Raw genomic sequence first — 49,566 nt, forward strand, 5'->3', positions numbered from 1 at the left:
CTCATCGTAATCCTGTCCGCCGTAAAAAGTGCCGCGTGGATACTGATACTGTCCCATCGTAGCTGCTGTTTCCATTCCATTTCGGCTTGACGAAGGAAGCTGCGCAGCAGCATTCTATACAGCTGTTTGTTTAGGCTTTTCAAATCAGAAATCGGGTGCTTCGGCAGAAAAAGATCTTTTTCTTTTTCAAAACGTTTGTTCAAATCAGACGGGACGTTATTCCAATCCTTGATGAAATTCCGGTTCAGATCTATGTTGTTTTCACTGAACCGCCGTCTGTTTTTCATGCCCCAAGGGTTAACTGCATGAACAAGGCGCAGACCTGTTGTATTCGGATTGAGCTGGGAAGGTAGTGTTCGATAAAGTAGTTCAGCAGGGCGGTCCCGGCGTACCCTTCAATACCATGAACACCTGTCGTAATAATAATTAGGTTTTCTTTGTAAAACTGGCCGTCTGCGCGGATAACATCGGTAGTGTTGTTGTTCTCCAGATTTCCAATCGAGTAGGAAAGGAGATCAGCTTTCTTCCAGATTCTCTGTACAAACGGAAGTTCGCTGATAAACCGGTCCCGGGACTGTTCATGTTTCCGAAAAGTAGTGGCTTTGCTGCTTCATGGAGAAAAACGCTCCTTTTTGGTATAGTATCTTCTTCTATTTCCAATTAGGTGATGAACTAAACGGCAGCAAAAACCCCGCCCTTTCACAAAATAAAAAAGGACGGGGAGCATACTAATTCAATACAGGTACATCTGCCAGCGCATTATGCACTTTGCCGTATTCAGAGGCGTGCGGGCGGTCATCGCTGTCTTCGTACCCGTAATCAATCATGCGGTTACGGTTGAGACACAGTTTAGTAAGTTCCGGCTGCAGCAGGTCGAACAGTTCAAATCGTCCTTCAGCTCCGGAAAGCGTTTCTGGTAGTCAACGATCACCGTTTTCACAGAGCTCCAGAACCCAGTTTCTCCAAGCAGATTATCCTCTTCAAGCAGCTCGGCGAGGTAGCGGTAATGGCAGATGAACAGGCCGGTAAAAACAAACTGGACGAGACCTTCCGGCGGTTCGCTGCGGAGCACATTTTTCATGCGTGTGCTGATTGAGGTCAGCTCCGGCAGCGGCTGGTCGCTGATATTAACGTCATCTACGAAATCTTTCATAATCAGGCGCTTGGGACGCCCATTTCGAGCACTACAATCGTGTTCTGTCCGTGCGGTGAAAAGACGGTACCGTACTGATACAAGTAATGAAGCAGAGGAGGAAGAACAGCCTGATGCAGCGCTGCTGTCCATTCTTCTGCGCTTAACCCGGACTGCTTCATCCATACAGATACAAGAGAAGTGCCGAACGTATCTCTGTGAAGCAGTGAAGCTAATGTAACAGCATGTTCGCCCGGCTTTAAGGCTTTGTATATACTCTCCCGCCAAATGGCACCGAGCATTTCTTTGTACTGATATGGAATGCCTTCAACGCTTTCATAGGCAGGATTATCAACATGAATGCTTACTTCTTCTCCGAGCAGATAAAGACCGCACGTCGTGTGCAGGAATTCGTCTTTTTCCCAGATGCTTTTAATAAAAGCAGTGACCTCCGGGGCAATCCGCGTTCTTTCGCCGGGGAGGCCCCGGTAGACGAGCGTGTTCAAAATACTCATGGAAGCTTCACATGATATTTCTCCTTGTCTGTCTGGTTAACGAACGTGCGGACAGACTGCTGAGGCAGATAGAGGTCTTCCCCGTCGCCGAGAGGAACGATCCGGCGCATGGCGAGTTCTTCTGCAAAAAGCCGTAATCAACACGTTTTCCCACTGCCACGGATGAACAGGCAAAAAGACATAATCGGCAGGCGTCAGTTCATAGGCCTCAAGCTTATGCTCGAATTCCTTCCATTTGCAGAGCCGCATTCTTCCTCTAAAAAAGAAGAGGTATGAATATGCTCGAGCTGCTGTACATGGGCGAGATCTGATTGGACAGCGATCCAGTGCAGGCGGATGTTCTGCTTTTGTTCCGGGGCATACTGCAGATAGTCTTCGTGGTTGAAGCCGATACGTCCTTTGTTGTAGGTAATCCATGGGTGCCCTGACATTTCCCCTTCCAGCTCGCTGTAGTCCATATTGGCTATTGTTTCTGCTGTAACAGGCCGGGCCAGAAGGTGGCAGTCTGCCAAAAGCGTATGCTGGTATTCTTTTATTAAGTGACCGACGGTCGTGCTGCTCATTGGGAGCATCTGCTGGAGTTCGAGCAGAAAACTCACAGCTCGGATAGGTTCGGTCTCCGGTTCTTTGTATAAAGAATCAGGCTTTACGGTATAACTGTCAAAGAGGCGGGGTGCAGCCTGAAAACCAGTAGGTGGACGCTCCTGCCGCAAGTTTCAGCCAGTGGCCCTCCCCGGCCTCCGGATGAATCATGTCTTCATACATAAATTCCTGAAGCATTTTGGCTGTAAGACGACGATTTGCTTCTTCCCATAAATGCGGCTGGATGTGCGTACTGATAGATGCTTCATGTTCATAGCAGTTCCTCCGATCGGTTCGATTTAGTATGGAATAGTGCAGCATGTAGATTATTCAGTGATAAAAGCAGCTGTTATCCGAAGTGCTGAAACACGTTTTTTCTTTTCAGGTTGTACACCTCACGGCCTGTTAAGGCGTTAATGATGGCAGCATTTCGGAAAGCGCCAAGTCCTAAGTCGGGTGCGCCGGGCCCATGGGTATGCATCTCCGCATTTTGTACATACATGTTTCGGGAGGACGGCCGGATCTGCTGTACGCTGTAGTCCTCATTAATGCAAAGGCGGTTGTGGGTGTCGCGCTGCCATTCGCTTTCTGCATCAGCCAAAAATCCGGGAATGCGCTGTTTATAGCCTGTGGCGAGAATAATAATATCCGAATCACATGTGAATGTTTCTTCTTTCTCCCACTGGGTAAACGTCAGACGGTTTTCCGCCAACGTGCCGGGTCCGCATCTGGAAAGCTCGCAGAGTGGCTGCATATGAACGTTCAAGGCAGCTCCGCCGATGGTTTTTCATACAGGGCATTATAAATATTGGCGATGGTTTCTGTACTGATTCCTTTATATAAAAGGTCCTGCTTTTCGAGCGTGCGGTCCTTTGTTTCCTGGGAAAGACTGTAGAAATAATTCGTGTAATCCGGTGAAAAATGTTCCAGTCCGAGTTTGGAATATTCCATCGGGAAAAACCCGCGGGAGCGGGTAAACCAGTTCAGCTTCTGCTCTTCGCTCTTGCTGTTAAGAAGTGTTTCGAATATTTCAGCAGCACTCTGGCCGGAGCCGACGACCGTAATTGAACGTGCGTCCCGGCACTCCTGCTGTTTATCAAGAAAAGAAGCCGAATGAAAGACAGAGCCGTTGTTTTCCAGCCCTTCCACCGGAGGAAAAACTGGTTTTGTACCAATGCCCATAACAATATTTCTAGCTTCATGTATTTCTACAGCGCCGGAAGGGATACTGCGGACATGGACTGTCCACCATTGATCGTTTTTAGGAGATACGGACTCTACTTTCCAGCCAAACCGGCAGGAATCCAATTGAGAAGCCGTCCACTGGCAGTAATGATTATATTCACGTCTCGGGATATGAAACTTTTCATAAAAATAAAACTGGTAGAGCCGGTTTTGTTCGTTTAAATATTCCAAAAAAGAAAAACGGCTGCGCGGATGCACCATCGTAACGAGGTCTGCCAGGAAAGGCACCTGAAGCGTCGTGCCTTCAATCAGCATGCCTGGATGCCATTCAAATGCAGGTTTGGCATCAAAGAAGACAGCCTGTACTTCCGGCTGTTCATCCAACAAGGCTGCAAGCCCAAGATTAAAGGGTCCCAGTCCTACGCCGAGAAGATCCCACTGTTTAACTGCTTTCATACATCTCAACCGCCTTTTTAAAAGAATCTCTCCGGCATGCCATCAGCAGACCGGTTTTATCAGGAAGCTGTATCGGCTTAATAGGTTCATAGCCGCATTTATAAAAGATATGAATCATTTTTTCATTGCGGATATCAGGTTCTGCCATGACTTTTTCCGTATTCGGATTTTCCGAAAATAACCGGTTCGTCATAGCTGCAAGAAAAGGAAGTGCCAGGCCGCGGCCTAAATGGGTTTCCGGTCCAAACAACAGATGCACGCCTTCATCGGAAGGGTGCGGGTGATAGAAGCGCGCGACAATGTCTTTTTTGGCCTGGTACGTTTCCCAGTAGCTCATCGGTATTCCTTCATATAAGCCGATCCAAAGCCGCTGGTGCGTGTCGGAAAGCGCCTTGTCCAGGTGCCTGGAAAAGGCTGTTTTTGATAGGTTAAGGTGCCAGTAGGGAATAACGTGGGGTTTATGCATCCAATCCAGCAGCATTGCTTCATCCTTTTGACGTTCAAAAGGACGAAACGTAATAGCATCGGTAAATATAGACGAATTGGGAAAAGATGCTGTCATACGATCGCCTCTCTTTTTTATAAGTCCAAAAGATTATTTGTTACTATGAACAGCTAGAGGATTGGTTACTTTGGTATATACAGACTGTTCCTCCAGCGTACCGGTGAGTTCATCCATATTGCGGAAGGTGGTAAGCAGATTGGCTTTACAAGGAAGAGCAGATTCTTCCAGGAGGCTTTCAATCAGGCGGGAGGAAGAATGTTGGGCTACCGGCTTCATCTGTTCGAGTTGAATCCGGACAGCCTGAAGCAGCTGCTCTTCCTCTGCAAGTCCGCTTGTGCCAAAAGCATTGATGAGTCCAAAAATGTGATTATAAAAAAGTAATAACGGAGTCTTTCATCAACAAGCCCGTCGGAGCAGACGGTGTGGCTTTTATCTTTTAATTCCGGTACAAACGATTCCAGGTAAGCTTCCCTGGAAGCGTCAAAATAATAGCCTTGATTATCGCGGTAGTAAAAATGCTTCGGCCAGCCCTGTTCTCTCGTAAGGACGGCATTCTGCTGATGAGCCTCTAACGCAATGCCGTGGGTGAAATAAAGCCAGAGAATCGGCTGCAGGGAAATAGACAAATAGCGATTAAACCAATCCAGGCTGACGTCCTCCATTGTCCGATTCTCCTCTTTAGAAATAGATTCGATTACCCGGTATAAATGGGATTTCTGTCCTGCAACCGGATCCTGGCAGAGTCCGGCTATTAAGGAGGTATTTTCTTTGTTTTTTCCTTTAAATGGGTTCTCACGGATCACTGTTTCAAATCCGCTTTCGGCTTCTCCCTGCACATTGAGATAAGCGGGGTCTTTTGTAATAGAAAATCCGGGGAAATAATCAGCAAGCTGTCTGCCGATGGAACTGTTCAGTATGTCATGAATAACAAGCCCTCGTTCGAGCTCCATCCGCTTATTTACACGCAGGGAATTGGTCACCTTCACGGGGATGGAAAGCTTAAGCATAATGTCGCTTTCTTCGTTATACAGCGTGCGGATTGAAGAAGTGGCAGCAAAAGCAGGTCCCATACGCCCGGCATCTATTATTGTTTTATCATCTATCCATGACTGTATATGAGGCTTCTGAGCAGCACAGAAGCCTGAAGAGGATGAACCGGAATTAGTATATAGTCAGGATAGTCTGCCCAATTCTGACGATCTTCCTCTGAAAACAAGCTGAAAATTTTCTCTTCAGCAGCCTCTCCATCTGCGCTTTTTGCTTCAGCGATAGAATGATGAATCCAAAAGTAGTGAAGAGAAAACCGGCCTTTCGTCTCCGGTGAGTAAAGCAGTGTTTCCTGTTCATTCATGCCCTGGCGGCTTTTCGGGGTTGGGTGAAATAAATGACCGTATAAAAGGGACTGCTCGGATTCGATAAAGGAGCGGCCGGCACGGTACAGGCTGTTAGTATCGGCACTCCTATTTTCTAAAAAGAAAGCAATGTTTTCATAGCTCAAAAGAATCCGCTTCATCGCTTCCGGTACATGGCGGCTCGTTTTATATTCCAGGGCGAGCTCTTTAAGTAAGAGACTCGAGGCTGTTACTAAATCAGCATCGAGCCATTGTGCCTGCCGCTTTGCTTTATAAAGCAGCGGGAAGGAAAACAAATGCCTTCCCGTTATAGAAGCATAGTGAAGAGGAGCCATAATCTCCATTTCCTGGTGCGGCAGGTCAATATAGAGGCGGCCGGCTTTCTGTTCGCCGGCTTCTGTTTCTCTGATATAGCAGTTTAAAAAGCTCTGCAGCGTGACTTCTTCTGCTGTTTTAATGTTATCCATGCGTTTCTTCCTCCTTTAAACGACGACCGATCGTAAGAATAGAGCGGATCAGTGTGACTATCTGGTCTTCGGAAATGCTCGGATTTAACAACGTTACTTTCAAATACTGCCTGCCATTCAGGCGTGTTTTAGCCAGAACAGCCGTGCCGTCAAAGAACAGCTCTTCTTTAATACGACGATTCCATTCGTCTACAACAACTGGGTCTGTATCGTTATTCAGGTAGCGGAAAACGATCGCATTGGACTGCGGTATGACCGGTACTTCAAATTCTTCCAGAGGCTGTATTTTTTCGTAAAGAAACTGGACGGCTTCAATGGTCTGATCGATCATCCCGCCCATTGCTTTTGTTCCGGTGCAGCGAAGCGTCATCCACAGCTTTAAAGCATCAAAGCGGCGCGACGTCTGGACAGATTTACCGGCAAGGTGAACCATGCCCGATTCTTCATCTTCCGGAGGATTCAGGTAGTCTGCGTAGTGGCTTGTATATTGAAAGTTATTTCCTTCATTTATTAAAAAAGCACCGCAGCTGACCGGCTGATAAAATAGTTTATGAAAATCAATAGTCAGGGAATCTGCTGTTTCTACGCCTTTTATTTGATCTGCGTGCTTGTCGCTTAAAATTAATCCCGCCCCATAGGCTGCGTCCACGTGAAACCAAATGTCTTCCTGTTTGGCAAGAGCTGCGAGTTCATAAAGAGGATCCACGCTCCCATAGTCCGTAGTTCCGGCAGTAGCAAAAATAGCAATAGGCAGCAGGCCGTTTTCTCTGGCTTGTGAAACAGCGAGGCTGCAGGCTGCGGCATCCATTTCCTGTTTTTCGTTAACCGGGATGGACACAACTGATTTTTCACCCAGGCCGAGCTGGGAGGCAGCCTGTTTCACGGTGAAATGAGCCCGCTCCGAAGTGAAAATACGAAACCGGGAAGCTTCAGGGGGGAGGCCTTCCTGTTTGATGTCGTGATCCAGCTTGTTATTTGCATATTGATTCCGGGCCATAAGAAGCCCCATATAATTGGACTGGGTGCCTCCGCTCGTAAAGACCCCGTCCATTTCCGGAGAAAACTGAAACAGCTCTCCAAGCCAGGAGATCAGGCGTTCTTCGGTGAATGTGGCGGCCGGGCTCTGGTCCCAGGAATCCATGGACTGATTTAATGTGTTCAAAATGATTTCGCCGGCAAGAGCCGGAATCATAGGAGGGCATTGCAAATGAGCCATGCAGTAAGGGTGCTGTACCATAACGGACTGCTGGACTACTTTTTCTTTTATATCTTCCAATACATCGGCAAACGGCTCTCCGTCCAGTGAAGCCGGGGGAGAGGCGGCCAATGCATGTTTTATATCTTCAGGGCGGCTGCCGGAATAAGGCTTGTCTGTTTTTTTCAGCAGGTCCGCCATTTCTGCTACAGTTTGCTGCAGATCTATTTCGAAACGCTCCAGGCTGGATGGATCCAGGTGAAGCAGAGTTTGCTCTGTTGTGTGCTGAAGCGTCTGATCTTTCATTAGTACCATCTAACAAGCCCCTTTCAATTTTTGATAATGAAAATCATTATCAATGAGGTGAGATAAAAAAAGCGCATAATAGTGCGCCGAATTTCTATGACGTTACCTAATGTATGCTATGGAAAATAATCTGTCAATCTATATGATCGGAATCGGTAACAATCTATCATAATGGAAATAGTAATATACATTATTTGGAAAATAAAGAAGGTAAATATACATAGCTGCTAAAAAATAATGAAAAAAAGCACCTCTATCGTTGAGCGATAAAGGTACCAGATATATCAGCAGAATTAGGTAAGTGCTTTATCATTACGATCCACAACCCGCTGGTACAGAGAGTCGAACTGCTGCAGCTCTTTAGGCGTAAGAGTAGATGTATGAAGCCTGGCACCGTGTGTGTATACAACAGTAGTAAGCAGACGCTTTGTAACGTCTTGTATATCCATCGGGGTGCCGTACAGTTCGGAAAGAGAAGACATCACTTTTGGGTTGATACGCGGCCACTCGTAGCGGACCGGTTCACCCTGAACCGCGATATCATAAAATTTTTTCAGAAGCTCCGCCCGTTCCTCTCCGTATTCAGTGACGGCAAGGTAGATTTGGACGGCTATTCCACCGCGGATACGGCGCTGGGAAATACCTGCAAATTTACGGCCTCCCATACTAAGATCGTATGTCCCGGGACAATAAGAGCCGACCACTTCATATGCTTCAATGGGAAGAGGGGAATCGGAAAACACCTCTTTCATCAGCTCCCACATAAAGTCATAGCCGCTGTTAATGGAAATGCCGCGGTCTTCTTTCATAATAATAGAAAGATTGTAAATTCCTTCATCCAGCACGACCGCCAGGCCGCCGGAATTCCGGACAATAACGCGGTATCCCTGTTCTTCTAAATAACGGCAGCCATCCATAATATAAGGAAGCCTGCTGTCCTGAATGCCCAGCACAACGGTAGGGGAATGAACCCAGGACCGCATGACAGGATCAGAAATTCCTTCTCCTACGCTTGTACTCAGCGTATCGTCAAGCGCGAAAGACTGCAGCGGGTGATACTGAAGGCCGGAGCTAGAATGATCAATCCAGCGCCAGTCTTGTCCGTTCCATTTATCGTGCACGTTCATGTGACTATCTCCGTTTCTATAGAGCATAAAGCAGAGGCCTGCTTTATATTTTTCACTATTCCAATCAAACCTTCCTTATTATAGCAGACAGAAAGAACCGGTAAAAGACAGCTGAACCGCTGCTTTTTACAAACGGGCGGCGGGCTGGATGGCTCCTTCAATACTATAGTCTTCCAAAGAAAGGCTGATGTCTTTATCCATTGCAAGCTTAGCCAGTTCGGACCCTAGAAACGGGCCGGTTGTTAATCCGGAAGCCCCCAGGCCGTTAGCGGCGAGAAGGCCTTTTGTTTCAGGCACAAAGCCGATAACCGGCAGAAACCCCGGCGTGGCCGGCCGAAATCCGACACGCATCTCTTTAATCATACTTTTTCTTAAGCCCGGGGCCATATGAAGGGCACTTTCCAGAAGCTCAAGATAACCTGCAGCAGTTGGCTGGGTGGTTACAGCATAATCTTCGTGAGTGGCACCGACTACAATATGGCCGTTGGAAAAAGGAACCATATAATGAGGACCGGAAGGAATAACGACCGGCCAGTTTTCTGTTGCCGTGTTTTCGATCTGCATATGCATAATCTGGGCTTTTTGTGATTCAACTGCAAAAGAAAGGCCGAGCGGCTCCAGGCATTGATTGGCCCAGGCACCGCCGGTGAGTATGACCCGGTCGGCGTAGTAGTTTTCGTTATTAACGGTAACGCCTGTAACTTTCCGGTTTTCATGAATCAGAGAGGCTTCCTCTCCCTGTATCCAGGAGGCACCCATCTGTTTTGCTGCTTCCAGCAGGGCCAGGCGCAGGGCGCGGCCGTTTACTCTTGCTCCTCCGCTGACGTAAACCGATTGATAATGATCAGCTAAAAGAGGAAACGCCTGCTTTGTCTGCTTTTCATTTAATGAAAACACATGGCCGATTTCCGGTGCCTGTTCGCGGCGCTTGATGGCCCTCTCTGCTGTTTTTGCTTTGCGGTTGCCGTCCCGGTGAAGGCTTAACGCACCGGTGCTTTTGTACCCGGTATCGTGCTGGCCCAGTGCTTCCAGCTGCTTAATGAGATCCGGGTAATAGGCCGCGCCGTTTCGGGCCAGAAAGTACCATGGTTTGTTTCTTCTCTGCGAAAGCCAGGGGCATACGATCCCCGCGGCCGCATCGGTTGCCTGCCCTGTGTGTGCGCGGTCAACCACCGTAACATCTGCTCCGGCGGCAGCCAGATGGTACGCTGTTGAAGCACCAAGAACACCTGCTCCAATGACAATATAATCTGACATAATGTATCTCCTTTTTGTATCGTTTCTTCTGCAAGCTTACATGATTTAAGCCTTTGTTTCACGAAAAGTTTATAAAGAGAGAAGCCTTTTCGGCGAAGCTTTCTTTTTCTTTTCAACTTTGCATTGTTATACTAAAGAAAATTGCGGTAAACCATCAGCAAATTGGAGAAAATAATGAGGAGCTGTTGTGATGAAATTTCCAGTCATACTTTCAGCTGCTGCAGGTCTTCTTGTATTGGCCGGATGCAGCAGTGAAGCAGAAGAAGCAGGCCAAAGCGAAGAGGAGTCTGTAGAAATTAATGTAGCCGCTGCGGCTGATTTATACCACGCGTTTACAGAGGTTGGGAAAGACTTTGAAGAAGATACAGATATTATCGTTACTTTTTCCTTTGGCTCTACCGGCCTGATGACGCAGCAGATTGAACAGGGAGCCTCCTATGATTTATTTGCCGCGGCCCATGAATCCTATATTGACCGGCTTATTGACGCAGAGGCCGTCGAAGCAGATTCAAAGCGGCAGTACGCATTAGGGCAGATTGGAATTATGCATGATGGAAGCATACAGGAGGGCCTCGAGCCTGCCGATTTAACCAGTGATGAGATAGAGCGTATTGCCATTGCCAATCCAGAGCATGCCCCTTACGGCCAGGCAGCAAAGGAGGCGTTGGAGTCATGGGGGATCTGGGATGAGGTGCAGGGAAAACTCGTATATGGAGAAAATATAAGACAGACTCTTCAATACACTGAATCAGGAGATGTAGACGCTGGTATTATAGCCCTTGCCCTCTCCAAACAGTCCGATCTGCTATACGAACCGATAGATACAGAGGATTATGAACCAATCACCCAGGCGCTGGCTGTTCCTTCCCGAAGTCCTCATCCGGAAGAGGCCCGGCAGTTTGTCGACTATCTGTTCTCGGAGGAAGGGCGGGAAACGATGAATGAGTATGGATTTGAGCTTCCGGAGGAGTAAACAATGATAGATTTAATTGGATTCCCACTGTTTTTATCCCTGCAGGTAGCTGTTATAGCAACCGGGATTGCTTTTGCAGTTGGCGTAGTATTTGCCTGGCTGGTTACAGTACATAAAAACAAATGGACGGAGCTGCTGTCTTTATTGATGATGCTTCCGCTCGTCCTTCCGCCTACCGTAGTAGGCTATTATTTGTTGTTAACGCTGGGAACAAACAGCTGGATCGGGCGGACAGCAGAGCGTATAACCGGATCCACCATTTTATTTACCTGGCAGGCAGCGGTCATTGCGGCTTCCATTGCCGCTCTTCCATTGATCATACGGCCGATGCAGGCAGCATTTGAGTCTATCCATAAAGGCAGCCTGGAGGCAGCCCAGCTGGATGGAGCCAACCAATGGCAGATTTTTTATAAAATTATGGTGCCGCTTGCCTACCGCGGCATTATCGCAGGCATCGTGCTTGGTTTTGCCAGGGCTATGGGAGAATTTGGCGCAACTATTATGGTGGCAGGAAATATCCCCGGCAGGACACAGACGCTTTCCATTGCGATCTATGACGCGGTACAGGCAAATCGAATGGAAGAAGCCCATATCATGGTTCTGGTACTAAGCATTACTACGATCAGTATCCTTTTGTTGACCACCATGGTATTAAAAGCAAAATGATGAAAAAGAAAACTACTGCTGCTGTAGTTTTCTTTTTTATGACATGATATAGTAGAGAAATGTGATTTAACGACCGGTTGAAGCCGGATGCGTCCGGAACAGCTTTAGAAAACGGATAAAGAGAGGAGGGTGGCAATTGGATTCCCTGCATACATCCATACAGTCCATTATTGAAGAAGCAGGGTGGCTTGCTCCTATATTATTTATTATCCTTCATCTCGTAAGGCCGATGCTTTTTATTCCGGTGCTTCTGTTATGTATGGCCGGCGGCCTGTTTTTTGGGGTTCTTTACGGAGCGCTGTATTCTATTATTGGCCTGTCCTTATCCAGCCTTATCTTTTACAAACTTGTCCATGTCTTTCCAAGTCTTCACCGGAAAATTACCTCCCTGAAGGAAAAACTGCTGGGAAACCGGAAAGTGACGGTGGGGCAGGTTATGGTTCTTCGTCTGCTGCCGTTTATGCATTTTTATTTATTGTCTTTATACTTAATAGAAATGACTAAATCCTTAAAAGAATATATGTATTATTCGGTAGCGGGAATTCTGCTGCCTTCGATTATTTATACTGCTTTTGGCCGTGCGATATCGGAAATGCCATGGTATCTGACTATCATCACGGCAGCGCTGCTGCTCGGCGTGTACAAGCTGTTCGGGAGAAGCCGGCAGCCGGAACCGGAAGGATCCAGTATTTAAAAAAACCGGAAGACCTTTTCAGAGGGCCTTCCGGTTTTTAACTATGTGCTTATACGATTCCTTTAGAAAACCCGTCTTTTTCTGCTTTGTCGCGTATTTTTTTCCGGTGGAAGATCACGTTAATTTCCGCGCCTACCATAAGAATAATACCAATCAGATAGAACCACAGCATTAATACGATAATACCGCCGAGACTTCCGTAAGTAGCAGAATAATTGCCGAAATTGCTCACATAAAAAAAAAACCGAGCGAAATGACCTGCCACAGCAGCGCCGTGATTAAGGCACCGGGAAGAATTTCTCTGAAGGGGTACGTTTTATTTGGGGCAAAATGATAAAGAGCCGATAAAACGATAATCATGGCAGCAAGACTAATCACCCAGCGCAGCACCTGAAATAAAATCGTCGCCTGTGTGGGGAGATTGATTACTGAATTAATAAAATCAATAATAACATTTCCAAAAATAGGAAGAATAAGCGCGGTGACGACTGCAAGAATCATTCCGATAGTAAGTGCAAACGAAAGCAGCCTTACTTTAATAAACGATCTGGTTTCTTCTACATCATAAGCTTGATTGGAAGCCTGAATAAAGGCGTTGATCCCATTGGATGCAGACCATAGGGTACCGATAACACCAATACCAAGCAGTCCTCCCTGCGGCGTCGTAACGAGGCTTACGATATTTTCTTCAAAAATGGCCGCCATTTCTCCAGGTACGACGTTTCGCACTACTTCCATTGCGCTCTCCGGTTCAATATTTAAAAAAGGAAGAAGCGAGAGCAGTAGAATCATGAGCGGAACTATAGCAAGCAGATAATAGTAGGCCTGGGCAGCGCCAAGCATAGTAACGTTGTCTTTTTTGAATTCCCTTCCCAGTTCCTGTACATAACCTTTTAATTTGTTCATAAAAACCTCTCTTCCTACCTGTTCATCTTATGTAAAAAAAGAAAGAAAATAGCGGACTATTTTCTTTCTTTTTTAGCTGCAAATTTGGAATACAGATCAATCGCCGTATTGCCCCATTCCAGCATCCGATTTACTTCATACGAGTAAGAAGCTTTTGCTTCTTCTTCTACCATATTGGTAGTTTGTACATTATGCTGCAGCGAACGCAGCGAAGGTTTTGTTTCTTTAAAAGAATCGAGCAGAACCTGCACAGACTGCTTTTTGTAGGCAATATCTTCGTTGATAAGCTCTGTTTTCTGCTGAATCCCACCTGCTTTATCAGTCAATGATTCAATACGTGATTGAATTCTGCCGCTGACCGTATTAAGCTCTTTGATCGTGCTTGTCGTGTTTTTGAAGATTTTAATAGCATAAATAGCAAGAAACACAATAGCCAGTACAACGATGCCAATACTGACGTATAAAAGCCATATCATTAACCTCACCTCCTTTCTTTTATCTACCCTCATTTGAAAGCTTTTAAAACGGTATTCCATTTCTCTCTTTCCATACAGAGTAAAACAAACATTCCTAATCCTGGTAAATGGAAATTCTTTTATGAAATTTAGTCTCATTTTGCAAATGTAAACATTACAAAAATGGAACGTAGAAAGCCCTTACATTATTCGTAAAAGCCTATTAATATAAGTGTTAGAAGCAAAGCGCTTATGCTGTTATTAAATTGAATTTTGCAAAATGAGATATAGGAGGGTGAATCATGGTCCTGGACCAGAGAAGAACATCTATCCTGCATTTAATTACCCGGTCTTCCAAAACGGTGGAGGTACGGGAGCTGACAGAAGCACTGGGAGTCTCGCAGCGCACCATTTATTACGATATCAGCCAAATTAACGGCTGGCTGGAGAGGGAGGGTTTATCACCTATAAAAAAAGAGTACGGCAAAGGTTTTTACATTCCCCCGGATGCCAAGAAACAACTGCCTGCTAAGCTGCACCTTCAAAATGAATGGGAATACCGGTTTTCCGGTAAGGAAAGACAGCACCTGCTTATTTTATTTATGTTATCCCGAAAAAAACCGGCTTCTTTAAAAGAGCTGATTCATCTGACACAAGTAAGCCGGGGTACTTTGTTCCGCGACTTAAAAAGAATATCGGCAGATTTGAAGCATCAGGATTTGGACCTCGCCCATGCTAAAAATGAGGGCTATTCCATAAGTGGAAATGAAACAAAAAAAAGAAAGCTGCTGACTCAATGCGTTTCCGACGTGCTGTCCAACCCGGAATCAGCTCAGCTTCGTGAAAAAGCGCAGGCTGTCATCAATCCCGGCTCCAAAAAAGAAGAAGAACTCGTTCCTTATCTGGAGTATGAAATTACGTTACTCGAAAAAGAAATTCATGTGTCATTTACCGAGCATGTGGTTCAGTTTTTAGTATATCAGCTCCTGATCTCGCTGAAGCGCCAGTCGGCTTCCATGACAGAAGAAATAGATCAGGAAGAAAAAGACATCTTAAAACAGACAGAGACCTACCTGGCAGTGGAGAGGCTCTCGTACCGTATACAAAAAAACGGCTGCGCACCATTGGAAGATATTGAAAAATTTCAACTGACGATGCAGATTCTAGGATCGCGTGTTCATTACGCCTCAACGCAGCATTCAAGAAAAATAGAAGAAAAGAAATTAAAAAGAGTCATCACCAAAATCGTTGATGATTTTCAATTAATTGGCTGCCTGCTGCTTGAAGAAAGAGAACAGTTGGAAAACAATCTGCTCACTCATTTAAAACCAGCTTATTATCGTTTGAAATATGACCTGCCTATAAGCGGAGGTTATGCAGAGAAAATTGAATCTGAATATCCGGACGTTTTTTATTTAACGAAGCGTTCGCTGTCACACTTGGAATCTTTCATAGGGAAATCGATACCGGAAGAAGAAGTGGCATACATTGCTATGCACTTTGGAGGATGGCTGAAACGTGGGAATCATCGATCTATCAAGCATTTTAGAGCTTTTGTCGTTTGTGAAAATGGCATTGCGGCTTCCGGAATGCTGCGCTCCCAGCTCGAAGCGCTTCTGCCGGAAGTGTTTATCGCAGGTACATTATCTGTAAGAGAGTATAACCGGCATGTCCATGAAGCAGACATTATTTTTTCTACTTCTTTCATTAAACAAAAAACGATTCCGGTTATTTATGTACCGGCCCTTTTAAATGATAAAGAAAGAGAACGTATTGTGATCCAATTAAATCAAGCACTCCACAAAGAGAAAGGTGGAGAAGAGGCTCATCTGCTGTCTCTGATCGAGGAACACGCAACGATACATCACTATCAAACACTTCAAAAGAAAATTCGTGCTTTTTTACAAAATAATCATTCTACAAAGGAGACACATAAACCTATGCTGGAAGAACTTCTCACCGCTAAGACGATTCAGCTTGCAGACCGGGCAGAAAACTGGCAGGAAGCAGTAAGGCAGGCTTCGCTGCCTCTCTTAAAAGACGAAAGTATACAGGAAAGCTACGTCGATGCAATGATTGAAAACATTTATGAAAATGGGGCCTACGTTGTAATTGCCCCGCAGATTGCTATTCCGCATGCCCGCCCGGAAACCGGAGTGGAGCGGCTTGGAATGAGCCTGCTCCGTCTGCGCTCACCGGTTTTCTTTTCAGAAGACCCCAAGCATAAAGCCTCTCTCGTTATAGTACTGGCAGCAGTAGACAATGAGACTCATCTGAAGGCTTTATCCCAGTTGACGGAGATGCTTTCTGAACCGGGCAATATAGATCAGCTGTTAAGCGCAGAAACAAAAGAAGACGTACTGTCACTTGTATCCAAATATTCTTATAAATAAAAAATGGAGGGTTTACGATGAAAAAAATATTAGTAGTATGTGGTAATGGATTAGGAAGCTCTATGATTGTGTCGATGAATGTACAGAGCATTTTAAAGGATATGAACATCGAGGCGGATGTGTCGCATACCGATTTAACAACGGCAAAGACGGAAACCGCGGATCTCTATATTGGATCAGAAGATATTCTGGGAAATATTAACGACGGCACAAGAAATGTAGCTCTGCTGAATAATTTATTAGATAAAAAAGAGCTTCGGACGGCGCTGGAAACACACCTCTAATACAAACGAACGAAGGGAGGAAGAGAGATAATGATAGATATTATTATGAATGATCTGTTAGGCACGCCGGAGCTGCTGGTCGGGATGTTTGCATTCCTGGGCCTGCTGCTGCAGCGTAAAGCAATCGCAGACGTCGTTTCCGGCACGCTGAAGACCGTTCTTGGCTTTGTTATTCTGGGCGCCGGAGCCACAGTGATTATTGGTTCGCTGGATCAGTTCAGCCAAATGTTTAATCACGCGTTTAATGTAGATGGAGTTATACCAAACAACGAAGCTATTGTAGCAGTAGCCCAGGATGCGTTTGGTACGGAAACGGCGATGATTATGCTGTTTGGAATGGTGGTCAACATAGGGCTTGCCAGATTTACTCCATTTAAGTACATCTTTTTAACGGGACACCACATTATGTTTATGGCCTGCCTGATTGCAGTTATTTTGACTACAGGAGGAATGTCAGGGATTGGCATGATAGCGCTTGGAGCTATTATTCTAGGTTCTTTGATGGTGCTGTTTCCCGCCATGCTGCAGCCGTATACAAAGCAGATCACGCAGTCAGATGATATTGCGGTTGGCCATTTTGGATCTTTCGGCTATCTGGCTGCCGGCTTTTTAGGCAGTAAATTTGGAAATAAGGAAAAATCTACGGAAGACATTAAAGTACCCAAGTCTTTAGGATTTCTTCGGGATACATCGGTAGCTGTGTCATTAACGATGGTTATTCTTTTCATTGTCGTCGGATTGTTTGCCGGCGGACAGTATGTAGAAACCGAACTCAGCGCCGGACAGAACTTCTTGATTTTTTCTCTTATGCAGGGTCTGGCCTTCGCTGCCGGCGTTTATATTATTTTAGCCGGTGTGCGGATGCTTCTTGGAGAAATTGTCCCGGCATTTAAAGGGATAGCAGACAAAGTGGTGCCGAATGCAAAGCCGGCACTTGATGCACCGGCAGTGTTTCCTTTTGCTAACAACGCGGTAATTATCGGATTTATGCTCAGCTTTGTCGCTGGACTGATCAGTATGCTTCTCCTGCCTCTTTTCGGCCTGGCAGTGATTGTGCCCGGTCTGGTACCGCACTTCTTTACAGGAGCTGCAGCCGGCGTCTTCGGCAACGCGACTGGGGAAGAAGAGGCGCAGTTATTGGAGCCATGGCAAACGGCGTGATGATAAGCTTTCTGCCGGCCCTTCTTCTGCCGCTGCTAGGCGAAATAGGTTTTCAAAGTACTACGTTTGGAGATGCGGATTTTGGAGTAATTGGGCTAGTGCTTGGTAATTTGAGTCTGGCAATCAACTCCACCGTTTTATTCGCTGCTATTGTCCTTGGTATACTAAGTATTTTTATGGGCATAGGGTGGAGAATCAACAAAAAGAAAAAAAAGGAAGAAGCAGAAGCGGCATAATATATAGTAAACACCTTCGGATTTTGTATCCGAAGGTGTTTTCAGGTTGTTGAGAAATGAAAGAAACAAGGTTGTTTTTTCCCGTGGATCGTTCGATCCACGTTTTTTTCACTTCTTTCGCAAAAAATCGTCCTCTAAGCCGACCGTTTGGCGAGATAGAGGGCGATTTTTTTCATGTTTTGACAGGCAGCGGTGAGATGGGCCTGCGCTTGGACAGACGGGTGCCCGCGATACCGCGTGTACCGAAAACCGTGGAGCTCTTTGGCATCGCCAAAGCTCCGTTCGATGGTCTGGCTGCGTAAATGGTACAAGGCTTTTCCTGTCTTCGTTCGTTTTCTTGCTCGCGCCCGGTCTTTCCCATCCTCCCATATATGTCGGCTAATTAACCGGGAGGAAGCGGCAGGCGAAAAACAAGTCTCCCGCATCGGACAGCCCTGACAGTCCTGCGGGCGGGAACGATACTGACGATATCCTTCCCGATCGGTAAGGCGGTAGGTCAACATACAGCCCATCGGGCATACATAGGCTTTTTTGGACGCGATGTATCGAAACTTCCGTTTCGGCAGGTACCGGCGGCTTTTTCCGTAGCGACGGTATCCCATCACCGCATAAATTCCCTGCTCTTCGAGCTTTTTGCACAAATAGCCTGTAAAATAGCCGGCGTCGAGCGCCACCGCCTCTACCGGGAAATCAAACGTAGCCCGCTGCACCTCCAGTCGGTCCAGATACGGATCCGCATCGTGGACGTTACCGGGCGTGATATAGGTATCGGTAATGATATTATATTTGGCGTCCACCGTCCGGTGGTCGAGGTAGAAAAATCCCTGCGGTTTGCCATCTCGCATCATGAATCCACTATCCGGATCAGTCCGACTGATTCGGGTCATCGCTGGGTCGGCGGGCTTCCTCTCCTTCCGGGGTCCGAGCGCTTTTTTCCTTCTTTTTCCCGATCGGCTTGCACTTCGGCTTCCAGTTCTGCTAGATAGGCAGGAACTTTGGGGGATTTGGCTTTACGTAGAAATTTGTTTTTATTGGCATTCGCTTTGACATGGGTGGAGTCACTCACTAAAATCCGACCGTCCACCAATCCATGGCCCTCTGCTTGATGAACAATGGCATTAAAAATATCTTCAAATACGGTGGTATCCAGAAACCGGGTCTGACGGTTCCAGCTGATCGTGGAATGATCTGGAATGCGATCCGTCAGAGAAAGACCAAGAAACCAACGATAGGCGACGTTGGTCTGAAGCTCTTTTTCCAATTGCCGTTCCGAACGAATGCCATAAAAATAGCCGATAAACATCATTTTAAACAACGTGATCGGTGGAATGGAGGGCCGACCGATGGTCGGCGAATAATAGGCAGCCAGTTTTTCTTCAATAAACTGAAAATCAATCATCGTATCAATGGTGCGGAGAAAGTGATCAGCGGGCACCAGTTCTTCTACAGAAACAGTCACTTGATCGCGTCGATGGTTTTTGGCTTTGCCAAGCATCTTAGGATCGCCCCTTTTCTTTTCAGTATACGACCATTCCAGCTGCTTGCCCACAAAAAAACTGCCGAGAAAGAAAACTTTCTCGACAGCCTGTAAACACCTTCGGATTTTGTATCCGAAGGTGTTTTTTCTATTCGTCAATCCGGGGCGGGTCATATTTTCCAAACCATTTAAATCTGCTTTTGGAAACATATAAATAAAGAGGGGAGCCTGCTCTGTCTACAAAAGGAAAGTAGAGAAACGCTCCTGGTACCCTGGTGCCGGGAAGATCTATTAACATACGGCGGATAGCGTAAAATCCTTTCATGAGGACACCCTGACTGGTTAACATATGAATTTCGGTATAAATATTTTTTCCCTGCAGATAAGGGTAGGTCTCCGGTTCCTTTTCCGCTGTCTGGGCTGCAATCCATTGCAGTTTATTGTTTTTATCCAGTTTGTTCAGATTTTTCTTTAAATGATAACAAAGCGGACACGAAGCGTCATAAAAGACTATATGCTGGTTCATGGCGGTTCAGCTCCTTTTTCTTCTCATTCACTACTTTTGTTTAAAATAAACCAAGCCCCCGTCATGACCGGGCCTATAACATTTTACTGTTATAGTAAAGAGATAATCTCCCAAAGAATTTTCCCAATCCTTTGGAATATTGAAATAAATCTTGAAAAAGAACGGATATTTTTAACCAAACAGTATATAATACATCTATATTATTCTTTTTTTCAAAAGCTCTATTTAATATGAAGGAATTGTCGTGTACGCTGGAGAAGAAAAAGGGTAGATATTTTATTTTCATTATATTAACATACTATATTATAAAAGGAGGTTGCATGAACCCATGCAGAATTTAACAAGAAACATAATGATTGCCCTCGTTCTCGGACTCATCGTAGGTCTTGCCCTGAACTACGTTCCGGATAACGTGTTTAGTATTATTGATACTTATATTTTGACCCCGGTCGGACAGATTTTCCTTAACCTGATCACGATGCTTGTTGTGCCGATTGTATTTATTTCCATCGCATTAGGAACGGCGAGTCTGAAAGACCCGGTTCAGTTGGGAAGAATTGGTACAAAAACGATTACGTTTTATATTACAACGACTGTTATTGCTCTTTTGATCGGCCTGGCATTGGCTTATCTCATTCAGCCGGGACAGGCAGGAGTATTCGATACAGCGTCTGCTTCATACGAAGCCGAAGCAGCTCCTCCGATTATGGATACGCTCTTGAATATCATTCCTAGTAATCCGGTAGAAGCGATGGCTAACGCAGAAATGCTTCAGATCATTGCCGTTGCGCTATTCCTTGGTATCGCTCTGGCAAGACTGGGTGAGAAGACAGAAGGCATTCAAAAGCTGCTCGAGCAGGGTAACGACGTGATGATGTTTCTCGTAAACATTGTTATGTTCACAGCGCCGTTTGGTGCATTTGCGCTTATTGCGTCTGCTCTTGGCGATGCGGGAATTGACGGGCTTCAATCGATGGGTATGTATATGATTACTGTTATTGGTGCATTGATCATTCATGCAGGCATTACGTACAGCATAGCTATTTGGTGGCTTGGAAAGACAAATCCGCTTACGTTCTTTAAGAACTTTTTCCCGGCTATGACCGTTGCATTCAGTTTATCAAGTTCAAGCGGTGCTCTCCCTATCTCCATGAGAACGGCACAGGAGAGGCTCGGAGTCAGTAAATCAGTCAGCAGCTTTGTTCAGCCGCTTGGTGCCACCATTAACATGGACGGTACAGCGATTATGCAGGCTGTAGCTACTGTATTTATTGCTCAGGTATACGGTGTGGAATTAGGTGTATCCCAGCTCGTGATGGTCGTTATTACGGCTACGCTTGCCAGTATTGGAACCGCCGGTGTACCTGGTGTTGGCCTGATCATGCTCTCGCTGGTTCTGCAGCAGGTAGGTCTTCCGGTCGAAGGTATTGCCTTGATCCTTGGTGTGGATAGACTTCTTGATATGCTTCGTACAGCTTTGAATATTACAGGTGACGCTACATGTGCCTATGTAATAGACAGAGGAGAAAAAGCAAAAGAAGGAAAGACTGCAGGTATTCCGGAATCTTAATATGTCAAAAGCACAGCCGTTTTATGCGGCTGTGCTTTTTTGTCTTTATTGTTAACCTTATTAAATAATAGGTTTACAATACATGTTCATTTTGTATATACTAAAACATATTGAAGAGGGAGGAAAGAAAATGATTGTTCGTTCACATCTACATGGAATGATTTTAGCTTCTTTTTTTGCAGCGATTATGATGATAGGAGCCAATATTACGTCGATGGTTCCATTTTTAGTCATTGGCGGAGTGCCAATCACCCTTCAGACAGCAGTGAGTGTGGCTGCGGGCTTGTTTTTAGGGAAAAAATACGGGGCGCTTGCCATCGTCATCTATGTACTGATTGGGCTCGCAGGAATGCCTGTATTCGCGCAGTGGTCCGGCGGCATTGGTACCATTTTCTCGCCTACATTTGGATTTATCCTATCTTATATTGCTACAGCGTACATAGTCGGGAGGCTGACCGAGCATAACCGGACATTCAAACGGCTGGCCGCGGCTGCTCTATTGGGCACAGCGGTTAATTATATTATTGGCACCAACTGGATGTATATGGCTTACATGCTTTGGTTTGCTGCCCCGGACGCATTTTCTTATTGGATGGCCTGGGCCTGGATGATGGTACCACTGCCTAAAGATATTGTGCTGGCCTTTCTCGCCGCCTGGTTCAGTCTCCGGGTCTATCATGCGATGTATGCGAAAAAGCGGATGCCTTCTACAAAAGGAGGTGTCGCTTAGTGGAAATGTCCTGGATGAGCCGGGCAGAGTGCATTATAACGGGTCACGACCAGCTGACAAGAGAAGAGGCACTAGCCTTTTTACAGGAAGACGAAACAGAAATACTGGGACAGCTGAATGCCGCATATCAAATTCGGTATTATTACTACAAAAATGAAGTAAAGCTCAACTCTTTAATTAATATCAAATCCGGGCTCTGTCCGGAGAACTGCGGCTACTGTTCTCAATCAAAAGACTCAGCAGCAGTTATTCCTAAGTACAAAATACTATCTAAAGAAGAAATCGTAGAAGGTGCCAGAGAGGCAGACGCCAGAGGAGCCGGAACATACTGTATTGTGGCCAGCGGCAGGGGCCCTGCCAAAAAAGAACTGGATGTAGTTATGGAAGCAGTCAAGGAAATTAAAGCGACTACCGGCCTGAAGCTTTGCGCCTGTCTCGGGCTTTTGGAAACAGATCAGGCCGAAGCGCTCCACGCATCAGGCGTGGACCGGTACAACCACAACATAAATACATCCAGCCGTTTTCATGAAAGTGTAGTAACCACTCACACATTTAAAAATCGTACAGATACGATTCATGCAGTAAAGCAGGCCGGTATCTCTCCGTGCTCTGGTATTATCGCAGGAATGGGGGAAACAGAAGAAGATATAGTGGATATGCTCTTTTCCTTAAGAGACATTGATGCTGATTCTGTCCCGATTAACTTTTTGCATGCTATTGATGGAACAGCTTTTGAAGGCAGGGATCTGCTGACTCCTCTTCGCTGTCTGCAGATAGCGGCTCTCGCACGGTTTATCCTTCCTACAAAAGAAATCCGTATTGCCGGCGGACGTGAAGAGAAGCTGAGGTCGCTGCAGCCTATGGCTTTATATGCGGCTAATTCTGTGTTTCTCGGTGATTATTTGACGACAAAAGGCCAGGAATGGGAAAAGGACATTGCTTTTATTAAAGATGCGGGCTTTAAAGTCGAAGCTTCAGCTTACAATAGAAGCGCAGAAATGTATTCATAAAAAAAGCCATCCCCGCCGGATGGCTTTTTACTGTATTTAAAAAGAAATATATTTTCTAGGGTTAACAACGTTTGATTTACTGACGTTCCAGCTGCCTTCGTGAATTTCAAAATGAAGGTGAGGTCCGGAAGAACGGCCGGTGCTTCCCATAATTCCAATAGTCTGTCCTTGTCTGACACTTTGACCGGCAGAAACATTAAAAGATTTCAAGTGGGCATACAGCGTATTAAAGTGTCTGCCGCCGATTGTATGGGAGACAATCACCGTGTTGCCATAGCCTGTCATGAATCTTGCAGATGTAACCGTGCCGGAAGCAGAAGCTGCAATACTTACATTTGAACGGTTTCCCTGGGCTACGTCGATGCCGTGATGAGAAGAGCCGTTTCGTGAGCCGAATTCGGAACTGATTCTGCCGCTGGCAGGGACAATAAATCCACTGGACGCGGGAGCTGGAGCGGTAGTGCCGGAAACCTGGGTGCCATTTCCGGAAGAAGAGGCTCTTATGTTGCCTTTAAGGGCGTTGAACGTTCTTGCGCCGGCAACGCCGTCAACAGAAAGTTTAGCAGCTGATTGAAACGAACGGACCGCGCTTGTCGTACGAGCTCCAAACACCCCATCTGCCGTGCCGCTGTTAAAGCCTTTACTGTTTAACGACTGCTGCAGAGTTTTTACGTCATTTCCGCGGCTTCCCTGACGGAGTACTCTGGATAAAGTGCTGCTGCCGGCAGAAGCGGCAGGAGCTTTCGTGACATTGGACGAAGACGAGCCGGAAGCAGAAACTTTCATTTTGCTGAACGTCTGCGGCCCGGCAATGCCGTCGGCTCCAAGACCCGCACTCCTCTGATAGGATTTCAAAGCGTTACCCGTTTGGGCACCGAATATTCCATCGGCTGCGCCGGCCTGAAATCCTTTAGAGCTGAGCCATCTCTGCAGTTCGGACACGTCGGAATGCCTCATTCCCTGTCGAAGGGTCTGGTCTCCGAGAGCGGCGTCAGCCATAGTCGGGGTGAAAAGGAGAATTGCAGCGAGCATTGTTGATATGGCTATTTTCTTCATTATATCTTGCGTTACGCTGCATCATGATAGGTGTTAGTAAGAACTTCTTATGTACGCTCATGCAAAACTCAGCTTTTTAACGCAATGTTCACCTCCAGAGTATTTTTTTTGTATATTCTGAGTATAAAGGGGACTTAAGTCTTAAACAATAGGTCTGATACATATGTTATGAGAATGTAACAATGTGTGAAAAAATGGTACTTGTGTGAAATTGTGTGTAACTGTGTATAAAGGAACAAATCGTAACCACTTTGAATAGGGAATTTTCAGATAAAAAAATGCTATGATAGTAAAAAAAGGGAGGAATATTTATGGAACATCATACGCATGACAATCATTTCCACAAACACAGCCTTGCCTGCGGACATACGAAAATAAAGCACAACGGCCACGTAGACTATCTACACGGCAGCCACCTTCATCATGGACATGAAGATCATTGGGATGAGTGCAAAATAGAAGTAACAGAAGAAAACCCGGCGGAGTGTGTACAGGTTGAATCACCGTGTGATCATAATGAAGACTGCGGACATGAATTAATTCCGCATGGCGACCATTATGATTACCTGGTTGATGGCAGGCTTCACCATAAGCACAACGACCATGTGGACGATCACGGCCCTGTAGAAGTAATCGGATAACAACAGCGAAAGTCTTCCTGTTAAGCCATGGGAAGACTTTTTTGTATGAAAAATGTTCCTGCTTGACGAATAATAATGGTTACGATTTAATTAATGGGTTGTACATGATAAAATGCATTATATACATAGATAGCTGGAGAGGAGAAAGCACAGTGGAAAAATGGCCGTTTTATTTAGCTGCTTCAAGTCTTATGCTTTCTGCCTGCCAGGCTCCAGGAGCGGAGGAACAGGATGCCGATTCATCTATTACCTTTGCATTCCATTACCCTACGGAAGTTCTCAACCCGTCTGTTGATGCCAACTATACGTCCGTGCGGATGGGAATAGCGGAAACGCTTGCTTATACTGGAGAAGAGGGCATTGAGCCATGGCTTGCAGAATCATGGGAAAACACCGGAAATAATACATGGACGTTTCAAATAAAAGAAGATATTACTTTTCAGGATGGTACAGATCTGGATGCAGAAGCCGTGCAGGCTTCTCTGCAAGAGACCATAGAACAGAGTCCTGCTATGCGGGAAGCGCTCGGTATTTCTTCTATGGAAGCAGAAGGACAGGAGCTTATCATTACAACAGAAGAAATAAATCATTTTCTGCCATCAGAGCTTGTCCATCCGAATACGGCTGTGTTTAAAGAGGAAGAAGACGTTATAGGCACCGGACCTTTTGAAGTAGCATCATTCCGGGCCAATCAGGATCTCGAATTAACTCGTTACGAGGAGTATTGGGATGGAGCGGCTCAGGTCGAGGAAGCAACAGTTCTATTCAATGAGGATGCGAATTCGCGGATGGCCGCCCTTCGTTCCGGAGACGCTGACATTGTGTACAGGCCGCCTGTAGAAGAAATGGAAGCTGCAGCGGAGGAGTTTCAGGTGGATACTGTATCAAGCCTCCGGACACACCAGCTGCTCTATCAGATGGACAATCCTGCTCTTCAGGATGACAATGTTAGAGAAGCGCTTGATATTCTGATCGACCGGGAAGCGGTTGTAGAAGCAATGAACGGAGAGGCAGAAGAAGCGTTTGGACCATTTCTCGAAGATTTTTCCTTTGCAGCAAATAAAGAGAACAATGAAAACAGTATCGAAGAAGCCTCAGCTTTATTGGAAGAGGCAGGATACACTTTTGAAGATGGCAGAGCGGTAAAAGATGGAGAAGCACTCGAATTTTCATTAGTTACGTATTCCGCAAGACCTGAACTTCCGATAGCGGCGCAGATTCTGCAGGACCGGGCGGAACAGGCCGGCATAACGATTGATATACAATTAAATGAGCAGATTGATGATTATCTCCTTTCAAACGATTCCTGGGACCTGACGATCTACAGCTATGTAACCGCACCGAGGGGTGACGCCGGCTACTTTTTAAATACAGCCTTTACCCCTGACGGCGGGCTTAACTTCGGGGGACTGGAAGACCCGGAGCTCTCGGAAATCATCGACTCATTTAACGCAGAGTCGGATCCGGAAATAAGAGACAGCTATGCCGTGGAAGCGACAGAGCTCATTCTGGACAAACACTATCATTCCTTTATTGTTCATCCGTCCAACAGTGTTGCCATGCAGGAAAACATAACAGGATGGCAAACAAGCCCGAGTGAGTATTATATGCTGACAAATGAGGTCGGGGTGGAAGAATGAAAATAATCGGCAGGCACGCCGTCAGCTTTTTGCTTTTTCTATGGATCTTTTCAACTATCAGCTTTCTGCTGATTAATCTGGCGCCGGGAGATCCGGCTTCTACTATTCTCCGCGCAGAAGACGTTGCAGTCACCCAGCAGCAGCTTAATGAGGTGAGGCAGGAACTGGGAATGAACGACTCCATTTTTGAACAGTACACCGCCTGGCTCGGTAGTTTTCTTCTGCTCGACTGGGGAACATCCTATGTAACGCAGGAGCCTGCTTTTATGATGATTATGAGGGCACTGCCCGCTACGATTTATATTAGTGCAGGAGCTTTCCTGACTGCGGCAGTGATCGCGGTCCCAATAGGAGCAGCAGCGGCTCTTCACCGCGGCTCCTGGATCGATAAATCAGGCAGGCTGCTGGCCGTGACGGGGGCTTCGGTCCCCAGCTTTTTGATCGGTCTGGTATTGATCCAGCTGTTTGCAGTACAGCTGGGGTGGCTTCCAGCAATTGGAGCAGGGACGTGGTGGCATCTGCTGCTGCCTTCACTGACACTTGGAATCGGAATGGCTTCTTTTTATATCCGGCTGATTCGTTCGAGCTTTCTTGAAGCTTTGGAAGAACCTTCTCTTCGCGCGGTATCTGCACGTGGTATTTCAGAACAGAAGCTGCGCTGGAAGTATACGTTCCGGGCTGCTCTTGTTCCGGTGATTTCCGTACTCGGAGTGAGCATCAGCAGCTTAATCGGAGGCACCGTGGTGATCGAAGTTGTCTTTGGTTATCCGGGAGCCGGTTCATTAATTGTTGATTCTATTACGAGGCGTGACATTCCGGTGATTCAAGGCTATACGGTCCTGATGGCAGCGGCGGTTTCTCTCATTCAGTTAAGTAACGACCTGCTGCTGCGTTGGATCGCACCGAACCGTGGAACAGAAGGGAGAGTGTTTGAATGAAACGAACTCTTTCTTCCCGGCTGTACCTGTTATTGTTTCTTTTTGCTTTCTTTATTTTAGTTCTTTCCTGGTTTTGGCCTGTCAGCAGTTCCGCCGTATCTGTGCCGGAGCGGCTGCAGGGCCCGTCTGCTGCGCATTGGCTTGGCACTGACCAGCTTGGCCGTGATGTGCTGGCCCGGATGCTCGAGGGTGCTTCCTACACTATTGGCTTCAGTCTTCTTGCTATTGTATTAAGTGTGCTGTTGGGTGTGCCCGCCGGGATTCTCGCCGGAATGAAAGGCGGCTGGATCGACCGGTTGTTCACCCGCATTGGGGATTCGTTTCTGGCTTTTCCGGACTTTCTGCTGGCCCTGCTGCTAAGTGCCGTTCTCGGACCCGGACTTTTTAATGTAGTGATTGCTGTGGTACTTGTAAAATGGATTCAATACAGCTATCTCGTAAGAGGCATTACCAGGGAAGTTACACAGGGACAGGCTGTTCTTTTATCCATTATCAATGGAAGCTCAACGGCTGCTATTATTAAAGCGCATGTGTTTCCCGCAATCCGGAGCCATGTGTTAGTCATGTCGACGACCGATGTAGGAAAAGTAATGCTTCTTATCGCTTCACTTTCCTATATTGGTCTGGGAGCCCAGCCGCCTTCTGCGGAGTGGGGTGCCATGCTTAATGAATCGAGAGCTTATTTTACAGACTCTCCACGTCTGCTGCTTATTCCAGGAGCTGCGATTGCAGGCACAGCCCTGTTATTTCACAGTGCCGGTGATAAGTGGCGGGATAGTTTTTTAAAAGAGGAAACAGAAGCAAAGGAGGAAAAACAGTGTGCTGCAAATGGATAAATTGACCGTTGCATCAGCTTCCAATCAGCTGGTTAAACAGGTTTCCCTATCGGTTAATAAAGGAGAATGGCACGCTGTGGCGGGCCCGAGCGGAGCCGGCAAAAGCCTGACAGCCTTGTCCGTATATCCGGATCTGCTTCCTTCTGCTTTGAACATTTCTTCCGGCGCTGTCCTCTTTCAGGGGGAGGATTTGGTCCGTTCTCCCGAAAAACTGCGCCGGCATATAGTGAGCCGTCATATAGCGTATGTTTTTCAGGATGCCAGGTCTTCTTTTTTTCCGCTTCTTTCTATTTATAAGCAGTGGGAGGATATCTTGAAAGTGCAGCGCCCCGGCCTGAAAAAGAAAGAACGCCGTGAAAAAATGGAGGAAGCGCTGGACGTCGTACTGCTTCCAGCGTCGGTACTAAAGCAGTATCCGTCGGAATTGAGCGGAGGGCAGGTGCAGAGAGTGGCGTTAGCTGTTGCCTGGCTTACGAGCCCTGATTTGATTATTGCAGATGAGCCTACTTCTGCGCTTGATGTGTTAACATCGGCTCACATTATGGAGCTGTTTCAAACGCTGCAGAAAGAAAAAGGCTGTGCGATTTTAATGATTTCCCACGATTTAAGAGAAGTGCTTCGATTCGCAGACACGGTTTCGATTATGGCTGAGGGCCAAATCGTAGAAGCCGGCAGACCTGACAGCGTGTTGACAGCTCCAAAGCATGAAGTAACCCGCCGTCTCTGCCGGGCAGTACCCCTGCTCCGTTCTTCGGTTAAAAGGGAGGGGATACAGTGAACCCATTATTCGAAATGAAAGATGTTTCCTATCATTACCCGAAAACAGAAAGTGGAGTAAGGGGGATCAGCTTCAGGCTTTTTCCGGGAGAAACGATCGGTGTAGCGGGGGAAAGCGGATCCGGGAAAAGTACGCTCGTAAAATTAGCGCTGGGGCTGCTCCCGGCAGATGAAGGATCGATAACGTTAAAGGATATTTCTATTCTTGCGGCCGGCAGGAAAGAAAAGCTGCGATTCCGCAGGCAGACCCAGGCTGTCCTGCAGCATGATGTGCGCAGCTTTATCCCGGTAAAAAATATAATACACACGCTGCTGGAGCCGGTTCATAACTTACCGGAGCGGGGCAGAGCCTTGACAAACGGGAATGATAGTCAGTTTGCGGAGGAATGGATGACGCGTGTCGGCCTGGAACCGGATATGCTGAACCGCAGGCCGGAAGCATTGTCCGGAGGCCAGCAGCAGAGGGTTCATATCGCAAGAGCGCTCAGCATCAATCCTTCTTTTCTGCTTCTCGATGAGCCTACGTCCAATTTGGATACCGTCTCCCAGGCTGCTGTCCTGCATCTGCTGCAGCATGAAACCTCCGATCCGGAACGGGGAGTGATCTGTATCAGCCATGATTTAGCCGTGCTGCATCAGCTGGCAGACCGGATTCTCGTAATGAAAGACGGCAGGATCGTAGATGACTTCTATAAAAACGAGACATGGAACCAAAACCGGCACCCCTATACTAAATTGCTTGTTCAGGCAGGCGAATGGAATGGTTTGGAAGATCACGGGAAGACAGTATAGACTGTTTTCCTTATTTGTTTTGAAAAAACTAATGTAATCGAAAACCCCCGCTCCATTAGGAACGGGGGCTCTTTCTACTATTTCCAGATGTCGCTGGCGATGGCGACAACGTGCTCGAGCTTTTTCCACTGCTCGTCTTCCGTAAGGACATTGCCTTCTTCAGTAGAAGCAAATCCGCACTGAGGGCTGAGGCAGAGCTGATCGTGATTTACATACTGTGCTGCTTCTTCAACGCGCTTTTTAATATTTTCGGCTTCTTCAAGCTCTCCGCTTTTCGAAGTAATTAATCCTAATACAATTTTGACGTCATCACGGTTGATGTAGCGGAGCGGCTCAAAGCCTCCCGCCCGGTCGCTGTCGTATTCAAGAAAGAACCCGTCTACCATCACTTCTCCAAACAGGATGTCGGCTACCGGCTCATAGCCGCCGGAGGACACCCAGGTGGAGCGGAAATTACCCCGGCAGATATGCATCGTAATCGTCATGTCTTCTGGGCGTTTAGCAATCGCGTCGTTGACAGCTTTGGCATAAAGTTTCGTAAGCTCCCGGTGATCGACGCCTGCTTCTTTCATGTTTTTAATCTGCTCTTCTGAGCATAAGTAGGCCCATGATGTATCATCTAGCTGCAGGTAGCGGCAGCCTGCGTCATAAAAGGCCTGAATTGCTTTCTGATAAGCTTTTGCCAGATCTTTCATCAGCTCTTCTTTCGTGCTGTACACATCCTCATCTACTTCGGAGCGGAAATGAAGCATGTTGGGACTTGGAATCGTCATTTTAGCCATCGTATCCCCTGTAATGCTCTGCAGGTATTTCACATCATCAAGCATCGGATGGGTGGTGAAATCGAGCTTTCCCGTTACTTTAATGCCATGGGATTTCGTTTTCACTCCCTGAAACTGGATACCTTCTTTAGTTTCATATCCTTCAACACCGTCCAGCTGTTCAAGAAAATCAAAGTGCCACCAGGCCCGGCGGAACTCTCCGTCCGTGACGGCTTTGAGGCCGATTTCTTTCTGCTTCTGCACGATGCGCTTAATTTCTTTGTCTTCTACAGCATGAAGCTCTTCTGCCGACAGGGAACCGTTCTGGTGCTTCTCCCTGGCTTCTTTTACCGCTTCTGTGCGCAGAAGGCTTCCTACATGGTCATATCGAAAAGGGGCTGCTTGATTTGTCATGGTGTCTCTCCTTTTAATGGAAATTCAGATTATTCTATAAAGAATAGAATGAGCTTACCAAATAATAAATAGGAAGTAAATGGATAACAGAGGAAAGAGGTAAGAATTAAAGATATCTCATTTATATTAAAAAAATATTAAATAATATTCGAATGTTATCTTTTATTTATTTTATGTAGTAAAATAATAATGCTTAGAAATTGGAAAATATTTATAAAAGAGACCATTCCCACAGGTAAGGAGCTATTAAATGAAGTATATTGTAGATCACACGAAAAAAAACGTTCACCGGACGGCTTTCGCCAAAGATGAGTGCGGATTTCGGGAGACACCGATGGATGAGAGAGAAGGAACATACGACGAATCTTATTTAAAAAATCTGGAAAAGCAGGGCTATGTAAAGTGCGAACACTGTTTTAAGCCAAGCTTCCAGTATTTAAATTCCGTTCTGCTCGGAAAACTTTTCAAAAAATAATGAACGATTATTCATTCCCTTTAATTGTAAACGCTTTCTGATAAATAGTATAATGAAGGCATCATCAGAAAAACAATATGGAGGGAATATTATGACTACTGATCATAAAGCACAGATGCCTATTAATGCTTTTGCTGATAAAACCTTGAGCTGGGAACAAATTATGACCCCGGAAAAACTGTCAGAAGATCAAAGGGCCTGGAAAACAAAAACGGCCCGATTCGTAGAGGAGGAAGTGCGGCCTGTTCTTCCTCAAATTGAAAACCAGCAGTTCGACCCTGTATACGGACTAATGAAAAATCTTGGCTCAATGGGGCTGCTGGGGGCTTTTATTCCTGCCGAGCACGGGGGAACCGCTATAGATAAGGTAGCCTACACTGCTGTTATAGAAGAAATGGGAGGTGCACGCTCTTTTTCTGTATCCTATGGTGCGCAGGTAGGCATAGGCTCTCTTCCTATTGTTTACTATGGAACGGAAAAGCAGAAAGCGTCCTATCTTCCTAAAATTGCAGCCGGAGATATGATAGGCTCCTACGGCCTGACAGAGCCCGGTGCCGGAACGGATATTGCCGCTGTCCAGACGACGGCAGAGGCATCGGAAGACGAGTCCGTTTATACGATCTCCGGAGAAAAACAGTGGATTACCAACTCTTCTTTCGCTTCCTATTTTATTATATTTGCCAAAATCGACGGTAAAAAGCCGACCGCCTTTATCGTAGACCGGAACACAGAAGGCTTCACGGTTGGAAAAGAAGAGGACAAGATGGGAATCACCGGTTCTTCCACCTGCCCGCTGTATCTCGATAATGTAAAAGTCCCAAAAGAAGCGATTGTGGGAGAAATCGGCAAAGGTGCGCGGATCGCCCTGAGTATTTTAAATCTGGGCCGCCAGAAAATTGCAGCAAGCTGCGTCGGTGCTTCTAAACGGGCCCTGCTGCTTGCCGCGGAACATGCCCAGGAACGCCGCCAGTTCGGACATCCACTGTCTGAAAAAAAGATGATCCAGAAAAAGCTGGCAGCGATGGCGGTCTGGACATTTGCTTCCGAAAGCATGGTGTACCGCACCGCAGGAGTACTCCAGGCAGGAACAGAAGCGGCAGAGAAGGCAGGCATTCCCTTTGCCGATATACTGAAAGATTTTGCCATTGAGTGCTCGATCAATAAAATTTTCGCTTCTGAAGCATTAAGCGATATTGTTGATCACGGCGTGCAGGTGCACGGCGGCCAGGGATATATGAGAAAAAACGAAATAGAAACGCTGTATCGTGATTCACGCATTAACCGTATATTCGAAGGAACAAACGAAATTAACCGTGTGGTCGTAGCTTCGATGCTCTTTGAAATGGCAGAAAAGCTGGCGGCTGAAAAAGTAACAGAGTCCTATGAGAAAAACGGACTTGATAAAGAAAAATCCTATATGGAAAAACTGCGGGAGCTGCTGGCAGAATTAGTACAGGAAACTTCCGGCGTATTTGAAACACCGGAAGAAGAACAGGAACTGCTGGAGTGTGTGGCAGAGACAGCCAAAACCGTTTATGTGATGGAAAGCGTCTGGAGCAGGGTCCAGAAAGATCAGTCACCGGGTGAACTGATGATCAAAATGGCTGTCGTTTATATGAATGAAGCGGTAGACCGGATTCTGCCTATGCTGAAAGAGGCCGCCGACTTTTTGGAATCCGACAGCATGCTTCAAAAAGTTAAGCAGCTGGCCGCTGATAAAGCCGCTGAGACTGACCAGTCTATTGTTTATAGAAGGAAAATAGCGGAGGCTGTTATTGAGCAAAACGGCTATCCCCTCTCCTAGTAGGTAATACTGGAGAAAAAAGTTGCAGTATCGAGTAATTTTTTGTAAAATCTAGAAGAACGGAAGATAAAAAGCTAACGTTTATATAGTACTCTTATTCTAATTCTATACAACAATAAATACTGTTATACAGCTGTTTTAACCAAAGACGGAAATGAACTGGAAAATAAGCCAGGCATAAGTCGAAAAGGAGATTCTTCCTTTTCGGCTTTTTTTTGTTTAAGGAAGGCAGCGGACTATATTCGAAGAAAAGGACTGTCATCATGAATAGAAAAGAACAGGAAAAAACGATAGCCAGTTATACGGGCAGGGTGCTGCGGGAGCAGTTTGGCAAAGGGCCGGAAGCCGTTTATGTAACGGTAGCACCTCCTTATATAACTATTTATTTAAGAAATTTCCTTTCTCCATTGGAGAAAACCATTATGGAAGAAAAAAACGAACATAGTGTATATCAGCTTAGAGATAACGTCATGAAGCGTGTGCTGCCGGAGCTGCAGGCCTATATACATAAAATAACGGGAATTTACCTGAAAGATATTTATTATGACTGGGAACTGCCTAATCGATCCGGACTCATGGCAGGCACGAGCTTTACAGCTGAAGCGCTTAAAGAAAGACAGCCGGAAGGCGTGGAAGCAGATGTGCTCGAGCTTGTAGCTGCCCATACAGAAGTGAAGCCGCAGCGGACGGCCTACAAAAAGGTCAATCAGCGGACGTTTCTGGTTTACCGGGAGGAATGCCTTCTGCAGGCAGAAATGGAATTAATCCGGCTGGGATTCGGGGAAACACTGAAACAAGCCAAGAGAGAAGTAGAAAAAAAGCGCTTTTACGAATCAGAGCCTTTTCTTTCTTTATTTGATGGGAAGGTAGAAAACGTGTTTATAGACTGGAACTTTGAAAAAAATACAAGTATGATTGTAGTGGTTACAAATAATAACAGGTCCCTTTCTAGTATGGAATAAAAAGACCTGGTGCCGGACCGGTGCAGAAAAGATGAAAAACCTGTTATGATAACAGCACCATAAATAAAGGGGGAAGACCAATGACGGAACATCTTCCCGTTTTCGTTTACGGGACGCTTTGCAGCGGTCTTCATAACTATGAAAAGTATTTAAAGGGCCGGACAGAAAAAGAAGTGCCCGCCGTTACAGCCGGAAAACTTCATGCCGCAGCGCATAATCAATATCCCTGCCTGCTCAAAGAAGGAGAACTTCCTATTGCCGGGGAGCTCATGTATGTTCATTCTTCCCGGTACAAGGATGTTATGGCCCAGTTGGATCAGCTGGAAGGGTATAATGAACACGATAAAGAAAACAGCGACTATGTACGTGAAAGAATAGAAGTTGCCACGAGTGAAGGAGACTGGGTAACGGCCTATATTTATTACTGGAATCAGCCGGATGACCTGGGAGTATGGATAAAGGAAGGCAGCTGGCGGAAGTATATAGCCGCAGATGTGTAAAAAACAGATGGCCCGACGGTCGTTTTGTTTAAGGAAGCAGGGATAAAGTGGGACTAAAGCTTGCTATATTATCTATATCACTCATTACCGTTATGGCTGGAGCTGCAGTAGCTCCAGCTCTTGGTTCGATTTCAGAAGCTTTTCCAGAAGCAAATGCGACCACGATCAAATTAATTACAACACTCCATGCTTTTTTTATTATTCCTTTTTTGTTTGTCACCAGCTTTCTGGCAAAAAAATATGCAAAAAAAACGCTGTTAATCGTTGGTTTGGTTCTCTACCTGATTGCCGGAACGGCTGGAGGCTTTGCGGACAGCATTGGCTGGCTTTTAGCTACAAGAGCCCTTCTTGGGGTATCCGTAGGTCTTATTATGCCGCTCTCGACCTCCCTCGTTTCTGATTTTTTCGAGGGAGCGGAACGAACGGCTATGATGGGCAGGGTGGGTTCTTCGATTAACCTCGGGGGGATGATTTCTACTATTCTTGCCGGAGCACTCGCTGCGATAAGCTGGAGATATACATTCGGCGTCTACGGCCTGGCTCTGCTTATTTTATTATTTGTTATTCTGTTTCTGCCTTACGTTAAGCCGGAAAAACGAAATCAGGAAAAAAGAGAAGACAAACAGTCCAAACCTGCATCAATCCCTGCTTCGATATATGGGCTGGGCGGATTAATGTTTGGGCTGTTTGTTGTATTTTTCTCCATCCCCTCCAACATGGCTATTTATCTGCAGGAAAATAACATTGCCACAGCGGAAGTTGCCGGTCTTGTGATTGCGATGGGCACGCTGGGTGGATTTACTGCCGGTTTTCTTATTGGGAGAACCCAGACTTTGCTAAAAAATCTGTTTCTGCCTGTGATGCTCGGCTTAATGGGAACGGGATTTGGGCTGATTGCATTCGCTCCGTCTCTTGGGGCTATCGCTCCGGGCGTGATTATACTGGGATTTGGATTCGGCTCTATTCTGCCGACTTTGTTCGACCGGGTTTCCATCGTTGCATCCGGCCGCCAGATGGTACAGGCCATGGCAATCGTGCAGAGTTTTCTGTATCTCGGCCAGTTCGTCTCTCCGCTGGTGCTGGACGGATTAAGCACCGGCATCGGGGACGGCTCCACCCAATTTGTATACATGATGCTGTCTGTATTTCTATTAAGTCTCGGTTTTCTGCTGCTCATCAGCAGTATGGGCCGCCGTATGTTCCGAAAAAGCTGAAAGAGGGCTGTCCGGTGTTAAAACCGGATGGCGCTTTCTTTTATTTTTATACATCCCTGTATCGGCTGCTTTCAAAAGTTCCGATATGGTTCGGCCATCCCTGGGATAGCTGCTTATTCCGATGCTCACCCGGATAGAAATAGTCTCATCTTTTAAAGGAAACGGCTGGTTGAGTTCTTCGAGCAGGCGTTCCCTTGCAGAGTATGGATCGCCTGTTCTGGAAACAAAGATAAATTCATCACCGCTCAAACGGGCCATGATTTCATATTTTTTAACATATTCTGGCATCGTTCAGAAATGGCCAGCAGCAGCTCGTCGCCGGTATGGTGGCCTTTTGTATCATTGATCAGCTTAAATTGATCTAAATCAAAGAAGAATACATGCAGCGGATGCCGGGGAAATTCCTCGAGCATGCTGGTAATGGTTTTTTCCATAAATCTTCGGTTTGGCAGTCCGGTCAAGCTGTCGTGATTAGCCTGGGTAATAAAGGATTTTAACTCGGCGATCGTATGATTAATAGACTGAAATACCTGCCCGATTTCATCCTGGCTGGTAACGGCAATACGCGTATTCAGATTGCCGCGTGCAATTTCCTCCATTGTTTTCAGCACAGGCAGGGTACAGCGTGTAATAAACCAGCGGAAGACTAAATAATTAACAAATCCCACGATAAAGCCGGCGAGAATGCAGGCGGCGCTGAATAATACCATTTGATCGATTCGGGCAATGTTTGTCATGTGAATAGTAATAGGAAACATAATTCCCATCAGCAGCCCCATGCCGCAGTATACAATAAGCATGGTTTGGGAATAGCTTTTTTTAAGACTCATGGTGTCCCTCCGTACACATTATTTATAGACAATATATGTAAATTTATAGGCCTATAGTCATATAAACTATATATTGTTGTTTATTAAAAAGCAATTAATATAGTATACAACGCTTTATATGTATATTTTCGGTAAAATATTGGAAATATCAATCATAATTAAAAAATATTCCCTCTGCCTGGTCCCACTATCCAGGAATATCGTTTTGACGGCTGGATTGGTATAATAATAAGAGACGAAATGGCAAAGAAAAGAGGCGGTCCCTTACGATGGCAGAAGGAAACAGACGACTAAAGGAAGAAAAGGTCTTTAAAGATCCGGTCCACCGCTATATTCATATTCGGGATGAGCTTCTCTGGGACTTAATAGGAACAAAGGAATTTCAGCGTCTGCGCCGGGTACGTCAGCTGGGAACAACCTTTTTGACCTTCCACGGGGCAGAACATACCCGTTTTAACCATTCACTTGGCGTATATGAAATCACCAGGCGTATTGTGGAAGTGTTCGAGGGGCGTCCTTTCTGGAAAGACGAAGAACGTCTGCTTACGTTAAGCGCAGCGCTTCTTCACGATGTAGGGCACGGCCCGTTTTCCCATTCCTTTGAAAAAGTTTTCCAGACCGATCACGAATATTGGACCCGGGAAATTGTAATGGGAGATACAGAAATAAACACCGTGTTAAGACGAATGGGCAGTGATTTTCCGCAGAAGGTAGCGGAAGTGATTGAAAAAACCTATTCCAACAAACTGGTAACAAGCTTAATTTCCAGCCAGATTGATGCCGACCGGATGGACTATCTGCAGCGTGATGCATTTTATACAGGCGTCAGCTACGGACATTTCGACATGGAACGCATTCTCCGCGTCATGAGGCCTACCGAGGACCAGGCTGTGATTAAATACTCGGGTATGCACGCAGTGGAAGACTACATTATGAGCCGCTACCAGATGTACTGGCAGGTATATTTTCATCCGGTAACAAGAAGTGCAGAAGTCATATTAAGCAAAATTCTGCAGCGTGTGAAAGTGCTGTATGAAACGGACTATGCGTTTTTGTATCCGCCGGAACCTTTCACGGGATTTTTCAACGGAAAACTTTCATTAGAGCAGTATCTGGAGCTGGATGAATCTGTTACGATGTATTATTTCCAAATGTGGCAGAAAGAAGAGGATGGTATCCTGCGGGATCTCTGCCAGCGTTTTATGAACCGCCGGCTGTTTAAATACGTGGAGTTCGACCAGCATGTGCATATTAATGACTGGCTCAAGCTTCTGGAGCTGTTCAAAAAAGCCGACATGGACCCGGACTACTATTTGGTGGTGGATTCCTCCTCCGACCTGCCTTATGATTTCTACCGTCCGGGCGAGGAAGAAGAGCGTATTCCCATTCATCTGCTGATGCCCAATGACAAGCTCCGGGAACTCTCTCGGGAATCTGATGTAGTAGAGGCTATTTCCGGCAAAAAGCGGACGGATCATAAACTGTATTATCCGGAAGAATGGCTGTATACCGAAGGATTTGAAGAGGAAAAAAAGGAAATACGCTCTATTTTGAAATCATCCAAAGAAGAGACGGCTTTTTCCGGTGAAATAGAGGAATAAAATCCTCTTACATATCAGCGGGTTTAGACTGTATGATAGAACAAGAACAAAAGGGGGATTTTTTACGTGCTGCCTGATCATGCAAAAGTGATGGCTCTTATTCATGGAGCCGAGGAAATCATTGGACGGAAAAAACTGCAGAAAATCGTTTATATAAGCAAAAAAGCCAACCTGCCGCTGAGCGAAAAATATACCTTCCGCATGTATGGTCCTTATTCCGAGGAATTAACGCTGCGGGTGGAGGAACTGTGCGATCTTGGACTGGTTTCAGAGATCAAAGAAGAAAAAGCCGGGTATTATCAGTACCGATATAGGGTAACAGACCATGGGGAAGACTTTTTAGCTAAATTTCCACAGGAATGGCCGTATAATGAAGCAGAGGACATTCTTCATTATTTGAATACATGCACCTCTAAATTTCTGGAACTGGTATCAACAATGCTCTACTTTGACCACTTACCTCCGGATCAGGTGGAAGAAAAAGTTTCCACTTTAAAGAAAAGCCAGAATTACACGAGTGAAGACACGGCGAAAGCCTGGAAATGTATTGAACAAATAAAAAATCACCAAGTGCCGCACTAATACTTGGGAAAAAAGGAGCGGATAGCGTTGGATTTATTCGAAGACTATAAAAAGAAAAATAATAAGCCGAAGTCGCCAAAAAAGAGCTCCGGATTTAATATATTAAGCGGAGATTCCACAAGCGGACACGGGGGGTACGGAGTTGGTACGTTAAGCCTGGATAATATTACACCTGTGTTTATTGATCCCGCAGAAGAGACCAGCTTTATTGATATGGGAGCTCTTCACGCCCGTTCGGCAGTGGAAAAGCGTATTAAATTTTTGAAAAATAAAGAAGAAGTTCCAAACGGCAAACTCTACTGGCTCGTATGGGTGACCACCGACCATAAAGACGGCCGTCCATATTACGCAGGTGTTACTGCCTGCGAAATGACAGTGGATACAGACATCCGCCGCGGCTATAAGAGCCTGCCCGAGCATGTTAATAACATGGACCGGTCCTTAAAGCGCCGCATTATTGTAGACAAAATGGATGATAAATCCAAACAGCTGCTGGCCGAGTTCCTAAAAGATTTTGATAACGACATGTGGCATGCGTCAGAGAAGGAACTGCATGACGGATTAACAGCGTCACAAGAAAACGAATAATGCCGCACGCATATGCATCCACCTCCGCAAAAGAACGGCTGCGGCAGGGGATGTTTTTTGCAGGTACAGGCTTAGAGATAAGGGAGAAACGATAACGATGGGACTTTGGTTTACAGAAAAGCAGACAAATCATTTTGGTATTACCTTTGATATAGAAAAAACGCTCCACTCTGAGAAAACGGAATTTCAGCAGCTTGATATGGTACAGACGAAAGAATTCGGCAGAATGCTTCTGTTGGATGATATGGTAATGACGACTGAAAGAGACGAATTTGTGTATCATGAAATGATCGTTCATGTGCCGTTGTTTACCCACCCGGACCCGAAGCATGTCCTTGTGGTCGGCGGCGGAGACGGTGGAGCCATCCGTGAGATTCTCAAGCATCCTAGTGTAGAAAAAGCAACGCTTGTAGAGATCGACGGCAAAGTAATTGAGTACTCAAAACAATATCTGCCAACTATTGCCGGGTCGCTTGACGATCCGCGGGTGGAAGTAAAAACAGCCGATGGTTTTCTGCACATCGCAGAAAGCGAGCAGGCATACGATATCATTATGGTAGATTCAACCGAACCGGTAGGTCCTGCCGTGAAGCTGTTTGAAAAAGGATTTTACGAAGGAATTTCCAGAGCGCTTAAAGAAGACGGCATCCTCGTTGCCCAGACAGACAATCCGTGGTTTCAGCATGATCTCTTGAAGACCGTGTACGGAGATGTAAGCAGTATCTTCCCGGTTTCACGCGTCTACACAGCGAACATCCCGACCTATCCAAGCGGTTTATGGACGTTTACGATGGGGTCGAAAAAACATGATCCGCTGTCTGTTCCGGAGGACCGCTTTCATGATATAGATACGAAATATTACACAAGAGAGCTGCACCAGGCTTCTTTCGCACTGCCGCGCTTCGTACTGGACGGCGAAAATCCAAACAAGCAGGGAGAAAAATAATGTCATTTGATGAAGCCTATTCCGGAAAAGTATTTATTGGAAGCCGTGCTTCCTACACCGATGCGGACGTCGTGTTATTTGGAATGCCGATGGACTGGACGGTCAGCTTCCGCCCGGGTTCAAGATTCGGCCCGGGCCGGATCCGCGAAGCTTCTGTAGGGCTTGAAGAATACAGCCCTTATTTGGATAAGCATTTGGAAGACGTCCGCTATCATGACGCGGGAGATCTTCTGCTTCCGTTTGGAAATCCGCAGAAAAGCCTGGATATAATCGAAGAAACGATGGATGGATTTCTCCGTGATAACAAGTTTCCGATCGGCATTGGCGGAGAGCACCTGGTCAGCTGGCCAATTATGAAAGCGATGGCCCGAAAATATGAGGATCTGGCTGTCATTCATATCGACGCCCATACCGATCTGCGTACGGACTACGAAGGGGAGGTTCTCTCCCATTCGACGCCTATTCGTAAAGCATGTGAATGGATCGGGCCGGAGAATGTATTTTCGTTCGGCGTTCGTTCAGGGGAAAAAGAGGAGTTTTTGTATGCACGGACGTCGGGCATGAATTTTCATCCTTTTGAAGTGCATGAGCCGCTGCAGCGTATTCTGCCGGAGCTGCATCAGCGTCCGGTCTATGTCACGATTGATATTGATGTACTGGATCCGGCGTACGCCCCTGGAACAGGAACCGCAGAGGCCGGGGGGATTTCCTCCAAAGAGCTTCTGCAGGCGATTCATTCAATCGGCCACTCCGGGGCTTTCATCGTAGGGGCTGATCTGGTTGAAGTGGCACCGGTTTACGATCACGCAGAAAAAACGGCCATCGCTGCATCAAAATTTATCCGGGAGATGATTCTTGGTTTTCCTAAAGCCAGATAGGTTGAGCTTCTCTTCTTTTCTCTCTACAATGAAGGCAGATATAAACACGTGAAGGGTGAGATGCTATGGTGATTCATCGCTCATGGTCATGTAAATGGAACGAATTGACGTGCCAGCGGCTGGTCCGCTGGGAGGCATTGGAGAAAGACTACAAAGGCTTTCACGCTTTTGAGCAGCGCCTGCCTTTTTATCAGGAAGCCCGCAGGCAGAAATTCTACATTCATGAAACCGTCCGCCATATTGAACACCGGCTTCTCACCTGGCAAGAGAGGGAGAAAAAACAAAAGAGCTGCTGCGGCGCCAGAAAACCTGGCATCGTCATGCAGCGGACAGGCTGTTAAATATAGACTATGAACTGCTTCTTTATAAGCGTCTTTATGAAGGAGACCTTCCGTATGTGCTTATGTCGCCGCGGCAGATGGAGGCGTGGATCCGTAAAGAAAAAGAGTATAACCTCCAGCTCGTTCATTTAATTGAAAGCGGGGGCGGTCCGCTGCAGAGTCTTTATTTTCTGGAACAGGTGCTCAAGCCAAAGCTGTTTAAAAAGTGGATCAAGCCGTATCAGCTGCCACAAAAAAAGAAAGCAGATAAACTGGACCTGCTTTCTGTGATTCCATATGGATTTGCAGATAAAAGAGACAGCCGGGAGCTATAGGTAAGGCGCCACCGTTTCATAATGAACCGCCGGATCGATACTGTTTCCAGTAATAACGATGACTGTCGGACCGTCCGGCCGGATGGTCTTTTCAAGCAGCGCCGAGACACCCACTGCAGCACCGCCTTCTACAATAAGGCGGTGTTTTTTGTATAAAAAAGCCATAGCCCGGGCGATCGCTTCCTCCGAAACCGCGCAGCGGATGTCGGTGTAGCGCTCGATCATAGCCATAGTGTATTGATTGTCGAGTCCGATACCGCCAAGAAGACTGTCTGCTAGCGTGGGTGTTTCCTCTACCTCAACAGGATGTCCTGCTTTCAGGCTTTCCTGCATGGCGGCGCCTTTGCTGATAGTTACCCCGTGAACCTGGATGGAGGGGTCGGCTTCTTTCATGGCCAGCCCCAGTCCGGACAAAAGACCGCCTCCAGAGAGCCCCGCAATTACGGCGGATATATCCGGCAGTTCTTCCAGCAGCTCCAGGCCTATCGTGCCCTGACCTGCAATAATGAAGGGATGATCAAATGGAGGAATCAGGGTCAGTCCTTCTTTTTGAACAAGTTCAGCACTGATTTTTCCGGCTTCATCCTGGCTTTTTCCTTCTATACGAAGCTCAGCGCCGCTTTGCTGCAGCGCTTCTATTTTCGCGTGTGTGACCGTTTCTGCTACGCAGATCACAGCGCGGATGCCGTGCGCGGCGGCGGCCCTTGCAACAGCAAATCCGTGATTGCCGGTGGAAAAGGTGACCACCCCTTTTGCTTTTTGGGCGTCCGTTAGAGAAGCAATCATATGGGTGGCGCCGCGAAGCTTAAACGACCCGGAAGGCTGGAGCTGTTCGAGCTTTAAATAGACGGGCACCCCTGTAAAAGCACTTAGTTCAGAGGAATGCATTAAAGGGGTCGGGGGAAGTTCCCTTTTTATAACAGCACGCGCTTTCCATATGTCACGAAGGTTCATCATACATCTTCCTTTCTTTTCAGGCTCCCGGCTTTTGTGAGGAGCTTTCTTCAGCCTGAATCGAGAGACTTTTTTTCATGGTAGCATACAGTGGGCAGAGGGAATATTTATTTTTCAGCGATATCCACGAGAACATCGAACGAAATATAAAGGATCTCTTCTTCATTTGTTAAATGAAGAAGCCTGCGCGTTGGATGAACAGATTGACAACGTCCGGAAAATAGTTTGTATTCCCCGTCCTCCCAGTAGGAAAAGCAGTACTCCTGCGGGGTGCCGATAATCTGTTCCAGCGTCCAGGCCAGCTCTTCCAGACGCTGCTCATCAAGCAGTGGTTTTGGCAGGCGCCTGCCGGAAGCCCGGCGTTCATTCCAGGCGTCCCGATGCTCGGGAAGAATCATTCTCGAAGATTCCCATCTCATATTTGATCCCGGCGTCAGTTTGTTTTCAGTCATAACAGCCACCTCTTTCTTTCTATCATATATAAGAACGTGTGTTCTAGTAAAGAGTTATTTTTTGACTTACGAAAAGTAATGGAATAAATTTGAAGTATCTCAAGAAAAAAAGGAGCCGATTATGTCCTATCAAATACATGAAAAAACGAAAATAGGCCATGTGGAACTACTGATCTCTGATTTGGACACGTCTCTGGAATTTTATCAGGACATGCTTGGATTTGAAGTGAAAAGCAGAAAAGGAAACCGGGCAGAATTAGGAGCTCAGGGGGAAAGCAGTATTCTTTTAATACTCGAGGAAAAGCAGGGGGTACGGCCGAAACAAAAAACGAGCGGCCTTTATCATTTTGCTGTGCTGGTCCCGGACCGGGTGAGCCTTGGCTTGTCGCTCCGGCATCTGCTGGATAATAACTATCCGCTGCAGGGCGCCTCGGACCATCAGTTCAGCGAAGCAGTATATCTGGCGGATCCAGACGGCAACGGCATCGAAATATACCGTGACCGTCCGGAGCAGGAGTGGAAAAGAAATGCACACGGCGAACTTGCAGTACAGACGCTGCCGATGGATGTGGAAGGCGTCCTTCAGGAAGCATCCGGATCGGAATGGAACGGTCTACCGGCAGGAACCGTCATTGGTCATATACATCTCCACATCTCCAATTTCGAAAAGTCCGCTCATTTTTATACAGAAGTGCTCGGATTTAACACGATGATTTCCATTCCGGGAAGCGCTCTGTTTGTTTCAGCGGGGGGATACCATCATCATATTGCCGTGAACCTCTGGGCTGGAAATAATGCTCCGGCGCCTGCAGAAAATGCGGTTGGACTGATGTATTACTCGATCGTTTTTCCGAATGAAGAAGAAAAACTAAAAGCAGCTGCCCGCTTAAAGGAAGAGGGAACGCCTTTAGAAGAAGATGGAAATGGGATCAGCTTTCAGGATCCGTCCGGAATCCGGGCTAAACTTACCGCCGCTGTGTAAGCTTTAGAAAAGCAGACGCTCTTAGCCGGGCGTCTGCTTTTAAACGTGTGCATCCTTCCTGCGGGCTTTGATTTTGTGGCATAATAGGGACATGAACAAATGACAAAATCAAACTACGACTACGATAAAAGGATGGATAGATACTATGAGTACTCCTGATTTAAAAGCACGTTCGCCCTGGTCGGCGTTAAATGATGTAGATAATGTAACGATACATCCGCTGAATGGAAAAGCTGTATCGGTGGATATGACTGTACCGGGTAGTAAAAGCTTTACGAACCGGGCGCTTATTCTGGCAGCACTTGCGGAAGGAACGTCTACGCTTTCCGGCCTGCTAAAAAGTGACGATTCCTACTGGTGCCTGGATGCGCTGGAAAAGCTGGGCGTATCTTCCCGGGTTACCGGGGACACGGTGGAAATAGACGGCTGCGGCGGCAGCTGGCCGGTCAAGGAAGCGGATCTTTATATCGGGGCAGCGGGGACGATCGCACGGTTTCTGCCAGGCGCGATTGCTGCAGCTGAGGGAGGATCATATCGGATCGAAGCCAGCAGGCGGATGAGCGAACGGCCGGTCAAACCTTTAATGGAGGCGCTCGAGCAGCTGGGGGCACAGATCGAATACGAAGACAAAAAAGGATTCTACCCTCTGGTAATCAAGCCTTCCGGCCTGCACGGCGGAAACGTAAGCATATCCGGCGCCGTATCAAGCCAGTTTATCAGCGGTCTGCTTATCTCAGGGGCAAACCAGCAGAATGATCTGACGGTAAACATACCCGATCACATCGTGCAGCATGCCTATGTAAAAATTACGCTGGATTTAATGAAGGAATTTGGAGTGAATTCTGTATATAACGATGAATTGACCAAAATGACTGTTCCGGCCTCAGGCTACAAAGCCCGGGATATGGCTCTGGAAGCAGATGCTTCTACGGCGAGCTATTTTATGGCGCTTGCAGCTATTTCAGGCGGACGGGTTCGTATTAATAATCTGCCTACCGAAACGAACCAGCCGGATATCGGCATGGTGGACTTGTATGAAAAAATGGGATGCACCGTAGAAAAAGGCGAAACCTATGTAGAGATTCAGGGGCCGGAGCAGCTCAAAGGCAGCCTGGATATAAGTATGAAAGAAATGTCGGACCAGACGCTGACGATCGCTGCAATTGCTCCGTTTGCGGACGGGCCGGTTACCCTGCGGGACGTAGAGCATATCCGCCATCACGAATCGGACCGCATTCATGCGATCTGCACTGAGCTTGGGAAACTGGGAATAAAGACAGATGAGTTCGCAGACGGACTGACTGTTTATCCGGGAACGCCGAAAGGAACCCCGTTATTATCCTATGATGACCACAGGGTGGCAATGGCGCTGTCTCTTGTAGGAGCAAAGGTGCCGGACGTTACGATTGCTGATCCGGGCTGCGTATCCAAAACGTGCCCGTCCTATTTTGAACTGTTGAAAGCTGCAGGGGTAGATATTACTTACAGCTAATAGAGCCTGTCCTGATAGAAATAATTCGGCTTGTTGATATGATTGTTATATTCTTTATGAAAAATGGACGTTGTGGCAGGAGAAACCGGCGGAATCAGCCAGGTCCAGTCCCCGGTTACTTCCCTGCCGGCCTGGGCTTCTTTCTTTTCAAAACGCTCGAATTGAGAAGCGGCGGTATGGTGATCAACCATGCTGACGCCCTGCTTTTTATAGGAGTGCAGAACGGCCCGGTTCAATTCCACAAGCGCACGGTCTTTCCAGAGAGTGGACGCGAATGAAGTATTCAGGCCCGCAATCTCAGCCATTTCGGGCAGAAGATTGTAGCGGCCGGTGTCCGCCAGGTTTCTGGCGCCGACTTCCGTTCCCATATACCAGCCGTTAAACGGAGCCGCCTGATAGGTGATGCCGCCGATTTCAAGCTTCATGTCCGATACGATAGGGACGGCGTACCATTTGTATTCTTTCTCTGCAAAAGCCTCGTATTCCGGATGCTCCAAAGGGACTTCAAGAACGAGGAGGGGGGAATTGAAAACCATTTAGGTTCATTCTCACCAATACTGATTAAGATAGGGAGAACATCGAAATCTGTCGTTCGTGATCCCTGCCAGCCCAGTTCGAGGCACTTATTAGTGAAATCAATAGAATCCGGATCGCCGATTACGCCATGTTCTGTCTGGTAGCCGGCGTAGCGGATCAGCTGATAATTCCAGATACGAATAGCCGGCTGCTCAGGGGAGGCCGGCGCAAATAAAGAAATGACCGGCAGAATCCTTCCTTCATTCGTTGCGTAGCGGATGTGCCGGAACAAAGACTGGGCGATTTCTTCTTCTGTACTGTCTTTTCTGCAGTCCAGCACATGAAGTGATTCCCAGAAAAACCGTCCGATACAGCGGTTGCTGTTGCGCCAGGCAAGCTTTGCTCCAATGCGCAGTTCTTCCAGCGTATGGGTGTAGTGCCCCGTGTCGGCAATCTCCCTCTCGATCTGTTTTAAGCGCGTCTGCTGCACGCTGCTATTTTTTCCTGCTTCCATATAGGCCAGTTCAATAAATGTTTTTGCTTCTTCTGCCAGCTGTTTTTTACCCTGCATAGAGACACCTCATCGCGTAGTTTCAATATATACAGTATATGACAGAAGACGGACATATTCTAATATTACAAGCCGTATAGTGAAGAAAGGAGAACGCTGTGCTGTTTTTAGCCGTTTTTTTTACTTTATTTTTACTGCTGCTTATGGGATTGGGTACGGCAAAACTGCTGTTGTTCCGGGAGAAATCTTTTTCTCTCGGGCATTGGCTCAGTTTTTCTGCAGGAGCCTCGCTTGCTTTGAGCGTTCTTTTTACCATGTGAAAAACCCCCGTCCCGCCTGGTGTGAAAGGCGGAACGGGGGTTTTAGCTGAACGCTTTTATTGATCGATAAGGGCGCTCATTTTTTCAGGGAGTTCAGTGTTATCCAATAGTCCGGTGAATTCCTCAGATCCGGCACCGTACGCATATAATGGAACATCTGTACCAGTATGCTGGGAAGTACTCCAGCCAACGTAGGCATATTCACTTACGATAGAATTAATTTCGGAAGCACGTGTTTCTTCATCTTCAGCATTTTGAATACGTTCTGCTTCTTCATCAGTAATATCAATACCAGTGAAGGTAGACAGTACTTCTGCTGCGTTGGAGGCATCATCATTGAGCTCAGACGCCATTTTGTTTCCTGTAGCCGTTACATCGCGGAGAACGTCCGGCTTAGCCATATATTCGTCATACCCGCCAACCGTCATACCGCCTGTTTCGTGGTCACCTGCGACAACAACAAGCGTATTGCCTTCTGCTTCAGCGTAATCCACGGCTTCCTGTACAGCCATTTCAAACGCTTCGGTGTCGGTCATGGCCCAGGCTGCATCATGAGCGTGGCCGGCCCAGTCAATCTGGCTTCCTTCTACCATGAGGAAAAATCCATCTTCATCTTTTTCCAGAGACTGGATCGCCGAAGTCGTCATTTCAGAAATGCTTGGCTGCTCTTCCGGGCGTTCTAGTTCCGGAGACATTGCTTCTTCATGGAAAAGGCCTAGAATTTTTTCCTCCTCGGAAGCTTGAATATCATTAAGGTTTTCTGTATAGGTAAATCCGTCCGCTTCTGCTTTTTCTATAAGATTATCCTGCTCCTGCTCGCCGCCTTCTGATTCAGGAAGAAACATATTGCGGCCTCCGCCCATAAGGACATCAACGTTTTCAAGCAGCTGCGGAGCAATCGCCGGCTTCGTTATCGCGATCTTCTACGCTCGATCCGAAAACAGCCGGCGTGGCATGGGTAATTGTAGATGTTGCAACCAGGCCGGTGGATTTGCCGGCATCTCCTGACTTTTCAAGTATGCTGTCCGGAGAATCGCCTTCCGGTGTCATACCGATCATGCCGTTTTCTGTTTTAACTCCGCGGGCCATCGCTGTTCCGGCTGCGGCAGAATCGGTTACGAGGTTGTCGGCTGAGTCGGTTTTCATCATGCCGGTTAAAAATTCGTCCCATACAGGGGCTTCTTCGCCCTTGAAGTGGCGGTAATTTGTAGCGTAAGCTGCGTCAAAACCATCAGGGATCATATAAATGATGTTTTCTACTTCTTCCGGCTTTTCTTTCTGGGAATGAGCCGGGGCGTTTCCATTGTCATCAGGCATGCTGGCGTAGGCTCCTGTTCCGGAGGAAAGAATAATCGACGTTCCAAGTCCAAGTGCGGCAACGCTTTTAAGTCTGTGAGGAATAGATTTCATGTTTTACTGACCCCTTTTCTGATTATGTTTTACATCCTTAACTATAGACGTCGGTTGTTAAGGAAGTATAAAGCATATTTAAAGAGAGTCAGAGGGGAGGGGGACTATACTACTTTTCCAATTTTTATAGCACAAAATAGTTATGTTTATAAAAAATAATATATAAATATACACCTGCATAAACGAAGATAAGTATAAAAGGCTCTATTTATAAGAATATTCTGAAATGAAAAACAAGTACTTTGGATTCACTGTGTATGTAAAATTTGTTAATCATAGGTAAAGAAAATATCATTTATATTATGGGAATATAGAAAAAAGCATGCCTGGTTCGGGCATGCTTTTAAAAATGAAGTTATATTTCATCAAGCAGCTTATAAATCTGCTGTTTATTTTCCGCCTGGATTAACTTCTCTCTGAATTCTTCATCCATCAGTTTTCTGGACAGCATCTGAAGAATTCGTAAATGATCATCGCCGGCCCGTTCTTCCGGTACCGCAATCATAAATATTAATTTCGCATTCGTGCCGTCCATGCTGTTCCAGTCCACGCCCTGCCGGTGAATGCCAAAAGCGACCGCGGGCTTTTTCACGACGTCGGCTTTTCCGTGGGGAATAGCTACATTCATACCGAGCCCGGTAGAGCCCTGCGCTTCCCGGTCCAGAATAACCTGTTTGAATGCCTTATTATCAGTAAGAACATCATTACCGGAAAGGGTGCGGATCATTTCATCCATTACGTCTTCCCGGGAATCGGCAGTCAATTCGGGGATAATCAGATCTCTTGAAACAAGGTCGGTCAGCTTATTGAATGTTGTTTCCTGCTGCTGACTGCTTTCCGGACGCGGTGAAGCATCGCCGCTGGTTACAAGCGGTTCTC

Annotated in this window: 44 protein-coding genes and 9 pseudogenes; 29 read left to right on the forward strand and 24 right to left on the reverse strand. The window is 46.5% G+C overall.

Annotation, left to right across the window (positions count from 1 at the left end; translation table 11 throughout):
• The 11 genes and pseudogenes from MMY81_RS35960 to MMY81_RS28520 all read right to left on the reverse strand — a co-directional run.
• Positions 1 to 559, reverse strand: a pseudogene (locus tag MMY81_RS35960) (DUF2817 domain-containing protein); the annotation flags it as partial.
• 264 nt (positions 560 to 823) lie between these two features.
• Positions 824 to 1,757, reverse strand: a pseudogene (locus tag MMY81_RS35965) (IucA/IucC family protein).
• Positions 1,684 to 2,219: pseudogene (locus MMY81_RS28475) on the reverse strand (IucA/IucC family protein). The pseudogenes MMY81_RS35965 and MMY81_RS28475 overlap by 74 nt, the downstream one beginning before the upstream one ends.
• Positions 2,220 to 2,307: 88 nt before the next feature.
• Entirely contained in the window at positions 2,308 to 2,550 is a 243-nt protein-coding gene (locus MMY81_RS28480) for a hypothetical protein (protein WP_252315465.1), read from the reverse strand.
• Between the two features lie 28 nt (positions 2,551 to 2,578).
• Positions 2,579 to 3,870, reverse strand: a pseudogene (locus tag MMY81_RS28485) (lysine N(6)-hydroxylase/L-ornithine N(5)-oxygenase family protein).
• Entirely contained in the window at positions 3,857 to 4,432 is a 576-nt protein-coding gene (locus tag MMY81_RS28490; protein ID WP_252315466.1) for a GNAT family N-acetyltransferase, read from the reverse strand. The pseudogene MMY81_RS28485 and the gene MMY81_RS28490 overlap by 14 nt, the downstream one beginning before the upstream one ends.
• A gap of 33 nt (positions 4,433 to 4,465) precedes the next feature.
• Positions 4,466 to 5,445: pseudogene (locus tag MMY81_RS28500) on the reverse strand (IucA/IucC family protein).
• A gap of 29 nt (positions 5,446 to 5,474) precedes the next feature.
• Complete coding sequence (locus tag MMY81_RS28505) at positions 5,475 to 6,194, reverse strand: IucA/IucC family protein (RefSeq protein ID WP_252315468.1); 720 nt, start codon at positions 6,192 to 6,194, stop codon at positions 5,475 to 5,477.
• The gene (locus MMY81_RS28510) at positions 6,187 to 7,704 is read right to left on the reverse strand and encodes a pyridoxal phosphate-dependent decarboxylase family protein (RefSeq protein ID WP_252315469.1); all 1,518 of its coding nucleotides are present in this window, start codon (positions 7,702 to 7,704) and stop codon (positions 6,187 to 6,189) included. The genes MMY81_RS28505 and MMY81_RS28510 overlap by 8 nt, the downstream gene beginning before the upstream one ends.
• Positions 7,705 to 7,988: 284 nt before the next feature.
• A complete protein-coding gene (locus MMY81_RS28515; protein ID WP_252315470.1) occupies positions 7,989 to 8,822 on the reverse strand; it encodes a lipoate--protein ligase family protein in 834 nt (277 codons plus the stop codon).
• 126 nt (positions 8,823 to 8,948) lie between these two features.
• Positions 8,949 to 10,079, reverse strand: coding sequence for an NAD(P)/FAD-dependent oxidoreductase (locus MMY81_RS28520; protein ID WP_252315471.1), 1,131 nt, complete (start codon positions 10,077 to 10,079; stop codon positions 8,949 to 8,951).
• A gap of 190 nt (positions 10,080 to 10,269) precedes the next feature.
• Between MMY81_RS28520 and modA the strand changes: the two genes are divergently transcribed.
• The 3 genes from modA (at position 10,270) to MMY81_RS28535 (ending at position 12,412) form a co-directional block, all read left to right on the forward strand.
• Positions 10,270 to 11,052: a molybdate ABC transporter substrate-binding protein gene (modA, locus tag MMY81_RS28525; protein ID WP_252315472.1), complete on the forward strand. Its 783-nt coding sequence runs from the start codon at positions 10,270 to 10,272 to the stop codon at positions 11,050 to 11,052.
• 3 nt (positions 11,053 to 11,055) lie between these two features.
• Entirely contained in the window at positions 11,056 to 11,718 is a 663-nt protein-coding gene (gene modB, locus MMY81_RS28530) for a molybdate ABC transporter permease subunit (protein ID WP_252315473.1), read from the forward strand.
• A 136-nt stretch (positions 11,719 to 11,854) separates the two neighbouring features.
• Positions 11,855 to 12,412 carry a TVP38/TMEM64 family protein gene (locus tag MMY81_RS28535; RefSeq protein ID WP_252315474.1) on the forward strand — a complete coding sequence of 186 codons (558 nt, stop codon included), beginning with the start codon at positions 11,855 to 11,857 and terminating at the stop codon, positions 12,410 to 12,412.
• Positions 12,413 to 12,461: 49 nt separating this feature from the next.
• On the opposite strand, the pseudogene MMY81_RS28540 reads toward MMY81_RS28535, so the two are convergent.
• Both MMY81_RS28540 and MMY81_RS28545 read right to left on the reverse strand, forming a co-directional pair.
• Positions 12,462 to 13,318 (reverse strand): annotated as a pseudogene (locus MMY81_RS28540) (YihY/virulence factor BrkB family protein).
• Between the two features lie 56 nt (positions 13,319 to 13,374).
• Positions 13,375 to 13,794 (reverse strand): DUF948 domain-containing protein, encoded by a 420-nt coding sequence (locus tag MMY81_RS28545; protein ID WP_170146788.1) that lies wholly within the window; start codon positions 13,792 to 13,794, stop codon positions 13,375 to 13,377.
• 281 nt (positions 13,795 to 14,075) lie between these two features.
• Between MMY81_RS28545 and MMY81_RS28550 the strand changes: the two genes are divergently transcribed.
• The 3 genes and pseudogenes from MMY81_RS28550 (at position 14,076) to MMY81_RS28560 (ending at position 17,847) form a co-directional block, all read left to right on the forward strand.
• Positions 14,076 to 16,166, forward strand: coding sequence for a BglG family transcription antiterminator (locus MMY81_RS28550; RefSeq protein WP_252315475.1), 2,091 nt, complete (start codon positions 14,076 to 14,078; stop codon positions 16,164 to 16,166).
• 17 nt (positions 16,167 to 16,183) lie between these two features.
• Complete coding sequence (locus tag MMY81_RS28555; RefSeq protein WP_120191313.1) at positions 16,184 to 16,450, forward strand: PTS sugar transporter subunit IIB; 267 nt, start codon at positions 16,184 to 16,186, stop codon at positions 16,448 to 16,450.
• A gap of 30 nt (positions 16,451 to 16,480) precedes the next feature.
• Positions 16,481 to 17,847: pseudogene (locus MMY81_RS28560) on the forward strand (PTS ascorbate transporter subunit IIC).
• 134 nt (positions 17,848 to 17,981) lie between these two features.
• Here the strand turns inward: MMY81_RS28560 and MMY81_RS28565 are convergent.
• A protein-coding gene (locus MMY81_RS28565; protein WP_374561984.1) for an IS1182 family transposase occupies positions 17,982 to 19,342 on the reverse strand; the annotation gives its coding sequence in 2 pieces (ribosomal slippage) (positions 17,982 to 18,761 and positions 18,764 to 19,342; 1,359 coding nt in all).
• Between the two features lie 130 nt (positions 19,343 to 19,472).
• Positions 19,473 to 19,850, reverse strand: coding sequence for a thiol-disulfide oxidoreductase DCC family protein (locus MMY81_RS28570; protein WP_252315476.1), 378 nt, complete (start codon positions 19,848 to 19,850; stop codon positions 19,473 to 19,475).
• Positions 19,851 to 20,178: 328 nt separating this feature from the next.
• On the opposite strand from MMY81_RS28570, the gene MMY81_RS28575 reads away from it, so the two are divergent.
• From MMY81_RS28575 to bioB, 3 genes are all read left to right on the forward strand, one after another.
• A complete protein-coding gene (locus MMY81_RS28575) occupies positions 20,179 to 21,420 on the forward strand; it encodes a dicarboxylate/amino acid:cation symporter (RefSeq protein WP_252315477.1) in 1,242 nt (413 codons plus the stop codon).
• A 130-nt stretch (positions 21,421 to 21,550) separates the two neighbouring features.
• Complete coding sequence (locus MMY81_RS28580; protein ID WP_252315478.1) at positions 21,551 to 22,150, forward strand: biotin transporter BioY; 600 nt, start codon at positions 21,551 to 21,553, stop codon at positions 22,148 to 22,150.
• A gap of 5 nt (positions 22,151 to 22,155) precedes the next feature.
• Positions 22,156 to 23,160, forward strand: a complete 1,005-nt coding sequence (gene bioB / locus MMY81_RS28585; protein ID WP_252315506.1) for a biotin synthase BioB — start codon at positions 22,156 to 22,158, stop codon at positions 23,158 to 23,160.
• Between the two features lie 36 nt (positions 23,161 to 23,196).
• Here bioB and MMY81_RS28590 read toward each other — a convergent pair whose 3' ends face one another.
• Positions 23,197 to 24,216, reverse strand: a complete 1,020-nt coding sequence (locus tag MMY81_RS28590) for a peptidoglycan-binding protein (protein WP_252315479.1) — start codon at positions 24,214 to 24,216, stop codon at positions 23,197 to 23,199.
• A gap of 311 nt (positions 24,217 to 24,527) precedes the next feature.
• Here MMY81_RS28590 and MMY81_RS28595 point away from each other — a divergent pair, with 311 nt between their 5' ends.
• The 6 genes from MMY81_RS28595 (at position 24,528) to MMY81_RS28620 (ending at position 29,840) form a co-directional block, all read left to right on the forward strand.
• Positions 24,528 to 24,857 (forward strand): hypothetical protein, encoded by a 330-nt coding sequence (locus tag MMY81_RS28595; protein ID WP_252315480.1) that lies wholly within the window; start codon positions 24,528 to 24,530, stop codon positions 24,855 to 24,857.
• A gap of 152 nt (positions 24,858 to 25,009) precedes the next feature.
• On the forward strand, positions 25,010 to 26,497 hold the full coding sequence (gene nikA / locus MMY81_RS28600; RefSeq protein ID WP_252315481.1) for a nickel ABC transporter substrate-binding protein: 1,488 nt from the start codon (positions 25,010 to 25,012) through the stop codon (positions 26,495 to 26,497).
• Complete coding sequence (gene nikB / locus MMY81_RS28605; protein ID WP_252315482.1) at positions 26,494 to 27,435, forward strand: nickel ABC transporter permease; 942 nt, start codon at positions 26,494 to 26,496, stop codon at positions 27,433 to 27,435. Before nikA ends, nikB begins: the two co-directional genes overlap by 4 nt.
• Positions 27,432 to 28,271 carry an ABC transporter permease gene (locus MMY81_RS28610; RefSeq protein WP_252315483.1) on the forward strand — a complete coding sequence of 280 codons (840 nt, stop codon included), beginning with the start codon at positions 27,432 to 27,434 and terminating at the stop codon, positions 28,269 to 28,271. The genes nikB and MMY81_RS28610 overlap by 4 nt, the downstream gene beginning before the upstream one ends.
• Positions 28,264 to 29,049, forward strand: a complete 786-nt coding sequence (locus MMY81_RS28615; RefSeq protein WP_252315507.1) for an ATP-binding cassette domain-containing protein — start codon at positions 28,264 to 28,266, stop codon at positions 29,047 to 29,049. Before MMY81_RS28610 ends, MMY81_RS28615 begins: the two co-directional genes overlap by 8 nt.
• Complete coding sequence (locus MMY81_RS28620; protein WP_252315484.1) at positions 29,046 to 29,840, forward strand: ABC transporter ATP-binding protein; 795 nt, start codon at positions 29,046 to 29,048, stop codon at positions 29,838 to 29,840. The genes MMY81_RS28615 and MMY81_RS28620 overlap by 4 nt, the downstream gene beginning before the upstream one ends.
• A gap of 77 nt (positions 29,841 to 29,917) precedes the next feature.
• On the opposite strand, the gene MMY81_RS28625 is transcribed toward MMY81_RS28620, so the two are convergent.
• Positions 29,918 to 31,015 (reverse strand): 5-methyltetrahydropteroyltriglutamate--homocysteine S-methyltransferase, encoded by a 1,098-nt coding sequence (locus tag MMY81_RS28625; RefSeq protein WP_252315485.1) that lies wholly within the window; start codon positions 31,013 to 31,015, stop codon positions 29,918 to 29,920.
• A gap of 250 nt (positions 31,016 to 31,265) precedes the next feature.
• Here MMY81_RS28625 and MMY81_RS28630 point away from each other — a divergent pair, with 250 nt between their 5' ends.
• The 5 genes from MMY81_RS28630 to MMY81_RS28650 all read left to right on the forward strand — a co-directional run bounded on the left by MMY81_RS28630 (position 31,266) and on the right by MMY81_RS28650 (position 35,970).
• Positions 31,266 to 31,490 carry a hypothetical protein gene (locus MMY81_RS28630; protein WP_120191326.1) on the forward strand — a complete coding sequence of 75 codons (225 nt, stop codon included), beginning with the start codon at positions 31,266 to 31,268 and terminating at the stop codon, positions 31,488 to 31,490.
• A gap of 91 nt (positions 31,491 to 31,581) precedes the next feature.
• Positions 31,582 to 33,294 carry an acyl-CoA dehydrogenase family protein gene (locus MMY81_RS28635; RefSeq protein ID WP_252315486.1) on the forward strand — a complete coding sequence of 571 codons (1,713 nt, stop codon included), beginning with the start codon at positions 31,582 to 31,584 and terminating at the stop codon, positions 33,292 to 33,294.
• A gap of 263 nt (positions 33,295 to 33,557) precedes the next feature.
• The gene (locus tag MMY81_RS28640) at positions 33,558 to 34,256 is read left to right on the forward strand and encodes a Na-translocating system protein MpsC family protein (protein WP_252315487.1); all 699 of its coding nucleotides are present in this window, start codon (positions 33,558 to 33,560) and stop codon (positions 34,254 to 34,256) included.
• A gap of 80 nt (positions 34,257 to 34,336) precedes the next feature.
• Entirely contained in the window at positions 34,337 to 34,756 is a 420-nt protein-coding gene (locus tag MMY81_RS28645) for a gamma-glutamylcyclotransferase family protein (protein WP_252315488.1), read from the forward strand.
• A gap of 47 nt (positions 34,757 to 34,803) precedes the next feature.
• Positions 34,804 to 35,970: an MFS transporter gene (locus tag MMY81_RS28650; RefSeq protein WP_252315489.1), complete on the forward strand. Its 1,167-nt coding sequence runs from the start codon at positions 34,804 to 34,806 to the stop codon at positions 35,968 to 35,970.
• Here MMY81_RS28650 and MMY81_RS28655 read toward each other — a convergent pair.
• A pseudogene (locus MMY81_RS28655) lies at positions 35,908 to 36,800 on the reverse strand (GGDEF domain-containing protein). The gene MMY81_RS28650 and the pseudogene MMY81_RS28655 overlap by 63 nt on opposite strands.
• 269 nt (positions 36,801 to 37,069) lie before the next feature.
• Between MMY81_RS28655 and MMY81_RS28660 the strand changes: the two are divergent.
• From MMY81_RS28660 to MMY81_RS28690, 7 genes are all read left to right on the forward strand, one after another.
• Complete coding sequence (locus MMY81_RS28660; protein WP_252315491.1) at positions 37,070 to 38,401, forward strand: HD domain-containing protein; 1,332 nt, start codon at positions 37,070 to 37,072, stop codon at positions 38,399 to 38,401.
• Positions 38,402 to 38,467: 66 nt separating this feature from the next.
• Positions 38,468 to 38,983 (forward strand): YwgA family protein, encoded by a 516-nt coding sequence (locus MMY81_RS28665; protein WP_252315492.1) that lies wholly within the window; start codon positions 38,468 to 38,470, stop codon positions 38,981 to 38,983.
• Between the two features lie 27 nt (positions 38,984 to 39,010).
• Entirely contained in the window at positions 39,011 to 39,571 is a 561-nt protein-coding gene (locus tag MMY81_RS28670; protein ID WP_120191334.1) for a YwhD family protein, read from the forward strand.
• Between the two features lie 97 nt (positions 39,572 to 39,668).
• Complete coding sequence (speE, locus tag MMY81_RS28675) at positions 39,669 to 40,517, forward strand: polyamine aminopropyltransferase (RefSeq protein ID WP_252315493.1); 849 nt, start codon at positions 39,669 to 39,671, stop codon at positions 40,515 to 40,517.
• Complete coding sequence (gene speB, locus MMY81_RS28680) at positions 40,517 to 41,395, forward strand: agmatinase (RefSeq protein ID WP_252315494.1); 879 nt, start codon at positions 40,517 to 40,519, stop codon at positions 41,393 to 41,395. Before speE ends, speB begins: the two co-directional genes overlap by 1 nt.
• 65 nt (positions 41,396 to 41,460) lie before the next feature.
• Entirely contained in the window at positions 41,461 to 41,736 is a 276-nt protein-coding gene (locus MMY81_RS28685) for a hypothetical protein (protein ID WP_252315495.1), read from the forward strand.
• Positions 41,737 to 41,792: 56 nt separating this feature from the next.
• Complete coding sequence (locus MMY81_RS28690) at positions 41,793 to 42,050, forward strand: hypothetical protein (RefSeq protein WP_252315496.1); 258 nt, start codon at positions 41,793 to 41,795, stop codon at positions 42,048 to 42,050.
• On the opposite strand, the gene eutB is transcribed toward MMY81_RS28690, so the two are convergent.
• Positions 42,045 to 43,007 (reverse strand): hydroxyectoine utilization dehydratase EutB, encoded by a 963-nt coding sequence (gene eutB / locus MMY81_RS28695; protein ID WP_252315497.1) that lies wholly within the window; start codon positions 43,005 to 43,007, stop codon positions 42,045 to 42,047. The two genes, MMY81_RS28690 and eutB, sit on opposite strands and share 6 nt — an antisense overlap.
• A 104-nt stretch (positions 43,008 to 43,111) precedes the next feature.
• Positions 43,112 to 43,456, reverse strand: coding sequence for a YolD-like family protein (locus tag MMY81_RS28700; protein WP_252315498.1), 345 nt, complete (start codon positions 43,454 to 43,456; stop codon positions 43,112 to 43,114).
• 121 nt (positions 43,457 to 43,577) lie between these two features.
• Between MMY81_RS28700 and MMY81_RS28705 the strand changes: the two genes are divergently transcribed.
• Both MMY81_RS28705 and aroA read left to right on the forward strand, forming a co-directional pair.
• A complete protein-coding gene (locus MMY81_RS28705) occupies positions 43,578 to 44,438 on the forward strand; it encodes a VOC family protein (protein ID WP_252315499.1) in 861 nt (286 codons plus the stop codon).
• Between the two features lie 145 nt (positions 44,439 to 44,583).
• Positions 44,584 to 45,930: a 3-phosphoshikimate 1-carboxyvinyltransferase gene (gene aroA / locus MMY81_RS28710; protein WP_252315500.1), complete on the forward strand. Its 1,347-nt coding sequence runs from the start codon at positions 44,584 to 44,586 to the stop codon at positions 45,928 to 45,930.
• Here aroA and MMY81_RS28715 read toward each other — a convergent pair.
• The 4 genes and pseudogenes from MMY81_RS28715 to MMY81_RS28730 all read right to left on the reverse strand — a co-directional run.
• Positions 45,927 to 47,017: pseudogene (locus tag MMY81_RS28715) on the reverse strand (nitric oxide synthase oxygenase). The gene aroA and the pseudogene MMY81_RS28715 overlap by 4 nt on opposite strands.
• A 316-nt stretch (positions 47,018 to 47,333) precedes the next feature.
• Positions 47,334 to 48,122, reverse strand: coding sequence for an alkaline phosphatase (locus MMY81_RS28720; protein ID WP_252315501.1), 789 nt, complete (start codon positions 48,120 to 48,122; stop codon positions 47,334 to 47,336).
• Between the two features lie 34 nt (positions 48,123 to 48,156).
• A complete protein-coding gene (locus tag MMY81_RS28725) occupies positions 48,157 to 48,687 on the reverse strand; it encodes an alkaline phosphatase (RefSeq protein ID WP_252315502.1) in 531 nt (176 codons plus the stop codon).
• A gap of 355 nt (positions 48,688 to 49,042) precedes the next feature.
• Positions 49,043 to 49,566 (reverse strand): PTS sugar transporter subunit IIA (locus MMY81_RS28730; protein ID WP_252315503.1); only part of this gene is annotated, 524 nt, incomplete at its 5' end.

Source organism: Sinobaca sp. H24 (assembly GCF_023845525.1).

What these genes read in the sequence shown, in the direction of transcription:
- MMY81_RS28515 (WP_252315470.1), bottom strand. Translation starts at nt 8,822, where the DNA reads ATGAACGTGCACGATAAATGGAACGGACAAGACTGGCGCTGGATTGAT.
- MMY81_RS28555 (WP_120191313.1), top strand. Translation starts at nt 16,184, where the DNA reads ATGAAAAAAATATTAGTAGTATGTGGTAATGGATTAGGAAGCTCTATG.
- modB (WP_252315473.1), top strand. Translation starts at nt 11,056, where the DNA reads ATGATAGATTTAATTGGATTCCCACTGTTTTTATCCCTGCAGGTAGCT.
- MMY81_RS28610 (WP_252315483.1), top strand. Translation starts at nt 27,432, where the DNA reads ATGAAACGAACTCTTTCTTCCCGGCTGTACCTGTTATTGTTTCTTTTT.
- MMY81_RS28510 (WP_252315469.1), bottom strand. Translation starts at nt 7,704, where the DNA reads ATGGTACTAATGAAAGATCAGACGCTTCAGCACACAACAGAGCAAACT.
- MMY81_RS28490 (WP_252315466.1), bottom strand. Translation starts at nt 4,432, where the DNA reads ATGACAGCATCTTTTCCCAATTCGTCTATATTTACCGATGCTATTACG.
- MMY81_RS28625 (WP_252315485.1), bottom strand. Translation starts at nt 31,015, where the DNA reads ATGACAAATCAAGCAGCCCCTTTTCGATATGACCATGTAGGAAGCCTT.
- speB (WP_252315494.1), top strand. Translation starts at nt 40,517, where the DNA reads ATGTCATTTGATGAAGCCTATTCCGGAAAAGTATTTATTGGAAGCCGT.
- MMY81_RS28590 (WP_252315479.1), bottom strand. Translation starts at nt 24,216, where the DNA reads ATGAAGAAAATAGCCATATCAACAATGCTCGCTGCAATTCTCCTTTTC.
- MMY81_RS28700 (WP_252315498.1), bottom strand. Translation starts at nt 43,456, where the DNA reads ATGACTGAAAACAAACTGACGCCGGGATCAAATATGAGATGGGAATCT.
- MMY81_RS28705 (WP_252315499.1), top strand. Translation starts at nt 43,578, where the DNA reads ATGTCCTATCAAATACATGAAAAAACGAAAATAGGCCATGTGGAACTA.
- MMY81_RS28595 (WP_252315480.1), top strand. Translation starts at nt 24,528, where the DNA reads ATGGAACATCATACGCATGACAATCATTTCCACAAACACAGCCTTGCC.
- MMY81_RS28640 (WP_252315487.1), top strand. Translation starts at nt 33,558, where the DNA reads ATGAATAGAAAAGAACAGGAAAAAACGATAGCCAGTTATACGGGCAGG.
- MMY81_RS28645 (WP_252315488.1), top strand. Translation starts at nt 34,337, where the DNA reads ATGACGGAACATCTTCCCGTTTTCGTTTACGGGACGCTTTGCAGCGGT.
- bioB (WP_252315506.1), top strand. Translation starts at nt 22,156, where the DNA reads ATGTCCTGGATGAGCCGGGCAGAGTGCATTATAACGGGTCACGACCAG.
- MMY81_RS28660 (WP_252315491.1), top strand. Translation starts at nt 37,070, where the DNA reads ATGGCAGAAGGAAACAGACGACTAAAGGAAGAAAAGGTCTTTAAAGAT.
- MMY81_RS28570 (WP_252315476.1), bottom strand. Translation starts at nt 19,850, where the DNA reads ATGAACCAGCATATAGTCTTTTATGACGCTTCGTGTCCGCTTTGTTAT.
- MMY81_RS28635 (WP_252315486.1), top strand. Translation starts at nt 31,582, where the DNA reads ATGACTACTGATCATAAAGCACAGATGCCTATTAATGCTTTTGCTGAT.
- MMY81_RS28580 (WP_252315478.1), top strand. Translation starts at nt 21,551, where the DNA reads ATGATTGTTCGTTCACATCTACATGGAATGATTTTAGCTTCTTTTTTT.
- MMY81_RS28505 (WP_252315468.1), bottom strand. Translation starts at nt 6,194, where the DNA reads ATGGATAACATTAAAACAGCAGAAGAAGTCACGCTGCAGAGCTTTTTA.
- nikB (WP_252315482.1), top strand. Translation starts at nt 26,494, where the DNA reads ATGAAAATAATCGGCAGGCACGCCGTCAGCTTTTTGCTTTTTCTATGG.
- MMY81_RS28575 (WP_252315477.1), top strand. Translation starts at nt 20,179, where the DNA reads ATGCAGAATTTAACAAGAAACATAATGATTGCCCTCGTTCTCGGACTC.
- MMY81_RS28630 (WP_120191326.1), top strand. Translation starts at nt 31,266, where the DNA reads ATGAAGTATATTGTAGATCACACGAAAAAAAACGTTCACCGGACGGCT.
- MMY81_RS28720 (WP_252315501.1), bottom strand. Translation starts at nt 48,122, where the DNA reads ATGTTTCTTCCTGAATCAGAAGGCGGCGAGCAGGAGCAGGATAATCTT.
- MMY81_RS28520 (WP_252315471.1), bottom strand. Translation starts at nt 10,079, where the DNA reads ATGTCAGATTATATTGTCATTGGAGCAGGTGTTCTTGGTGCTTCAACA.
- modA (WP_252315472.1), top strand. Translation starts at nt 10,270, where the DNA reads ATGAAATTTCCAGTCATACTTTCAGCTGCTGCAGGTCTTCTTGTATTG.
- MMY81_RS28615 (WP_252315507.1), top strand. Translation starts at nt 28,264, where the DNA reads ATGGATAAATTGACCGTTGCATCAGCTTCCAATCAGCTGGTTAAACAG.
- MMY81_RS28480 (WP_252315465.1), bottom strand. Translation starts at nt 2,550, where the DNA reads ATGCTGCACTATTCCATACTAAATCGAACCGATCGGAGGAACTGCTAT.
- speE (WP_252315493.1), top strand. Translation starts at nt 39,669, where the DNA reads ATGGGACTTTGGTTTACAGAAAAGCAGACAAATCATTTTGGTATTACC.
- eutB (WP_252315497.1), bottom strand. Translation starts at nt 43,007, where the DNA reads ATGATGAACCTTCGTGACATATGGAAAGCGCGTGCTGTTATAAAAAGG.
- MMY81_RS28685 (WP_252315495.1), top strand. Translation starts at nt 41,461, where the DNA reads ATGGTGATTCATCGCTCATGGTCATGTAAATGGAACGAATTGACGTGC.
- MMY81_RS28550 (WP_252315475.1), top strand. Translation starts at nt 14,076, where the DNA reads ATGGTCCTGGACCAGAGAAGAACATCTATCCTGCATTTAATTACCCGG.
- aroA (WP_252315500.1), top strand. Translation starts at nt 44,584, where the DNA reads ATGAGTACTCCTGATTTAAAAGCACGTTCGCCCTGGTCGGCGTTAAAT.
- MMY81_RS28725 (WP_252315502.1), bottom strand. Translation starts at nt 48,687, where the DNA reads ATGAAATCTATTCCTCACAGACTTAAAAGCGTTGCCGCACTTGGACTT.
- MMY81_RS28545 (WP_170146788.1), bottom strand. Translation starts at nt 13,794, where the DNA reads ATGATATGGCTTTTATACGTCAGTATTGGCATCGTTGTACTGGCTATT.